Below are 46,202 nucleotides of genomic sequence, written 5' to 3'. Positions count from 1 at the left end.
TAGTATGCTGTCGGCTTGGTTTTGGACGGCGTTGATTTTAACTGTGGTCGTCTTTTCGTTATTGGTCAAATTGGGTTTCTGGCAATGGGAGCGTGGGTTAGAAAAACAAGATATTGAATCCATGCTTGCAGAACGAGCTCAGCAGCCACCCACATTACTGTCAGAACAGGATATTCCCACCGCGGTTAGCATGGCTAACGTTGATGCCGCTCAACATGAATATCGTGCTTTTCTTGGTTATCCCATATTGGCGAAGTTGCAACCTGAACCGATTCTATTTTATCTCGATAACCAAACGGTTGATGGCAAAGTTGGCTATTTGGTGTACCAACTCACGCAAGATTCTAGCGGTCGCCGCATCATGCTTGAATTAGGTTTCGCTCCAGTGATGGGCAATCGAGATGCGCTGCCTTATATCTCTCCCTTTACGGGCCATGTGCAAGTGACGGGACGTTTATATCAGAAGCAACCGAATCCATTAGGAAATGCGCTGTATTTAGAAACGTTACCGATGTTGCAAGAGGTTAACGCGAGCACATATAAAACTTATAGAATTCAGAACTTGAATTTAGCTGACATGGCCGAGTGGATGACCCAACCTTTACTTGGTTGGGTCATCCAGCCCACAGACGGGTCAACGGGTAATGTGCATCCTTGGAAGCCGATATCAATGAATTCTAACAAGCACTTTGGTTATTCATTGCAATGGTTTTCTATGGCGGCGGTGTTTGCATTCATTATGCTTGCTGTCGCCAGAAGATCGTTCAAATCATCTCGCAAGGAGGCGTCATGAGCGAAGAGAACACGTTACAGCACCAACACAAAAACACGCCAGATTCGCTAAGAAAGCACAACGACTCGGGGACAAATCGTCGTGCTCAGTGGAAAGGTAGGCTGACCCTACTTGTGCTTATTTTATTCTTTGCCCTGCCTTTTATTTTCGCCAAAACGATTTTGTCTAATCATTGGTATCAATCTGGCGTTACCAACCACGGAGTGCTTGTTGAGCCAAGAGTTACCCTTGGAGATCTTGGCGTAAATAATCCGTTGCAACACGAAAGCTGGCAACTTGGCTATATGCTTCCAAGCGTTTGCCAAGCCGCGTGTCAAAATCGTTTATTCGTTTTAGGGCAAACCTATATTGCATTGGGGCGCCACCAAGAGCGAGTGACGCCAGTTGTTTATGTATTACCCGGTCAAACGGTGCCTGAATTTCCTGACTCGGTGATGATGGTAGAGGTGACTGAGCAATTTGTCAGTGCAGTTCCAAAGGAAGGGTATGTGATTGTCGATACATTAGGACAGCTCGTCATGTCTTTTGAGGCGACGACTGCTGAGAATGAAGCATCACACAGTAAAGGAGTGCTAACGGATTTACGTAAGCTACTTAAATTGTCACGTGTGGGGTAAAGCATTGATGTGACTTAATGGTTGGTTCATTTGCTAAAAAGCTCACGTTTCGCCGCATGGAAGCAGAAAGTGAGATAACAAGGAGTCGCTATGAAATTGATTCATCTAATCAGATTGAGTTTAGTACTGACTGTGATTGTCATTGCGATGGGGGCCTATACTCGACTGGCGGATGCGGGGCTTGGGTGTCCGGATTGGCCAGGGTGTTACGGACAGTTGACCGTGCCTACGGATAAAGTGGAAGTGCAAGTGGCTAACACGCTATATCCCGAAAGGGCTGTGGAGCAAGACAAGGCTTGGCTTGAAATGATACATCGCTACTTAGCGGGTGGTTTAGGGTTACTGGTATTTATGATCACTGTGACTGGTATTGTCAAAGAGCGCCGCAGAATGGGCTTGGTACTACCGTTATCCTTGTCGGTTGTTATTATTTTTCAAGCGGCACTGGGCATGTGGACGGTGACACTGAAACTCATGCCAATTATTGTAATGGGGCACTTACTGGGCGGCTTTACCATGTTTTCACTGCTGTTTTTTAGTTATCTACGGTTACGACCTAGTGTTGAAATCGATAGACGAAAAGAACAAGCAAGCGCCAATGACCTTTCGGCATCACCCCAACGCCAGCCTTTCCAACCTAAAGTTGTTACACCGAACCAAACATTAGTGACAGCGCCGATTTCGAGAAAGTTTTCTGAACTTGGATTACCTCGTTCACTGAAGTCTTTAGCCGTAGTTGCCCTCGCGTTAACCATTATTCAGATCATGCTCGGTGGATGGACGTCGTCAAATTACGCAGCGGTGGTGTGCACAAGCTTACCAATATGTGAAGGGCAGTGGTTTGAGTCCTTGGACTTTATCACGGCCTTTACACCCGTGCATTTTGGGGTAGAAAACTATGAGTTTGGGGTTTTAGATTATGCAGCACGCATGACCATTCATGTTACACATCGTATAGGCGCAATGTTGGTGACGGTTGTTGTGGGAGTGCTGATTTATCAATTAATGCGTCAGCCACACAGTGCCTTGAAGCGCCTCGGTAAAGCATTAGCGACAATGTTAGTGATGCAATTGCTACTTGGTGTGAGCAATGTCGTGTTTCATTTACCATTAGGCGTTGCAGTGCTTCATAACCTAGGAGCGGCGTTGCTTCTATTAACGTTGATTAAGACGAATTATGTCATCCGCACAATGCGAGTGACCACGCTCAGCAAGCCTACGTTTAGTGTTATCGAATCTTATGATGAGATTTCGCCCGAAAAAGTATCTAGAGACAAGGAGAGATCTCTATGAACAAAGTAACGACTGTATCCACAGCGACTGTATCCACAGCGGCTGTATCCACTGCGGTAGTATCCACAACGGCTTCGACCACACAGGCTGGTGGCGTTTCGCTTAACCCTTCTCGTAGTGCACCAGTTAAAACTGTCGCGGATCACCAAGTTGACTGGAGAGTCTACCTTACGCTCACCAAGCCTAAAGTGGTGGCGCTCATGATCCTTACTGCACTGGTTGGGATGTGTTTGGCGGTTCCGGGGGCATTACCATTGCAACAAACGATCATGGGGTTGCTGGGTATTGCATTGATGGCGGGTTCAGCCGCAGCGTTTAATCACCTAATTGATCGCCGAATTGATGGAATTATGGCTCGTACCCATAAACGCCCACTGCCATCGGGTGAGTTGAGCGTACTTAAGGTGTCGGTGTTTGCCTCAGGGATTGGGGTTGCGGGTTTCGTCATTCTCGCGGCAATCGTCAATTGGTTGACCGCGTGGCTTACGTTTGCAAGTTTATTGGGTTATGCGGTGGTATATACCTTATATTTGAAACGCGCAACCCCCCAAAATATCGTGATTGCAGGGATCGCGGGGGCAATGCCCCCTTTACTTGGATGGACAGCTGTCACCGGTGAGCTTCATGCGAATGCGTGGTTATTGGTCATGATTATCTTTATTTGGACACCACCACACTTTTGGGCATTGGCGATTCATAGAAAGGACGATTACGCTAAAGCAGACATTCCAATGCTACCTGTGACCCATGGTGTCGAGTATACGAAAACTTCTATTTTGCTTTATACCATTTTATTGGCGTTAGTGTGCTTAATGCCAGCATTAGTGGGAATGACAGGGCTGCTTTATCTCATAGGCTCAACAGGTTTGAGTGCTGGATTCATTTACTATGCGTGGAAATTAAAATACGCTGCGAATAACAAAACCGCGATCGAAACCTTTAAGTTTTCAATCATTCACTTGATGGTGTTGTTTGTTGTTCTGCTGGTGGATCATTATTTGCCTATTTAATGAGAGGTATGGACGGTTATATCGGCAACTAAAGGTCTTTGCTATTCTCCACACCTAAGGATGGTGTCGTGATTCAAGGCGTTTAAATAGCAGTGAAAGTGATAAGCACAAAATGAAGTAACATAAGCCAACAATCAGCCATATTTCGAAGATGAGACCGGAAGAGTTAGCGATTTCGGTGCCAACAAATGTCATTTCTTGTATCGAGATTAAAGAAACGATCGAGGTGTCTTTTACTAAAGAAATGGCCTGTCCCGCAAGAGCTGGACTTATCATGGTTAAGACTTGCGGGGCAATCACGTCTTTATATTGGCCCCAAGTCGACAGCCCTAGTGTCTTACCTGCTTCCCATTGTCCTTTTGGTATTGCCGCCAATCCAGAACGGACAATTTCGGCCACATACGCTGAGGACAGTAACCCAATGCAAACAACCCCAGACAGTAAGTTCTCCCATAATCGACTAGGACCAAACAGAAAAGACTGAATACCATTAATTGATCCTGAATGTTCTCTTAGAATTTCGGTTAGTCCGAGTAATGGAATGAGTTGATTAGAAACAAAAAAGTAAAAAATAAAGATGAATACGAGTGGTGGTATATTCCTGACTAACTGAATGAATAAGTTTGCAGGAATCGCAAATGCTCTAATCGCTGAGTGTTTGGCCAGTCCGAGTAATGTCCCTAGCGATAATGCTAGCAACATTCCCCATAGACTGAGTCGAAGTGTTGAAAGAATGCCTTGAACAAAATAGGGCAGACTGCCATCTGCCCTTGGAGTGAAAACCAACGCGAATGCTTCGTGCCATCTCCACTGGTAGTGAATACCAATAGATGAACGGTAACCAAGCCATACGACTAACATCGCTACTAGTGTTAATAGCACTACATCGAGTGTATTTAGGCGCCAACGTTGTAAACGTGGCTGCTGAGGCTTGGTTGAAAGCGCGTCGGGATTGCTCATTCTTTATTGTCCAGTTGCGACTTGGTTTTGCCAGTCGAGGGTAGAGAACCAGAATTCATAGCGCTCTTTTAACCAGCCATCATCCGTTCGGGCTTGGATCCATTGGTCAAAAAACGCAGTTTTGTCGTCTTCACCTAAACGCACAGCGAAAGCTTCGTTGCCTTTAGAGAGACGGTCGTCAAACGGGATAAAGAGAGCGTTTGAGTTTTTCACTGCCTCATGTTCAGGTTTTGGGCTAGAGGCAATAACAGCATGAGCATTGCCATTAAGCACTTCTTGGAATGCTTGAGCGTCGTCATCGAATTGAAGAACTTTAGCTTTAGGGAAGGTTTCGCGCGCAACCTGTACAGTATAAGCGCCTCGACGAGCTGCTATTTTAACGCGTCGTGAGTTAAAGTCTTCAATGGTGGAGAATCCGGCAGCAAGTTTTTTGCTTGCCGCAATTTGTACGCCAGAATGTGAGTATGGTTGCGTGAAGAGCACGCTTTTAGAGCGCTCAGGTGTAATGGACATGCCACCAATGATGACATCAAATTTTTGTGATAATAGTGCTGGAATGATACCGTCCCATGCGGTTGGAACAAATTCAACTTTCCAGCCAGAATCTGCCGCTAATCGTTTTGCCACATCAATTTCAAAGCCGACGAGATCCCCTTGCTTGTCGCGCATTGCCCATGGAACGAAGGTAGACATACCAACGCGTAATGTACCTCTTTCATTAATTTTGTCGAGGTTTGGTGTATCGCTAGCATAAGCGCTAATGGATGCGCTTAGCCCCAAAAGCAGAACCGCCGCGGCCTTGGTTACTGTCGTTAATGTCCTTTTCATCGTGTGGCTCCTTGAGTACAAATGAGGTTAGGTCGTTTTTTCGGTGTTTAGTCTATGCTCTAGCCAAGCTGAAACAGCCGATAGCGAGAGTGTTAATACCAAATAAATAGCCGCAACGGTAAACCATATTTCAAACGGCATCGCGGTTTCGGAAACAATATTTCGCCCTTCGGTAGTAAGGTCAAAAATCGCCATGACACTAACAATAGAAGAGTTTTTAATCAGTGATACAACCTCATTGGTGAGCGGCGGCAGAGTGCGGCGCACGACTTGAGGTAATATCACATCGTAATAGGTGAAAAATGGTGATAGCCCGACGCTTCGGCACGCTTCTTTTTGGCCCTTGGGAATACTCATTAACCCCGCTCGGAGTATCTCTGCCGTGTACGCGCCTTGAAATAGTGCGAGTGCGAGTACAGCTGTAAAGAAGCGGTCGAGCCCAATGATTGGGCCGAAAACGAAGTAAAGTAGGTAGATTTGTACCAGCAGAGGGGTATTTCGAATCCCCTCAACGTAGCAGTGCGCAATACCTCTTCCCACAATAGAATCTGAACGCTTTAGTAGGGCTGTGACTAAACCAAATATGAGGGTGAAGATCAGCGCCACGGCGCTAATTTGTATGGTTACTAACAACCCATCAAGTAGCTCGGCAGGCCACCATGTTCCATCTTCATAAAAGGCGAGGTAATGTGGCACTCGTTCCCATTGCCAATGGTATCCCATGTTTTGAGCACCGCTATCTAGCAGCCAAATTAGGCCAAAGATAATGATGGCTATTTGTAATAGTGCTGAAGCGACTGGCTTAATGATGGTTACCAGAGCTGATTGAGATGCTGCTTTTGATGTCATCAATGGTTAAGGATCTTATCTAAAAATGCTTTGGTACGAGGGTGAGCGGGAGCGTCAAAGATAGTACTAGGTGAGGCTAATTCGATAATACGACCTTCATCCATAAAAACCACTTTATCAGCGACTCGCTTAGCAAACCCCATTTCGTGAGTGACACAAAGCATTGTCATCCCTTCTTCTGCAAGCTCTATCATCACATTTAGCACTTCACTAATCATTTCAGGGTCGAGCGCGGAAGTGGGTTCATCAAACAACAATATGGTGGGTTTCATACATAGCGAGCGAGCAATTGCGACGCGTTGCTGTTGCCCTCCAGAAAGCTGAGATGGGTACTTGTGTGCCTGATCGGCTATTTTGACTCGGGCGAGCATTTCGAGCCCACGTTCATTTGCGGCGGCTTTTGATAGCTTGAGTGTGCGAATAGGCGCTAACGTGAGGTTTTCAAGTACGGTTAGGTGTGGAAATAGGTTGAAATGCTGAAACACCATCCCGACTTGTCCCGGGGCAATATTCTTGGCGTTATTAGGGTGGCCAAGTACGGTAATAGCACCACTATTGTGCTGTTCTAGCCCGTTAACACAGCGAATGAGCGTCGATTTTCCAGAGCCAGACGGTCCGCAAATAACGACAATTTCACCTTGTTTAACGTTTAAATTGATACCGTTGAGCGCTTGGAATTCACCAAACCATTTATCGACATTGTCAAAGACTACTGCGTTCACTAAAATTCATTTTCTTGTTATTTTTTCTTACCTTACCAACAACGGTAACGGCGAACAATCCTTTAAACCTTGTTGATAGATTAAATATCATGTCATTTAGACATAATGATGTTTATTTGTACTCGGTAGATGGCAGTCTAAATGACACGTTTTAATTGTGGATTTGTTGTTAAATTTCATATAATTCAATTGGTTATATTTTTTACTCTTTTGGCACGGTAAGTGCAATTACCCAGTAGTTAATAAATGGCTTTGGCTATGCACCAGAGCAAGGAATTGAAAACACTGGAGTTCTAAATATGTTCTGTATTCAATGCGAACAAACTATCCAAACCCCTGTATCTAAGGGTTGTTCATACTCTCAAGGCATGTGTGGCAAAACATCAGAAGTGTCTGATCTGCAAGATGTATTGGTCTATACGTTACAAGGTGTCTCTTTTTGGGCAGAGCAAGGCCGCAAAGTTGGCATTATTGATCAAGAGATTGATCAATGGGCACCTCGTGCATTTTTCTCAACATTGACCAACGTAAACTTCGATCCTGAGCGTATTATTGAACTCGCAAACCTAGCCGCGACTTATAAGCAACGACTGCAAGAGCAAGTTACGGCAGCTGCAACCCTGCAAGACATTCAACTTGATGCTTTGTCGTCAGCGGCATTATTTGACTTACCTACGTCAAAAGAAGCGTTGTTGGCGTTTGCACCAACAGCGGCGGTAAACCGTGGTCACGATAGCTTACATGAAGATGTTATTGGGCTGCGTTTGTTGTGTCTTTATGGCTTAAAAGGGGCGGCGGCTTATCTAGAGCACGCTCGAGTGCTGTCGCAAACCGATGAGGCGGTCTACGCGGAATACCATCAAATTATGTCTTGGTTAGGTACGGACCCGACAGAGCTCGAAGCCTTACTCAACACCTCCATGCAGATTGGTTTAATGAACTACAAAATCATGGAAATGCTGGATAAAGGTGAAACCGACACCTTTGGCCATCCAGAGCCAAGCCAAGTAAATGTGAAGACCATTCAAGGCAAATGTATTCTAGTCTCTGGACATGACCTACATGATTTGGAAAAAATCTTGCAACAAACCGAAGGGAAAGGCATCAACGTTTATACCAACGGTGAAATGCTCCCTGCCCATGCTTATCCAGAGCTTAAAAAATACCCTCATCTAGCCGGTAACTACGGCAGTGCTTGGCAAAATCAGCAAAAAGAATTTGCTAACTTCCCAGGCGCTATTGTTATGACGTCCAATTGCCTACTGAACCCAGATGTTGGTCAATACGCTGATCGTCTGTTTACCCGTAGCATTGTTGGCTGGCCGGGTTTGGCTCACCTTGAAGGTGACGATTTCAGTCAAGTGATTGATTGTGCACTTGCATTAGAGGGCTTTAAGCATAACGAAATTGAGCACATGATTACGGTTGGATTTGGTCGTAATGCGCTGATGCAAGCCGCGCCTGCTGTGGTTGAACAAGTGAAAGCGGGGGCGATTAAGCATTTCTTCCTAGTGGGCGGTTGTGATGGTGATAAATCTGAACGCAGTTATTACACGGACTTTACGGCTCAAGCGCCAGATGACAGCGTTATTCTGACGTTGGCTTGTGGTAAATTCCGCTTCAATAAGAATGAATTTGGTGACATCAATGGCATTCCTCGTCTTTTGGATGTAGGCCAATGTAATGATGCCTATTCAGCAATTCAACTTGCTCTCGCGCTCGCAGATGAGTTTGATTGTGGGATTAACGAGTTGCCATTAACGCTTGTGCTGTCTTGGTTTGAGCAAAAAGCGATTGTGATTTTGCTAACCCTGTTTGCTCTAGGCGTTAAAGGCATCTATACCGGCCCAACGGCCCCGGCTTTCCTAACCGATAACCTACTGAAAATCATGCAAGACAAGTTTGATATGCGTGGTATTACAACGGTTGAAGAAGATCTTAAAACTATTTTAGCGGCGTAGTGAATGACGAGCTTCATTTGTTCGCCATGTTGTTAAGTAAAATGGCAATGGTGCTTTAGGGCGCTATTGCCAATTGTTAGGAGAGTAATATGGCATGGTCTCAGTCAGGGGCAGTGGCGCTTACGTGCACGAAGAAATGGTTTGAAACACCAGATTCGGTCACATTTGAGTTGTCGCCAAATCGTCATGATGTAACGTTTCAGTTCAAGCCTGGTCAGTTTTCATCATTAGGCTTTGATATCGAGGGTAACAAGCACTTTCGCGCGTATTCAATAAGTTCGAAGCCTGGGGACAGCAGTTTACGTTTTACGGTGAAACGTGTATCGAATGGCTTAGTGTCAAATCACGTTGTAGAGCAATTAGAGGTCGGTCAACGGGTTGAGGCAATGACACCCGTGGGTCAGTTCAACAATGTGGATTGTATACCTCAAGAGAAGGTGCTGATGATTAGCGCCGGATGTGGTATTACCCCAGTGATGTCAATGGTCGATGATTGGTTGGCCAATAACGCGCATGTAGACATTGAATTTTTGCATTTAGCGAAAAGCAAGCAAGATACTATCTATTTCAATAAAATCAGTGAATTGAATGATACGGTTGATAACTTCAATCTTAAGATGTTGCTCGAAGATAGCAGTGGCACCGAGTATCCACAGGGTGTAATTAGCCTAGAGTGGCTGCTAAAATTAGTGGCAGACTTTCACGATCGCACGATTTATTTGTGCGGACCTACCGGGTTCATGGAAGTGGTTAAGTCGGCATTGGAGCAAGCGGATTTCGATATGTCTCATTTCCATCAAGAGAGCTTTACTCCAGCGGAATCGCAGCATATTACCGACGGTACGGTAACAGACGTAACCCAAGATGTTACCTCAGTTAAGGTCATGGTTCCTGATTTTGGCGTAGAGTTGGACGCTGAAGCGGGCAGTTTACTATTGGATGCTTTGGAAAAAGGCGGGGTTCCTGTTATTGCGGCATGTCGTAGCGGCATATGCGGTTCTTGTAAATGTAAGGTGAAAGTAGGACAAGTGCAGTCTTCAAGTACGGAAACATTAACGGCAGCAGACGTAGAGAATGGCTTTGTACTAGCGTGTTCTAGCCAAATCAAGACAGATGTTGAAGTGGCGCTAAACTAATGTCGGTGTTGGGCTAAACTGTGATGGTAGGTGGTGATTATCACCACCTTTCTAATTAGTCGTTCTTATTCGCATCGATTTTTTTGTATGGTTTGCCTGCAGCAGCGTTGTGCGCATGAGGTCACGTTGAATCTAATGTTAGCGACTAGGCTCACTGCTGGGTTGGCTATGCAAGCTCTCAAAATGGGCGCGCAATGTTTGTGTACCATAAGTTGGTGCGACCATATTCATAGCCATTACCGTCATAAAAAACTCGAGAGGGCCGCTGGCGTATTTTGGTGTTAGATGACGAGCAGACCAAAGCGCACTTTTTCGAATCCATTCTGGGATGTAGCGAATACGCGCCTGCTTACCTAGCACATCAAAGGCAATATCTACCATTTCTTTGTGGCTCAACACTTCCGGTCCCCCCACTGCGATTTCGTCCACGTTGGTTGTGATAGCATCAACACATACAGTGGCTAAATCTGCACCGTGTATGGGATTGCTGCGAAACCCACCATCGCCGAATAAATAGGCTTTACTCTTTTGTGCCATATGAAATATTTCACTTAGGTCAGAAAAGAAACCTGTAGGGCGGATAATACAGTATTCTAGCCCTGATAATTTGAGTTCCGAGACAAACTTTTCTTTCGCGCGGCAAATCGCTACATCTTGCAGTTGTTCTCCTCGAAATACTGACACATAAATGAATTTTTTGACGCCAGCTGCTTTTGCTTCACGCAGTAAATTGAGGTTGCCTTGATAGTCGACTTCGTCGTAGGACAACTTATCCGTTTGGCGAGTAATGCCAATGACAGAAATAACGACATCGGTATTGATACAGATGCCGTGCAACGTTTCTGGCTCAGTCACCTCTGCTTGAATAATCTGCTCTGGGAGTATGTGTTGTTGACTAAGTTTCTGTTGACAAAGCTTCTTTGGGCTACGTACTAATGCTTTTAAGGTCATCCCTCTCGCGGCCACTTCGTTAACAATATGCTGACCGAGATAGCCAGTCGCACCTGCGATTAGAACGTTTGTCGTTAACATAAAATCCAGTCCTTATTTGTGTTAGGCCAGCAAAATAACACTCTGTCGTGTCCCCACTTCCATATGGTACTTTTGTGATTGTACGATAATCGAATGATAACGTGAAATAACCAGTGACGGATAAACGAAACGTAACGATTAGTAATAAGGTTAAGCTGATAAGTGATAAGTGATAAGTGATAAGTGATAGTTCAAGAAGGTTCAGTGAGAGTGTTAGGTCGGCTGTCAATAACGGATGCTATGGTACTCTTGATGTCAATCATTCCACAATCAGCGGGAAAAAGAGGCGAGTCGTAATGGTCATCATAAGCGTGACGATGTAAATAGCATGTCTTGTTAGCAACCTTTTGCTCGGGCTTGAAAGGACAAGATAGACCTGGAAATTGTAGAGCAGGCTGGTAAGAAAAAGCAGGAGTGGAAGCTCTATGAGATTCCCAAGACTTTGCTGCCCAAAACCAAAAGCTGCGAGTGATGACCAGCATGCGATGATCCAAATGGGAAGTAAGGTATCGGCTAGATGGAGCTGTTGACTCTGATAAGCTTTATATCCAGCAAACCCTGTCAATAAAACGTAGCTGAGTAAGCAGGCAACAAATAAAACAATCAAGGCGAGACTCCAAGTGAACCAGAACACTTATTATTGCATAGAGCTTCGCCAGTAATTGCGTGGAATTGTATAGAAAATGTATGAGGAAATATCATAGTATTTGGTTGATAAATCGCGCTTCGCTTAGACATATTGAGGGTCTAACGGTAATGTTTAAGCGAACGACCTGTTGTGACTTTACAACACGCTTTGCTCGCTTTCATTCGACTGTGCCAGTCGGGATTTAATGTAATCAAGAAATAGCTTGGTTCTGGTATGTTCATAATCCAGTGCGGGGTAATAGGCGTACACGGTGGAATCCTCAGCTTGTATCTCGGGTAGGATCCGAGTCAGTGCGCCAGATTTAACATCCTCTTTGATCATAATATCGTTACTAATTAGTACTCCCATCCCGCTTTTTGCGGCGAAAAAAAGCGCCTCTGGGTTAGTGGTCGCAAAGTTACCTGATAACATGACTCTTTGATTTTTGTTTATTTTATACTCTCTTTGTGGGCGCTCCCCCCATATCAGAATGTTATGTTGTTTCAACTCTTCTATTGATGTGGGCTCTCCGTGTTGCGATATGTATGAAGGAGCGGCATAAAAGCCAATTCTCTGTTCGAACAGTTTGGTCTGCTTCATACTCAAAGAGTTCATTTGCTCAATTTCACGGCTAATAAACACATCGAGATTGGAGTCGGGCAGTTGTCCCGGAGCGGTGGTAGTGAGTTGGATACGAATTTCAGGGTATTGAGTGAGGAAATCATTAAAGTACTGAACAAGAAACTTCGACCCTACCGCGATAGTGGCGCCAATTCTTAACAGCCCTGCTGGTGTTTGATTGACCGAGCGAGTCTCATCGATGATCGATTGAAATCGGTCCATTGAGTCCTTTGCACGTTGATAAAACAGCGCACCCGCTTCCGTTTGTGTCACGGATCGGGTCGTGCGTTTAAGCAGTTGGACACCGATAATCTCTTCTAGCCAATGAATACGCTTACTAATTGCTGAGTTTGTTGTGTTCATGCGTCTAGCTGCGCCATTGAAACTGCCTTCTTCGACGACTTTGATGTAACTATTGATGCTTTGAATCCAATCCATATGCGCCCCTATTGTTTCCTGCTAAGACATAATCTATTTCCATCATACTCTATTATCATAAACTAATACGCAATATAGAATGTATACATGAATAAAGAACAGTCAAAATCATTTAATAAAACCCCTATGCTTTTGGCAATGATGATCATTGCTACTGGGCAAGTGGGCGTGAGCATTTATTTGCCATCATTGCCCTTGATCAGTGAGTCTTTGTCACTGACTCAGGTGGATGCGCAAATGCTTGTCACGCTGTTTTTAGTTGGGTTTGGTCTATCGCAGTTGTTTTATGGGCCGTTGTCGGACTCAATTGGCAGACGGCCAGTATTTTTACTTGGGCAGGGCATTTACTTACTTGGTACGCTGGTGTGTATTATTTTCGCCGACCATTTAATCGCGCTGGAAGCAGGGCGGTTATTGCAAGGGCTTGGTGCAGGCAGTGCGTCGGTGCTTGGGCGAAGTGTGCTTAGAGACAGCTATGATGGAAAGCAGCTGACAAAAGCATTGTCGTACATCTCCATGACCGCCTCTATTATGCCTATCGTAGCCCCCGTGTTTGGCGGTTGGGTGGCGTTTCAATGGGGCTGGCACGCGGTCTTTGTTTGTGTCCTTGCGTATCTTATTGCCATCTACCTCCTTGGTTGGCTTATTTTGCCAGAAACCTTGCCGTACAGCCCTAAACGCTTTGAAGTGCGAGGGGTTTTACACACCTATTCTAAGCTTATCGTCAACCCTCAAGTAATAGGCAGTGCTAGCTATAATTGGATCAGTTATTTAGGGGCTGTTGTCTCTTTGAGTATTTTCCCATTTTTAATGCAGCATGAGCTTGGTTTGACGGTTGCTGAGTACGGCTCAATAATGATCATCCCATCTGCAGGTTTATTGATGGGGAGCGTATCGCTCAACATACTTAACCGCTACTTTTCAAACGCATGGTTACTATTGCTGGCGATCACTATCATGGCATTATCAGGCTTATGGTTGCTAATGACGTCAATGTCTGTAGTGAATTTAATATTTGCGTTTACCTTGCTCACCGTGGCACAGGGTTTATCCTTTCCAATTTCAATTAGCTTGCTACTAGGACCGCATAAATCCCAGGCTGGTGCAGTGTCTGCGTTGTCGGGATCGATACAGATGATGATTGCTGGAGTACTAGGGGCCTATCTAGTTGAACATTGGATTGCCGGATCGAAAAGCTTGGGAAGCTTCTACATCGTTTCTGCTGCTCTGATGGCGTTGGTGTTACTGTTTAGCCAAGTGAGGCGGTACTCTTCTCAGCCTGTCATTGAAGACGGTAATGCGTAATGATCAAAGTTTACAACGGAATAGATCCGAGGTTGCTCATTTGCTGTATTACCCATTGCGTTCGTTGCTGAACATAGGGAGTAGCGGGCACAGGGCTAATGCGATAAGGGTTGGGCAGTACGACGGCAAGTTGCGCGCATTGTACTCGCGATAATTGACTGGCAGAAGTGCCAAAGTAGAACTGACTGGCGGCTTCTACACCATAAATCCCGGGTCCAAACTCAATGATGTTCAGGTAGAGTTCAATAATACGCTGCTTTCCTAAAATTAATTCCATTAATAGAGCGATGTAGAGTTCATAGGCTTTTCTAACGTATGTCTGACTCGGAAATAGGAGGAGGTTCTTTGCGGTCTGCTGGGTGATTGTGCTCGCCCCCCGCCTAGAAGAAGTGCTATTTTCACTTAATGCGTTTAACGTTGAGTCGATGTCGACACCATAATGGTTTGCGAATTGTTGGTCCTCAGATGCAATGACTGCCAACGTCATGTCTGGCGATATATGTTCAATGGGTAACCAACTGTGAAGCACATTGTCTGGGTAGCTTTCTGGAGGAAAAAAGGTACGATTAATTTGCCAGCCCCAGACTGGGGGGTTAATAAATTTTAGCGATGTAACAAGCAAGATAGGTACACCGACAAGAATGAGTATGGTATTGATTAATATCTTCTTTATCATAAAATTCAGAATGTTACTCAATTTCCGCATGTAGGGTATTGTAGGTCGAACTTTTCATGACGGCTAGCTTGAAGTGTCAACTTGGTCGCGTTTTTTTGTATTAATTGGAACTATCTACAGACGTACTCGTCTATATCATCAGTAATGTTCAGCAGTAATGGTTTATTAAGGAACGATATGTTAGTTAACTTTGGGCGATATGCGACATTGGTGGCTTGTTTAACAGTCACACCTACGGCATTGGCACAAGGCACTGAATTGGCACCAGTGAGGGATGTCAGTGACACATCACCGATTGCTGAAACCACAACGACACCAGCCGACACTCACGCGACGGCTTCAAATGCGCCAACGAGTAAAATTGAAGCGACGATGAATCGCTTCAAAGAAGCTCAAGCCACTCACTCTTTTTTTGATAATGCGTACGGATATGCGGTCTTCCCAACGGTGGGGAAAGGAGGATTTGGTCTAGGTGGTTCTTATGGAGAAGGGCAGGTATTTCGTCAAGGTGTTCACGTTGGGGAAACGACCTTAGCTCAGTTGAGTTTCGGTCTGCAGCTTGGTGCGCAGGCGTATAGTGAGATCATATTTTTTGAAACAAAAGCGGATTATTACGCATTTACCAGTGGTAGCTTTGAGTTTGGTGCGCAAGCTTCTGCCGTCGCCATTACTTTAGGTGCCAGTGCTCAAGCAGGCTCTACCGGAGCGGGAGCACAAGCTGGTGATAAGCAAAGTAGAGCGGCTTACATTAATGGAATGTCAGTATTTACTATGACGAAAGGTGGTCTGATGTATGAAGCTGCCATTGGTGGGCAAGGATTTACCTTCGCCCCCAATGATAATTACGACAACCAATGATACAGAATTAAAAAAGCCTCCAATTTGAAATCTGGAGGCTTTTTTTAGTACATTTAATCATCTTTAGAGAAATTTAATAGTTAGATGCCTGTTGTAGAGGCATATTGGTTTTTAGTTTTGCGACTAAATGTATAAGAAGCATGATACCAGTTACGGCAAGCCCAATTAAAATACCGCACCAAATTCCCGCCATTTGGTAATGTTGCATAAGATACCAAGCTGAAGGAAGACCAAACACCCAGTATCCAATGCCGCTCATGATGGTCGGAACAATCACAATCTTCATTCCGCGCAGTAGATTCATAGCGAGTAATTGCCATGCGTCTACCACGAAACACAACGCCACAACCCAAATTAGCGATGACAGCATTTGCGTTAGGTGAGAATCACCTTGCTCATCGAGTTGGAATAAGTTTGCAATAGCATCAGGCCAAACGAGAAATACAACAGCCAGTACGGCACTGAGAATGGTAACAAGCGTAAAGCTGCGTTTCGCGGTGGCTTTGATGCCTGCCAAATTGTCGTTACCGAAATCTTTACCAACTAAAATAGCCGCCGCTTGTGAGAACCCAAAATTAATATTCCAAGTAAAGCTGAGACACTGCAATAGAATTTGATGGAGCGCTAATGCGGCCACTCCAATCATGCCTGACATCAGTGTCCCTCCGTAAATTAGCCCCATTTCAAGTGCGGCTGCGATAGCGATAGGCAAGCCCATTGAAATCAGTGGCAGTATCAGTTTCCAGGTATACTCTTCAAGATGTAACCAAGGTGCATATTTATAATAAACAGGACGTTTAAATACCCAGATGCCATAACCAATGAGCACGATAGATGCGGCTAGAACCGTACCAATCCCTAGGCCCGCGATTCCCATACCGAAGCTAAATGCTAGCCAATAGCTAAGTGGTACGTTCAGCAGAACCGTAACGAGAGACATCACCATTACCGATTTCGCATCACCAAAGTTACTGGTGAGCCCACGTAAAATTAATAGTAAAAGGGTAGGAAGCATTGCCCATTTGAGAGTATCTAAATACGCCATCGCAATACCAATAGTGCTTTCAGGTTGTTTGGCAAGAACCAAGAATTGAGGCGCAAAAGCAAAGAGTAGTGTTAACAATACACTAAGGACAACGGACAGTATCACGGCTCCCTTGATGGCTAGCCGAATTTGTTTGTGTCCAAATTCAGGCCTTGCCACCGCTTGACCGTAGGCAATGGCGATCAAATTGGCGACGCACCCTACCGTACTACCTGCGACTAAGAAAACAAAGGTGTAAACGGACGCCCCTAATCCACCGCCTGCGAGGTCAGCTACGCTAAGTTTAGCCATCATCCAGACATCGGTGAGCACAAGCGCCATGGATATAAGTTGAGAAATAATAAGTGGGGTCGCAAGGGACAGGATTTTCTTCATGATAGCCTCGGGTAATGATTTGGCTATTTTATATTGGTGTCAATGGTGTTCAAGCAACATTTGTGTCACTCTGGTATGACTTATAATCATGTGAACAAATATGAACCCATATTCAAGTATTCCCTATTCGCACAATAGCCTTAAAGTATTTGAGGTTGTTGCAAGGCATATGAGCTTTACGCTAGCAGCCAATGAGCTTAATGTTACCCAAAGTGCAGTGAGTCGCCAGGTCAAACAGCTTGAGGATGAGTTAAACGCATCTCTAATTGTAAGAGGTCATCGCAGCATACAGTTAACACTGAAAGGCAAGGAGCTGTATGAAGTGCTTGGTCGAAATTATTTAGCGTTGCAGTCATTATTGGAATCTTGGCGCATGTTGCCAAATCAAAAAATAGTCATTCGAGCAGCGCTAAGTTTTGCGACTCGTGCTTTGCTGCCCAAGATACAGCAGCTCAGTGAACGTTATCCGAACAATGAAATTGTTGTGATTCCTGTGATTGATGAAGAAGAAGGGTTAAGAGCGGGAGATTATGATCTGTTTGTCTTTACCACTCGTTATGGAAAGCAATTTGAAGATGACCCAGAGATTCTATTCCTACGCGAGGAATACATGGCGCCGGTGTGTACCAAGCCATTAATGAACAATCATGGGGATATGAAAACCTTATTATCGTTACCTAGACTTCACCCAACACTTGATCACCACGACTGGCGAGTATGGCTGAAGAAAATTGGTCATACTGATGAGAAACCTGTACGAAACTCGACGTTTTACACTCTTGACTTAACACTAAGTGCTTGTTTATCTGGTCAAGGTGTTGCCGTTACAGACCTATTGCTCGCTTTGCCGGAGCTCGAGCGAGAGTACCTTTTTTGCCCACAAGAAGCCCCCGTTCACTATAGTGCATGGCGCTATTACTGCCACAAACGTACCGACTCAGCTATCGTTGATGAGTTAGTGGAATGGCTTAAGCAGGAAACGCAACATGAATTAGACCAGCTTGCTCGTTTATCTCAACGGCATAATTGGGGGCTACCCACCTCGCTATTGCCAAAAACTAGCGATTAATCACTGAAATTTTTGACCGGACTTGATAGGTTGCACGTAGACTTTGGGGTGATAGGGATGTGTGGATTATATGGTTAACCGCGTAGACCCAAGCAATATAGGTGCAAGTACATGAGAAGTTGGATATTTTTATTAGCGTGTATTGCTATTACAGTCTGGATGATATTTGATTCAGGTAAGTCTGAGCAGGTGATGTCATTGCTGAGTGATCTTAGTTTGCATGACGTTACATTGCCAAGTAAGGATGAACTTGCGCAATACGTCAGTGAAGGGTTTTACTACATTGCGTTGTTGATTGGTGTCGTTTATTTAGGTCGAAAATTTAAAAGCCAGCGTCGTAGCCAAGATTCATAATTACGATGCTTAGGTTGAAAGACCCAGACCCACTTAATAGAAATACCGGAATATAAAAAGGCGTTAACGATTACTATCGTTAACGCCTTTTTTGCTTATCTATCTATCTATCTATCTATCTATGTCGTGGATAAATCGACGAGTACTTAAAACCATGCAACGGTTCGTTCGACGTGGCACAGCTTAGTGAGTCAACATTTAAGCTTTACTGATTAGCCTAAGAATGGCTTTGTTAATGCCGATGAGGTCATTGATAGAGGAGGCACTATTTAGCGCTTCGATAAGTGATTCTTTGCTACAGCAAGGGATCATATCAATATTTTTAACCTTTCCAATGAGTGTACTTTGCATCAATTGGAACGTTTTTTCTTCAAACATGTCAGTAGTCCGCCTTTGATGTTGTTGTATTAAGGTTGGAGAAGTGAGCGTTACTTTATTAGATAGCATGCTACTCAAACCCCAACGAATCTTTATCGTTATAGTTTTTATGGGTAAGCCAATTTACCGCGAGCATGGTAGTCGTTTGCGAATTTCGAATCAAATGGAAAGATGATATAGATGGGCTGAGAGCATTACTTACTTGGATTGTTGAGTAAATAGTTATTGTTTTTACTTTTAAAAACAATTGCTTATAATTACCCATGCCGAATGGAATTTAACGTTACAAATTGCGAAGTTGCATAATAAATTATTCAACCCTTAATAGTGTGATCCTTAGCGCAAATATATGCGTCATATTACGTAAGGGTGGGTTTTGTATGAAAAATAAACGAGCGTTACCGCTCGTTTATTTGAAGTTTAAGGCGTCTCGCAATTAAATGACGAATTAGTCAGGAGATAGCCAAAAAACTGCGTCTTTGACCTTATCACTTCTTGGGGTACCTTTCGCAAGAATCGTGAATTGAGTATCGCCTCGTAGTCCGGTAAATTCGCGAATTTCAGTCACTGAATTACTACGGTCTAAAAGAACGTAATCATAATCTGGATCGACGCCATCAAGGATATCTTGAGCTCGGGCTAGACTTACTTCAGGTACCGCCCAATCATGATAGAGGAAGAAGATGGATGTCATCGTTTCTGAGAAACGCAGACTAGCAGTACGCTCTCTTTTCTCTTCAGGTATTTGATTCACAAATGTTTGTAAATCAGGTTTCATGTCTTTAGCGATATCTATAGCTGGGAATAGATAAGTAAAGGCGCTTGAAAAGAACAGTGCAGTGATGATGGCAAATTTACTCCATTGAGGCCATGGTTTGCGTTCAACGACAATCATTAGCGCGATTGCAGCCAGCGGGATTAACGCTACCCAGTGCCAAGAGGTTAGCCACGCCATCAGCGCAGGTGGAATTTTATGTGCTGGAAGCAAGCCCGCCCATAGTGGAACTACAGCAAATGCAATTAGCACGAATGACATCAGTGCCAACCACCCACGACGGTACCAATCTAACCATTTGCCAGCAAATGTTTGCAGTGCGTCCGCAATCATAAGGGCGAATAGAGGCATTAATGGTGCCAAATACATCGAGCGCTTCGTCACAGAGTAAGACAATACGAAGATCGCTAAGGTGAACCAGAAGATTAAAAATCCATCAATCCAGTTAAGCTGTTTAGGTTGGCGAAGTTTATAGAAGAAATGTCCAAGCCATAGAATAAGCAGTGGTGTCCAAGGTGCGCCGTATTCCATCACCCCCTTAACGTAATAGAAAGGTTTCCCTGAGTGGTTATGGCCAAGTGTATCTGTCGCCTTTCCAGTTAAACGACCGACTTGGTTATCCCAAAACCAGGCTTTCCACAGTTCCGGTGACGCTGTTTTATAAAACGGATAGATCCAACTAGCGGCAACAAGACACATGACGGCAATACCGACAATATGCATAACAACGAATCGGCCCATCGAGGCCGCTTCATCAGGAAACTGTTTACGTAACGAGAGTGCTCTAAGGACTAATGGAACCCAAGCTAAGCCAATACACAATACAATGGCGACAGGTCCTTTACTTAAGAACGCTAAGCCAGTGAACGCACCGGCCACAATTAAATAGCCAAGCTTTTGACGTAAGTAAGCTTCAGAAAATGCCCATACCGCAGCAATAGTGGTAAACATAAGCGCAGCGTCAACGCGTAGCCAGTGAAAGTTGAGAATAAATCCTTCCAATGTGCCCAGGACCGCAAGCGCCGTCCAGGCGAAATTTTCACCTTTAAAAAGAAACGCAATACGATATGTTGCCGCGAGTGAGCCTAAACAGAGAAGCGCAAGTGCAAGTCGACCTGCCATGATGGCATCAAGACCAGTAAATTGCATAAGCAGCGTTGACATAACGAAGAACACAGGAGGTTTTTCAACAAAGGCAATACCAGCAAACTGTGGGATAATGTAATCCCCGGTTAAGTACATGCTGTGAATGATTGCTGCCACGCGCGGCTCATCGGGCGTCCATACGTCGTGGTCAAATAATCCACTGAATACGACCGCGACAATGGCAAGCAACAAACATACTTTCCAATGGGTGGCATTGGTCTGCTGGCTTGAAGGTGTTATTGACACTTTTCTTCTCCTTCAAAGTAGTCTTCTGAGAATGCGACTACTTTAAACAGTTAACAAATTTAAATAAAAGGGGGTGATTCTAAATAGCAATAGGTAACCCGGCAACGCTTACTTGCTGAAATGTGGCAATAAAAAACGCTTCCTGACGATATCTTGACATCACTATATCTTACCATTGATGTTATTAATGTCTGCAATTTGTAACGAAAGATACCATGATGCTTATTCTTTAATGAGTACTAAGGCGATTATTGATATGAAAAATGGTTATGGAGAGGCGTATTGCATAGAAGTGTGATTTTGATCTACTATTTGTCACAGGTGATGGGGTTCCACCTACTTAACCGCCGTTCGGCTGATGACTCCTACAGTTTTTGAAAACAGGTGGTTCTGTTTAGACAATCTAATATTAGGTTGCGAACTGTAGTGGTGTTTCATTTTCCCTAACCCCTGTTTTCCTTGATTAAGGAAAACACCATGCAATATGCTCAAGAAATCCAATCAATGTGCCCGATCCAAAGGGGCGATCTTCATGCGTCAGCACCCATTCCTGTTGAAGGCCGTTGGGTAAATCCGAAAGAGGTTATCGCGATCTCTGGTCTTAGCCATGGTGTCGGATCCTGTGCTCCACAGCAAGGCGCTGCAAAGCTTACCCTTAACGTGAAAAAAGGCATCATTCAAGAAGTGCTTATTGAAACAATAGGCTGTTCTGGCATGACACACTCCGCAGCAATGGCGTCAGAAATTCTTACCGGTAAAACTCTCCTTGAAGCGATGAATACCGACCTTGTTTGTGACGCTATTAACGTCGCAATGAGGGAAATATTTTTACAGTTTGCTTATGGGCGCACGCAATCAGCGTTTTCATTGGATGGACTAGAAATTGGCGCGGCGTTAGAAGATTTAGGTAAAACGCAACGCAGCCAAGTCGGTACCAGCTACTCAACATTGCTCAAAGGCCCACGATATATGGAAGTGGCGGAAGGCTATGTGACGGCCCTTGCATTAGATGAAAACGGTGAAATCATCGGTTATGAGTATCTTAATTTAGGCAAGATGATGGCCGAGGTTAATAACGGCTCCTCTGCTGATCAAGCAATGAAATCTGCGAAGGGGACGTACGGCCGCTTTGATGAAGCAACGACCACGGTTAACCCACGTCAAAACTAAATTGAGGACACGATTATGACTGCGAACAAACAAATGTTACTAAGTGAAATGAATCTGACCTCGATTGAAGAGGCTTACCAGTATTGTCTTGAAAGACATATTGATCCCCCAAAACTGGTATTAGATACACAACCCATTGCCTTTGATAACGCTTGTGACGCTTATACGTTAGGCACCGCGTTAGCAATTTATAGGCAGGCAGGCAATGCGGCTAGTGCGGCGAAGATAATTGGTGAAGGCTTACAAGCTTTTTGTAAAGTCGGTAGTGTGGCGGAGCAAAGGTTGGTCGGATTAGGCCATGGTGCGTTGGCCGCTCGTTTACTGAGTGACGACACCCAATGTTTTGCTTTTCTTGCTGGACATGAGTCTTTTGCGGCGGCGGAAGGTGCCATCAAAATCGCACTGAATGCGAACAAGTCCCGCCAAACCCCGTTACGAGTGATTCTTAATGGGCTAGGCAAAGATGCAGCGTACTTGATTGCGCGAATTAATGGATTTACTTATGTACGTACCCAATTCAATTATACCTCCGGTGATCTAACGGAAGTGAGCCGTAAGCGGTTTTCAAAAGGTGAGCGAGGAGAGATCTTGTGTTATGGCGCCGACGATGTGCGTGAAGGTGTTGCTATCATGCATACCGCAGGCGTAGATGTAAGTATTACCGGCAATTCAACCAATCCAACGCGATTTCAGCACCCGGTTGCGGGAATATATAAATCGGAAAGGTTGAATCAAGGACAACCGTATTTTTCAGTTGCTTCGGGCGGCGGTACGGGGCGTACACTACACCCTGACAATGTCGCAGCTGGGCCTGCAAGTTACGGTATGACTGATACCATGGGACGAATGCACGCAGACGCACAATTTGCAGGGAGTTCATCAGTACCTGCACATGTTGCAATGATGGGTTTCATTGGTATGGGGAACAACCCAATGGTGGGGGCATCGGTTGCTCTCGCTGTTGAAGTCGATATGCGACTTAATCGTTAATATGGGTCATTAGTTGAAGCAAATACAGCTATATGCTCTTATGTATGGGCGCATAGCGTTATAACGGGTATTTATAGAGTAGCAAATTCGCCAGCATGGCGAATTTGCTAGGAAGCGTTCGGGAGAGAGCTCTATAACGTTATAAAGTTATAACTTTATAACGTTGGATTCGTTTTCGTTGATTAATCGATTGACGAACTGATCGACTGGGATTGGACGGTCATAGTAATATCCTTGCCCGATTTGACAGCCAAATTGGGCAAGTTTTCTAGCTTGCTCACGTGTTTCGATACCCTCAGCAACAACTAATAAATCTAAGTTCTTTGCCATGGCGATCATTGCCTGAACCAGCTGCTGGTCTTTAACGTCGGTGGTAATATCTTTGATGAAAGATTGATCGATTTTAATGCCGTCTACAGTAAAACGACGTAAGTAGCTTAACGAAGAATACCCGGTGCCAAAGTCATCCAGCCATACCTCTATACCACTTTCACGAATGGCTTTAAGCGATTTTTCTGCCTCGTCTTCATCTTGCAGTAAGAGACTCTCGGTTATTTCCATACGGATGGTACGTGGTGGTACCTGATATTTTTCCATATAGAACGCGAACATCTCGACTAGGTTTTGTCTATATAGTTGTTTCGATGAAATATTAATCGATGCATGAAAGTTGCTATCGAAATAGGGCATCCATTGTTGGATTTGAAAGCATAAGTTTTCAATGAGCCATTGTCCAAGCGGAAGAATCATAGCCGTTTCTTCTGCAATGGAGATGAAATCTAATGGAGAAATGAGCCCGATTGTAGGGTGGTTCCAGCGAACAAGAGACTCCGCACCAACGGTTTTTCCGGTCTTTAGGCAAACAAGTGGCTGGAACCACAGTTCGAATTGTTTTAGATCTGCGAGCGAGCGGCGTAGTTCTCGCTCCATGTTCGCTCTATGCACAACAGATTTAAACATTTTTGGTGTAAACAGTTTATGGGTGTTTTTACCGTCAAACTTGGCGCGATACATCGCAATGTCGGCATGTTTTATCAGTTCATCTGCTGATTTTCCGTTATATGGATAGCGTGCCACACCAATACTGCCACCTACGACTAACTCTTCGTTTTCCATGAGGATAGGGGAGCGCACAGCGACAAAAATTTTGCGCACGACAGAGTCCACGTCTTGAATTGATTTCAGGTGTGGTATCAGCATTAAAAATTCATCGCCACCAATACGTGAAATCATTGTTAGAGGGTGATTATTGGTCAGCTCTTTCGCGCAAAGGGTGAGCTTTTCTGCGAGTCGAATGAGTAAGAAATCACCACTATCATGACCGTAGTTGTCGTTAACGACTTTGAATTCATCTAAGTCTAAAAAGAGTACTGAGAAAGACGTCGCAGGGTAAGATTTGATTGTGTTTTGTAGGTGTTGAATAAATTGCGTGCGATTTGGTAAGTCAGTTAACGCGTCATGATAAGCAAGGTGCGTGATTTTTTGTGTTCTTTGTTCTAGCTTTGCAGCCATCGCGCGAATTGCGGTGCTTAGCTCACCAATCTCATCGTTACGCTCGACAGTCGCGATATTTTCTGTGGAGCCGAACTCACCTCTTCCAATAGCGTTAGTATGTTGAGTGAGGCTAGTAATCGGGTCACTCCAACGTTTTGAGATCACTGAAGCGGCAATGGCCGAAAAAATCAGCATCACAGCTGATACCGCAAATAAGATCACTGAGAGCTCTTGGTTTATTTGGTCGTTGATCGTTGAGACGACCGTATCCGCACTCTCAACATGACTATGAATGCTGTTTGTAGTCATGCTGATATAAAGCGCAGCAATGACTTTTTGGTCAGCGAAGATAGGTTGCAGACGCGTAAAGGTGTTTTTGCGAAACTCTGTTATCGCTTTACGCTGAGAAAACACCACCTCTACATGCTGTTTGAGTTGATTTTGCTCTAAAGCGGATAAATTGTGTGTTACCTGCGCACTTATATCTGACGTTAATGATTGCGCCTTACTGTCTAAAAGTAAGAGTGTCGGGTTTTCCGGTAAAGACTGTAAAGGCGACAGGAGTTTGGCGACTTGTTCCATATCGGAATGCTTTAGTGGCTCTGCCAAAATTTGAGATAGGTAGAGTGAGACTTGTTGTGCATTCTGCATTAGATGAGTTTTAGTTGCGAGCTCGTAACGAGCGGAGAGTTCACTGCGTAGATGCTCAGACTGTTTTGCTGATAGCCAAAAGTGGATCGACGCGCTCACTAGTATTAAAGTCACTGCGAGCATAAACGTGACAAATGTGTATTGGCCTTGAAGCTTAAATTTAAATCTCATTAATTCACTTTGCCTAATAAAGCGGTGAATGATCGGTGCTCAATATTTACAAGGTGGAAGCTATTGATAGAATGGTCAGTTATACCGTTGGCCGAAGACAATTTTGCCATATCAGAGAGGCGAATTCGTTTAATTATCGTGTTCAGTCGTGACACTGATGTACAGATACGGATATTCGACACCGAGATTCCTTGTAGACGAGTCTCTAATTAGACTAGTTGATTCTGGCCCAGTAGCGAGAAAATAACTGACGCGCTATGGTATAGGGTAAATGAACAAAATAGCGTTACGGTCGATTTAATGGTAGTAATGATATAGCGTACAATTGTTATGCAATTTAATGTGTTACGCGTTAAATTGAATTATACGTTATGGCTACAAACATAAAAACCGACTTACCATAAATGATGTGTGTTTGTATCATTTGTGGTGATTGGTTTTCAAGGAAATATTGCCCTGCACTATAAAATAGTGTGCTGAGATTGTGACCTTAGTTCTAAACTGCGTATTAACGTTGTCCTAGTTTGAGCGTTAATATAGTCGAGAATGACATTTTTAATGAGATGAATGTGAAAAAGAAATTTTGGATTGCTGCAATTATCATACTGGTTATTGGCTTTGCGGGTGCTATCTATTGGTATGGTTTTTTAGCCAGTGACGATGAACCGATAGACAGTGGAGCGCTAAAGCATGCGGTTGTCTCTGAGAGAAAAGTCATCGTTCCTACACCGCATGAGGAAACGCAAGAAACCACGCTAGATCCAGCCATCGACTCACCGAGTCATTACTTCGTTTCCAAAGCTTATGTGCCAATTCATGCTCAACCTACGGAACAGGCGTTAGTTGATGGGACCGCTTATTATGGTGAAAAACTACGAGTGATGGAGCATACCGCGGAATGGATTCGAATCGCGCCCATTTATCAAATGGAAGAAGGTGAAGAAGAAGTGTCTCAATGGGTTCGCATTAGTGATTTATCCAGAGAGGCAGTGAGCTTAACGGGCAGCAAGTGGCAGGAAATTTTAGCGGGATATCTGTCTCAAAGTGACGACTATAATCTGCATCAGGCGCGTTTTATGGATACGTCAACGGCGCTATTAGAGAGTAAGCAGTGTCGTTTGTATGATTTTGAGCAGGTTGGTGGTTGGATAAAGTCGATGAGTCATCCTGATAATGTCTATTTTACTTACTGTGGTGGTCTTGACGTATCGAATAAAATCTACCTAAACACGACGACAGGTGTTGTTTTTTAACGGCAGGTTTTGTTTCGAACTATAGTGTAAGGGGGAAGTGAGCGCCTATGACTCATCCCTTCAACCTTTAAACAAGAAGAGGGCGGTATCGACGGTTATTGATGGCTCACGAAGTGATTTCGAGAGAGTGAATTACATAGGTTATTTTGGTTAATGCCAACGAAAAAAGCAGACGTTATTACGTCTGCTTTTTAATATTGGCTTTCGCTTACAACTCTTTATCTTTACTTAACGATAAGAACCAAAGTGATACGGCTGCCACAACAGCAAAACCCGAAAGTATAATAACTGGCATGGCGGCATAGCCAAGTGCGTGCCAAATAAACGACTCTAATGTACTCATTTAGTGCTCCTTATTGCCAACCTTCAACGCCATGCATGTCTGGTAGTTTGTGCGCGATGCCTTTGTGACAATCTACACACGTTTTTTCACCTGATGCTAGAGCTGTCGAGTGCTGTCTCACGCTTCGAGGGCCTTGCTCTGAGAAATCCATAAATTCAAATTCGTGACAGTTACGACACTCCAATGAATCATTATTTTTTAGGCGAGCCCATTCCCTTTCTGCGAGGTGCGCTCGGCGGGCTTGGAATTTCTCAGGTGTATCAATCGTTCTGGTGACAAAGTGAGCAAACAACTCTTTCGATGCCTGAACCTTACGTACAATTTTGTCTGTCCATTCATGAGGGACGTGGCAATCAGAACAGATAGCTCGAACACCTGAGCGGTTAGAGTAGTGGATTGTTTCTTGGATCTCAGCGACGATTGGTGCATGACAACCAGAACAGAATTCTTCTGTATTGGTTGCTTCCATTCCCGTGTTGAAAGCACCCCAGAATAACAAACCACCGGCGAAACCCATAAAGAGTATAATGCCAGCTGCGGCTTTGCTTGGGGACTTTAAACGCATCCAAAATGCTTTTAAAAGTTTCATATATAGCCTCTCTTAACGTCTATGGCTATTTATCACGCAGTGAATCAACGCGTTCAAAATCGTTACCAACTAGTGGTTTTGCATCTGCCTGAGGAACGTGGCACTGCAAGCAGAAATAACGACGAGGAGAAACATCGGCAAGTACAGCGTCTTCACGGTTCATGTAGTGAGTCACGCTGATCTTTGTCGCACCCATTTCTTTCGCATTTTTCCAACTATGACAGGCTAAACATTTGTTTGCGTTAAGTGATACTTCATATCCACGGATTTGGTGTGGTACCAATGGTGGCTGGTATACATAATCACTTTCGATGACTTGATCTCGGGGGTATTTTTTGAAATCGTCAGCAGGACGAGTATCTTCCAACTCAGATGCACCGCGTAGTGATTCAACACCACCAATGCCACCAGGGTTATTCAGCTCTGCTTGTGCTAGGCCAGTAAGCAACGCACCAACAGAAAGAACAGCGACTAACAGTTTTTTCATTTTATATTCTCCGCCAAATGGCTAATTCTTCGAAGGCTGCCCAAAAAGTTGGACAGCTTCACAACATATTCTTGATTCTAATTACGCAACTTTAGTAATTTTCACTGGACACTTCTTGAAGTCCGTCTGCTTAGACAGAGGATCAGTTGCATCTAAGATCAGTTTATTAATCAAGATTCGTGCATCGAAGAATGGTACAAATACCAATCCTTGAGGCGGACGGTTACGACCACGTGTTTCAACACGAACTCGTACTTCACCACGCTTGTTAGACATCACAACTTCGTCGCCACGACGCAGACCGCGTGACTTGGCATCTTCTGGGTGGATGTAACATACCGCATCTGGGACGGCTTTATACAGCTCTGGAACACGGCGTGTCATTGTACCGGTATGCCAGTGCTCAAGAACACGGCCTGTACATAACCAAAGGTCAAACTCTTCGTTTGGTACTTCCGGTGGCGCTTCATATGGCGCTGAAATAATCCAAGCTTTGCCGTCAGGTTTACCATAGAAATCCCAGCCAGAGCCTTTCTTGGCATAGGGATCAGAGCCTTCTTTATAGCGCCATAGTGTTTCTTTACCATCAACAACAGGCCAGCGTAAGCCACGAACTTGGTGATAGGTATCGTATGGGGCTAAATCATGGCCATGGCCACGACCGAATGCGGCATACTCTTCAAAGAGGCCTTTTTGGACGTAGTAACCAAAGTGGTGAGCGTCGTCGTTCAGTTCACGGGCTTCTTCGATAGGGAATTTATCGACTTGACCATTGGCAAACAGCATGTCGTACATGGTTTTACCACGGTACTCTGGTGCTTTTGCAAGTAACTCTTCCGGCCATACATCTTCCATCATGAAGCGCTTAGAGAACTCCATCACTTGCCATAGGTCCGATTTTGCTTCGCCAACCGTACCTACTTGTTGATACCAAGCTTGAGTACGACGCTCTGCGTTACCGTATGCGCCTTCTTTTTCAATCCACATTGCGGTTGGAAGGATAAGGTCACCGGCTTGCGCTGTTGCTGTTGGGTATGGGTCAGACACAATGATGAAGTTTTCTGGATTACGGTAACCAGGTAAACGCTCTTCGTTGATGTTAGGACCCGCTTGCATGTTGTTATTACATTGGACCCAATAGCAATTTAGTACGCCGTCGTTAAGCATACGGTCTTGCAGTACCGCGTGGAAACCTGGTTTTGGTGGAATGGTACCTTCTGGTAATTTCCATTCTTTTTCGGCAATAGCACGGTGTTTAGGATTAGCAACGACCATATCTGCTGGTAGACGGTGCGCAAACGTACCTACTTCACGCGCGGTACCACACGCTGACGGTTGACCCGTTAGAGAGAATGGGCTGTTACCAGGAGTGGCGATTTTACCGGTCAATAAGTGGATGTTATAAACCAGACCATTCATCCAAACACCACGTGTGTGTTGGTTCATGCCCATTGTCCATAGTGACATCACTTTAATGTTTGGATCCGCGTATTGCTTCGCAAGCTGAATCAGTTTTTCTTCTGAGACACCAGAAATTTCAGACGCTTTTTCAACAGTATAAGGGGCAACAGAGGCTTTGTACTGTTCAAAGTTGATAGCGCTCATCTTACCTGAGTTTGGATTCGCCGCTTCTTTTTGAAGTGGGTTATCATCTCGAAGGCCGTAACCGATATCTGTGTCAGCTTGCTTGAAGTTAGTGTGCTTGTTAACAAAGTCCCAGTTTACAGCATCGTTTTGAATGATGTAGTTCGCAATGAAGTTTGCAATGGCTAGGTCAGACTGTGGTTCAAAGATGTAACCTTCATCAGCAAGTTCAAATGAACGATGGTAATAAGTAGAAAGGACGTTCACTTTTACGTGTGGGTGGCTTAATCGACGGTCTGTAATGCGAGTCCAGAGTACTGGGTGCATTTCTGCCATGTTAGAGCCCCAAAGTACAAAAGCATCCGCATTTTCGAAGTCGTCGTAACAGCCCATTGGTTCATCGATACCAAATGCGCGCATGAAACCTACAACCGCAGATGCCATACAGTGACGTGCGTTCGGGTCAATGTTGTTTGAGCGGAAGCCCGCCTTCATCATCTTCGCCGCGGCGTAACCTTCCATGACTGTCCACTGGCCAGAGCCAAACATACCGACACTAGTTGGTCCTTTTGCTTTCAGTGAGGCTTTCCATTTCTCTGCCATAATATCGAAAGCTTGATCCCAAGAAATCGGAGTGAACTCACCTTCTTTATCGTATTTACCATCAGTCATACGCAGCAGAGGTTGCTGCAGACGATCGTTACCATACATAATTTTTGAGAGGAAGTAGCCTTTAATACAGTTCAGACCTTTGTTCACAGGTGCTTCAGGGTCACCTTGTGTCGCAACAACTTTACCATTTTGTGTTCCGACTAAAACTGAACAGCCAGTACCACAAAAGCGACAAGGCGCTTTATCCCACGTGATTTTTGTTTGATCTGAACTAGCGATCAGATTGGTCGCAGAAGCGGGTAGAGTGATACCGGCTACTGCGGCTGCTGATGCCGCTGCGTTCGCTTTCACGAACGCTCGTCTTGTCATTTTCATACTTCACCCTCAAGTTGGGAATGGTTACTTCCAGTGTTATCGTTTGAATCCTCTTCCAACCCAGTCTCTATTTGGTGATAGACTAAAGCAGTATTAAGGACATTCGGTAAGTTGTTGATAGCATCAATCGTGTCAGTGACGTAACCTTGATTTTCAGTTTCTAAAACGACAATAATTTTGCCGTCTTCACTTTCACCATAAATTTCAGCGTTATCGAATGCTTCGATTTGCGCTTTGATTTCTGTGAGGCACTCTGCCCGACAGTGAACTACTAAACTTGAAATGTGCACTTCATTTAGTGACATAAACAGTTCTTCTCATTGTTTTTATAAATTGCTCACAGAGATTGATGAAGTGGGGCAGATAGACACACATGCGCCACAACCACTACATTCACCTAACTCGATTTCTGGTAAAGCCACGCCACCCAATCTTAACTTGAATTGGATTGCCATCGTTTCACAAGCATCCCCGCAGCTTCGGCACTCGACATTTTTATGTGCTAAGCAGGAGTCTGTGATGCTTGCTTTGGCGTTCCAAGGCTGGCTGTCTTTATTATTAAATATAGGCTCTGGACAAATTTCTGCACATTTATAGCAAAAGGTGCATTCGTCTATTGTAAAGTTGATACTTGGGTAGCCGCCGTCAGCATGTTCGATGATACCCGTCTCACATGCACCGACACACTTCCCACATCGAGTACACAAATCAGTAAACGTCTGGAGCTCATTAACCCAAGGTAACCGTATTTGTTTGCTATCAATGTTTTTGCGGGTAAAAAAACGACGCTTCGAAATATCAACCATTCACACCACCGATAAAGACTGTACGCGACACTTTTATTACTCTAGTTAGGAGTGATGCGTTCTGTTAACAATCTTTAATTAATAATCATATAAATTGTAAGTTTTGACACATTTGTATAAATACCCCTTAGGAGGTAATTGTAGGCTATCATTGTTTTGGATCAATAAATTACACGCCTTTGATAGACATAGTGTGATCTTGAAATTCCGACACAATGACATGAATTTAGAAAGTTATAGATGAGATGAACAAAATATGAAAAAGCCGAGCAAATCATTGACTGGAACAATAGCAAAAGCCATGATTTGTATTCTATTGTTGTCGGTGGTGACAACGAATTTTGCCATTCTAACGTTAGCGTCAAGTTTGAATGATGCTGAAGCGGTGAACGTATCAGGTTCGATGAGAATGCAAAGTTATCGACTTGCCCATGATATCCAATCGGACTCTTCGCTGTACTACCTACATGTTAAACAATTTGAAGCGTCTTTGTACTCACCGTCCATGCTCGCTCTGCAAGCATGGGATGTGCCAGAAAATATTACTCATGAATATTATCAGCTCATATATCGTTGGCATGATTTGAAAAAAGTGCTCGATGGTAACGATAGAGCTGAGTACCTACTTTTAGTGGCGGATTTTGTCGATAGAATCGATCACTTTGTGCTTAATTTGCAAGAACACTCAGAAAATAAGCTGATTCGTCTAGCGTGGGCTGGAGGTTTTGGACTTGGTGGTATTTTGATTGTCGCAGTGTATGTCGTTTTGTTTGTGAGGAGGCAAGTAGTACGCCCGCTCGGACAGCTTATATCGGCAAGCGAGCAAATACAGAATCGCTCTTTTGATGTGTCCGTGGATATTCGCTCAGATAATGAACTGGGCATCTTGTCTCGGGCATTTCAAAATATGGCTGAAGATCTCGGGAAACTGTATCGAGGTTTAGAGTTTGCGGTGAACGAAAAGACCCATAAGCTACAGCATGCGCATCAGTCATTGCAAGTGTTGTATAAATCGTCGCAAGAACTGGCGGCGACACGAATTTCGCATGAGAATTTTCGCGCCATACTGACTTACATTTACAGTGTTGAAGGTGTCGTGGCAGTAGAATTAAAAGTTGATGAGGTGGAAGGTCGCCCGTGGATAGCGACAGAAGGTCAGTTTACTGAACACCCCATTCATACCAAGGTGCTCTATCTTGACGGGCAAACACTAGGTACCCTTCGTTATCAGCCTGGTCTTCCGTGCCCTGATGAAAAATTGATTGATAACTTTGTGTTGATCCTAGCTCGGGCCGTCTATTACAACAAAGCACAGAGACAAAGTGAGCATATAATTTTAATGGAGGAGCGAGCCACGATTGCACGTGAATTACATGACTCTCTAGCTCAGTCATTGTCTTACTTGAAAATACAGGTAACACTACTAAACCGTTCGTTATCGAAAGAGATGACAGATCTGCAGAGAAGCCGTTCGCAAGTGGTGTTGAATGACATCCGTACGGGATTAGATAGCGCCTATACCCAGCTTCGTGAGTTGCTGACGACGTTTCGCCTCTCGATTAAAGAGGGAACGTTTGGCGAAGCAATCGCAGAAATGTTGCACCAACTTGATGAACGGACCGAAGCTGAGATTGATCTAGATAATCAGCTATCCTCATTAGAATTAGGCGCGAATGAGCAAGTTCATTTATTACAGCTGATTCGTGAAGCGGTACTTAACGCGATCAAACATGCCTATGCCACTACCATTACGGTTTCGTGTATCGAAGAAGATAATGGCTTTGTTACTGTTAAAATTACAGATGATGGTGTAGGGTTCGACCAAAATACTGAAAAGCTAAACCACTATGGTATGAGTATTATGCAAGAACGAGCTGCGCGTTTAAATGCGCAGCTGACAGTGAATGCAGAACACAATGCTGGATGTGAAGTGGTGTTAATGTTTCAAAGAAGTAAGGAGCCACAGAGTGAGTGAATGTAAAGTCCTATTAGTCGATGACCACCCGCTAATGAGGCGTGGTATTGGGCAGTTGTTGAGTTTTGAAGATGAGTTTGATGTTATAGCAGAAGCGAGTAATGGTGCGGATGCGGTTGCTATGGCAAAAGAGCATAATCCAGACTTAATTTTGCTTGATTTGAATATGAAAGGTATGTCGGGTTTAGATACTCTAAAAGCACTACGCGAAGACGACTTTCAGGGACATATCGTCATCTTAACGGTTTCAGACAGTCCTGCAGACATTGAATCACTGGTTAAGGCGGGGGCGGACGGCTACTTACTCAAAGACACTGAGCCTGACGAAATCATAGAAAGATTGAATGGTTTATCTATTGGTGAGAAAGCATTCAGTAGCGTGATTGAAAAATACCTTGAGGAGCGTGGTAGCACGGAAGATGTATTCTCTTCGCTAACCGAACGCGAAACGCAAATTCTTCAGGAAGTCGCGAAAGGGTTTAGAAATAAACAGATCGCTGACCGCTTGTTTATCTCTGAATCGACAGTGAAAGTGCATATGAAAAGCCTGTTGAGAAAGCTTCAAGTACCTTCTCGAACCGCGGCGACTATTTTGTATCTTGAACGATATGGTGAGCTTAAATAGCGCTGATTTTATCGGTTTGCCTTTGAGACATATACAGTATAGAACCAAATATTATTAAAAAGGGGTCAGCACTCAGTGCTAACCCCTTTTTAATTGTGAATAGGACACGTCATCAAGCGTGGCCTAATTTAGTTGGTGAGGTTTTACCTTACACCTTACACCTTACACCTTACACCTTAAAGCTGCCTAGCAATTGCTCTTGTTGGTGAACGTTTGAGGTTTGCTCTTTCATTGCTTCATTAGCGCCTTTTGCCGAATCAGAAACTAGTTCACTTAAGTCTTTAATCTTAATGGTGTTAGAGTTAATTTCCTCTGCGACTAAGCTTTGTTCTTCAGCTGCAGCAGCAATCTGCATATTCATGTCCGAGATTTGCGCAATAGACTGACGAATTTTTTCAAGTGCGTCGTTGGCTTGCTGTGCGCGCTCTACGGCTTGAACAGCGCTGCCTTTACTTTGCGTCATGGCATTGGAAACCAAGTGTGCTCCAGATTGTAATTGTTCAATCATACTGCGGATTTCTGTTGTCGATTGTTGCGTGCGTTGCGCCAGAGTGCGGACTTCATCAGCGACAACGGCAAACCCTCGTCCAGATTCCCCTGCTCGCGCCGCTTCGATGGCAGCGTTGAGAGCTAATAAATTCGTCTGGTCAGCAATATCGTTAATGACCTTTAAGATGGTTTCAATATTATCAGTGGCAGTCTCCAACCCTTGCACTTCATGAACCGCGTCGTCAATGCTTGCAGAAAGCGTTGTGATGGCTTCAGTCGTATCCATGACGACCGTTGAACCTTCTTGAGTGGCGTTATCGGCCTCTTGAGCCGCGCTTGCAGCCCCTTGTGCATTGTTGGCAACTTCAGCAGACGTACTGGCCATTTCATTCATTGCGGTAGCGAGTTGTTCTAGCTCTTGCAGTTGGGTGGTCATCGCCTCGGCTGATTGCTTAGAACCTTCCGTCGTCTGCTCAGTTAACTGCATGATTTTTGAGGAAATGAGTTTTGACTGAATGATTTGTCCTTGCAAGTTTTCTGTAAAGGTATTAAACCCACGAGCAAGTTCAGCGAACTCTTCATCGGTATTTGTATCTAGGCGGTGAGTTAGGTCACCATCACCATTGGCAACATCTTGGATAGCTGAGTTTAGTTCATTTAGTGGTTTCATTAACACGCGAATGAGCAATGTTAGTACGATTACACTAACAATCAGACCTGAAATGATGAAGAAGATGGATTGGTTACGCAGTTCACTCATTGCCGAAAAAGCGATGCCTTTATCAATGATTGCGCCCACATACCAGTTTTCTTCAGGGACGAGAACTAAGTTAACTTGATACTCTTTTCCATCAAAGCTGAGCTGCTGAGCGCCTTCCTTTAATGCAACATTAGGAAGGAAAGCGCCGATAGGTTCGCCATTTAAGCTGCTATCTGGATGTGCAATCGTCATGCCCTTGTCAGTCACAACAAACAAATAGCCCGCACCGAAGAGATCGGTTTGGTTAACCATGTCTGCCAGTGTGGTCAATGTAACATCAAACACCACACTTCCGATAAATTGACCATCAGTGTCATTAAGAGGTGAACCGAGAGAAATAATGACGTTTTTGGTCGAGGAGTCGACGTAAGGGTCAGTAATGATCGTGTCACGGGCCATCTTAGATTCGCTATACCATGGACGCGTACGAGCATCATAGTTTGCATCAGGAACCCAACCATCATTACTCACTAAGGTACCAGTATCGTCATAACCAATACCGACCGCTTGGAAGGTGTTTCTAAGCGTTGGCGTAGTGATGACCTTTGTCACGTAGTGACGATCGTTAGGTGCGATCTCGATAGATTCGGTCACTGCGCTAGCTAAATCGCGTTTGGCATTCAGATCATATGAAATGGTGCTTTTTACCCCGGATATGAGCTCGTGGATGCTAGAGTCGATATGAGTTTGTAATTCGCTTCGAACCGTCATCAGTTGCGTGATGCCGAGCGTTGATACAGTGACAAGCAGCAAGGCTGCGGAAGCAGAGACGATTTTGTGACTAAATTTCATACATTACCTTAAATTTAACATGGTATTTCAACGATTTAGCTTTTACTGTCGTTGTTTTTATTATTATTGCTGTGAATGTGCACTCGCTATTGAGTACATTGTTTTGTATAGCTAAGTATATTATCGGTGCCGATTTGGCGAACTTTAATATATTCACGAATTTTTTTACTGGTCAGCGCACTTTGCGCTATGCATGGTGAGAGTCACACCTGTGAAATCTATGAATGAAATAAAGACGGTTATTATTTAGCAGTATTGAGGCCGTTAACTTGAAGAGTTGTGTGGTATTGCTTAAGTTAAAATGACATTAATGGTGATGAGGGAAGCTGACGCATGAAAACGATAGGGTTACTTGGTGGTATGAGCTGGGAATCAACAACGAATTATTATAAAGCCATCAATGAGGGAGTTAAATCTGAACTTGGTGGTTTTCATTCCGCGAAAATTGCGATGTACAGTGTCGATTTTGCAGAAATTGCTGCACTACAGAACAGCGAAGATTGGCAACAAACCGTGACTATCTTGAGTAAAGCCGCAAAAGCTGTGGAATCGGCGGGTGCAGATTGTCTGTTAATCTGCACCAATACTATGCATAAAGTCGCCAATGATGTGGCAAGTAGCGTATCCATTCCGTTGATTCATATTGCCGATGCAACAGCAGACGAATTAAACAAAGACGATCGCCGAATCGTGGGTTTACTCGGCACCGCCTTTACCATGGAGCAACGTTTCTATAAAGAACGTCTTGAAGCTCAAGGCATCAAAGTACTGGTACCGAATGGTGTCCAAAGAAAGCTTGTTCATGACATCATTTATCGAGAATTGGTGCAGGGGGAAGTAAAAATAAACTCCCGTCAAGATTACTTAGAAGTCATTGCAGATTTGAAGGAGCAAGGCGCAGAGGCGATTATTTTGGGTTGTACGGAAATAGCGATGCTAATTAATGAGGAGGTAACTCCGGTGCCGTTGTACGATACGACCAAAATTCACTCTGCTGCTGCGGTAAAGTTTGCTTTAAACGGTTAGTGGTATCAGGTGGCGAACAACCGTTTTTGGATCGTCGGTTGTTTGCTGCTAGATCGCGACAACGCATGGCCTTTTTTTGGTGACTGAATGTACTGAGAGAACCGAAAGTCTAGCGTTAAGAATCTTCTTAATGATTAATTAGTTATTTATGCGATTTAGGTCGTATTTGCTGATTTTTTTGGCAGCATGTCACATAAAAAGTGTCTATACATAAGGGACTACAAATAATTACTGTGATGAAGCTGGAGAAACGTTGTGAGTTTACTTCAATCGGTGGTGCGTCAGTTTTTGATGGTCGCTCTGATTTGTTGCACGTTAAATGTTCAAGCTGCCCATGAAACATTAACGATTTCTAACTCTAAGGCTTGGAAACCGTATTCCTATCTTGATGATGATGGTAAACCATCGGGTATATTAATTGACTTATGGAAAAGTTATGGTCAAGCCAATGATGTTGAAGTGGTCTTTAAATTAGTTGATTGGCAAACCTCCATTGATTTAGTTCGAGATCGACAAGTCGATATTCATGCCGGATTGTTACGCTCAACGGAGCGTGAGGAATTTTTAGAGTTTGCGATAGAGCTACTACAAATTGACAATCAACTCTATTTTCATCAAGAGTTGGTGAGCTTTAATGTTAACGATTTTTTACTCGGTTCTCATAGTTATGACGTAGGTGTGGTACGTGGTGGATATGAAGAATCTCACTTACGTAAAAATTTCCCCAATGTGTCATTAAAGGCGTTTAAAAATAATGAAGATATGATCAACGCGGCACTTCGAGGCGATATTTTGGTTTTTAGTGCAGACTTGCAAGTGGCGAATTATTATCTTTACAGTGAGGGAGTAAACCAAGACTTTATAGCCGTTAAACGCTTATACACCGGGACGCTATACGCCGCTTCTGAACGGTCTAATAGTCAATTACTCTCTCAGGTCTCAGAGCGGTTTCACAATATTAGTTCAGAAGAAAAGCAGCGTGTATTCAGTAAATGGATGCACATAAGAACCGTTTATCCTCAGTATTTATTGCCGCTTGCATTGAGTCTATTTTGTCTACTGATTGGCGGTTACGCTGTGTTACTTCGCTACAATGTACGTAAAAAAACCGGTGAACTTGCCGCAATAAACAAGGATCTTAAATTTTTGTCAGAAACCGATGCGCTCACAGGGTTAAGTAATCGCCGTCGTTTCTTTCAGTGTTTGGAGCTGTTTAGGAATCGCCAATCTACGCTTACGGTTGTCATTATCGATATCGATAATTTTAAGTTAGTGAATGATCAATACGGTCATATAAATGGTGACATGGTGATTCGTTCGGTAGTCAATACCGTTAAGGCAACCATTTCTGATGGCCAAGTTTTTGCTCGTATTGGTGGGGAAGAGTTTGCTATCTGCTATTGTGACAGCAACATTGAACAATCCACTAGGCACGCTCAGCACCTTTGTCGATTGGTGCGAGAGATTATGCTCCCAGATATTGATTACACCCCAATTACCATCAGCGTAGGTTGTGCTGTGTATCAACAGGCAAAAGACTGTAAGACACTGGCAGACGCAGATAAGTTGATGTACCAAGCGAAAAATAATGGTAAAAATCAGGTCGTTTCTGGGCAAATTTTGCCATTAGACCATGTTAATACAGAGGCATCGTGATCTTAAGTAACGTAGTGCTCTGGTATCTGAAGGCTTAAACATCGTTACGCTCGGTCGTAATACAAGCTCAGTCAGGATACGACTCGCTATAATATTGATTCATTAGCAGTTAATCGGTTCTCTGCTAAGACAACTTGGTGTAGAGTTGCTCTGTTAATAAGGAGCAAAAATGACACTAACAACTTGGATTTCACTTTTTACGATTTGTTTACTTGGTGCGATGTCACCCGGACCGAGTTTAGCTATTGTTGCCAAACATAGTTTATCTGGTGGCCGAGTGAACGGTTTTGCCACCGCCTGGGCGCACGCTGTCGGAATTGGTATTTATGCGTTGGTTACCGTACTTGGTTTAACCGTATTATTGCATCAGTTTCCATTGGTCTTTAAGTCGCTTTCATTAATGGGCGCCCTTTATCTGGCGTGGTTAGGCTACAATGCACTGCGGTCTAAGGGCGGGATAGTTGAGCGATTAGAGTCAGGCCAGCCAGTGTCGGTGTTAACGTCGGCGAAAGAAGGTTTTTTTATTTCTCTTTTTAGTCCCAAGATCGCATTGTTTTTTACCGCGCTTTTTAGCCAGTTTGTTGCGGTAGGAAGTGAACTGTCAGACAAGGCGATCATTATTGCGACTCCGCTGGTCGTGGATGGGCTTTGGTATACGCTTATTACTGTGATGCTATCCTCACCTTATTTACTCAAGTTTTTGAAGTCGAAAGCGCGTATTATTGATCAAATTTCAGGTGTTGTTCTTATTCTTTTGGCTATTCGGGTTCTGTTTACACTTTAAACTTCAGCGCTTAACCAGTGACGCTTAGTCTGTGACTATTCGTCAGGCTAAATGGCCCCTATAGTTTGTCCTGAACTTGTGATATTGACAATCTGTTCATACACTTAACTTAAAACAAAGCACTAGGAAAAGTTGTGAACCGATTGTCATTAAATAAACAAGCCTTTGTTGTTATATTCTTCTTTGGAACTCTAATGGGTTGCCAGCCCCAAATGATGGACGAACCTTTACCTGAACGATTCGGACTCGATAACGTCAATATATTAGTCCAACAAAAAATATTGTTGCCAGAGAAGCTCGAAGCGTCACCGCAAAACGCCCACTATAAAGCGGGAGCGGTGGACCTTAATCTGGATGGTCGTGATGAAATAATGGTGTTAATGCAGGGATCTTATTTCTGTGGTTCAGGCGGTTGTACCGCCTACCTTTTTAACGATAAAGGCGAACAATTGAACCGTATGACAGTGGTTAGAGAGCCTATCTTGATGTCTGAGCGGCGCTCAAAGGGTTGGAAAGATTTTTATGTGTGGAGCGATGATTCACTTCGTACTATGAGCTATGACGGCGTCAGTTATCCTAAAAATCCGTCTCTAGAACCCAAATACGAGCGCCACTTAGAGCAAAAAGCCGCGCGACAGCTTGCCGAAATTCAAGAGGTATATGTACAAGATGGTTACGACCTTACACTTGTCGATGAGGTTCCACTCTTTTATCCAGTACATTCCTATCCGTTTCAATTTAAGCACCATGGAGATCCTAAGAGTGAATATAAGCTAACAGTCAATATGCTCACTGGACACTTAGATTTTGAAATATCTGATATTTCGGATAAAAAGCCGTCACCTTAAGCGTTGGTTTCTCATAAGTGAGATGCATCTAGCTCGTCTTCGGCATGTGGGTGTTCTAACCTATTACTAGCGGATAAGGTTTAGGTTACATATCATGAATAGAATCTTAAGCAAGGATGCGAGTCGCCGGTTAGCCCAAGTTGTATCACTCTGTACATTGTGTATTTCCAGTTATGTGTTTGGCGGGCATGGCGTTATTTCCTTGTATAACTGGGAGGCTTTTTTAGCAGACAGCGTAAAAGAGCAATTAGGAAAAAAACACAATGTTTCTATTGAGGAAACCTATTTTTCTGATGAAGGCGTCAGAGATGAAGTGATGCTAAGTGAGCGCCGTCATGCTTTCGACCTTGTGGTTATTGAGAGTGTTAGGTTACAACTTCTTGCTGAGCAAGGTGTTATCGCGAAGATTCCTAAGACACTTAAAGATGAGCTGTCGCCGAATTTTGATAGCAAGTGGAGTGATGCCTGCGGTGATTATGGGATCCCCTATGCGTGGGGTACGAGTGGGATTTTGTATCGAAAGTCTGCGTTTGAAACGCCCGTTACGTCTTGGAACGATTTACTGCATCCCACGAAGGGCTTAAAAAGTCGTATTGCGATGTATTACAATCCTATTGATGCGATTGCTATCGCCTTACTTTCTGAGAACAAAGATCCTTTTTCAAGTGTTAATCAAGACCTCAAGCAAGCCTATGCATTACTTAGTCAGCAACGACCGTTGCTGTATACGTCAGATTACATTCTCAACTATCTGGATTCACCTGAAAAGATTGGTAATATTGATATTGCGTTTGGTTTTTCTGGCGACGAATTTGTGCTTAATGAAGATGTCCAAGGTGAAGAAAATGAGTGGGCTTATGTAGTGCCGGAAGAGGGGACGACGATCTGGCTAGAGTGTTTGACTATACCGCAAGGTACATTTGTTTCTTCAGATCTACTTACTGTGATTCGTTTTCTTTCTAACCCTAAAATCGCCGCGTTAAATGCTGAAGAGTCCTGGTTTTCGACCCCGAATCAGCTCGCGTTAGAATATGTAAGTCAAGATTACCTCAGCGAACCCTCACTCAACCCACCTCAATCTGTATTTGAAAAGAGTTTTCTCTATCGCCGTGTAACAGACTTAGGTTTGCTTTTGAGACAAAGGATTGTTGAGGAATTGAGGTAAATATGACGTTACTTAAGCGATTGCATTTATGGTTAATTCCTATTCTCACTTTTTTGGTGATAATTGCAGGAATAGCAATATATTATCAACGAATTGAAGGATACAAAACGCTTGAGGTGATCAAGTGGCAAGACAAAGTAACCAGTGCTTTCAATGCGACTAATTATGAACAACATGGTATTTCCTCTATGGCGCATGAGGTTGCAGGGACTATTCAATTTTTGCGCCTTACTCAAAATACCAGTGACATTGCTAGGCGAAGTTTCTTAGAAAAATATCTGAGTCAATTGGTTGAAAAGCCGAGAATAAAAGCGCTCGATGGGGCTCAAATATTTGTAATTGATGAGCTATTTACTGTTGTCGCAACTTCGATCAAACGAGGCCCGTTTTATTTTCCAACACTCCCTGATGAAATCTATCAGCGGACGTTCGATACCTATGTGAAAATATCGTTAGGTGAACCGTTTCTTAGTGATGGATTTATTTATCAGTCAGATAATGACCAAGTAAGATTCTCGTTCGTTGGCGCTTATGATAGTAAGTTGTTTCCTGAAGACCCGCGTGCTCAGGTGCAAAAAGAGCGAACGATATTAATTACCGATGCACCGTTGACTCATTTAACGACATTGTTGAACGATATTAAATCCGTCACCTATGTTAATGCAGATTTTTCATTAGCTAACAATAACAATAACAATATAGTATCTACGAGAGAAATTAAGTTATCACAGACTGAAGATAGTTTGACCAATCGAACGCAGTTGTCCTTTTCCAGTTCTAAAATGACGTTAACACTGAGTATACAGGACAATCATTATGATAGTGAAAAGCGTCGCATAGCATTGGAAGTCTTTGGCTATATCGTTGCAATTGAAGCAATACTTCTGTTTGTGATTATTACTATTATGAGAATGCGAATACTAAAGCCTATTTCACATCTTATTGACGATATTAAAGCGGGTGGTCAAGAATTACGCTACTTTAAACGCTCAAAAGGTGATGACGAAATATCAGTATTGAAAAATGCTTATATCGATACGCTGAGTAAAGTTAAGTTTGAAGCTGAATTTGATTACTTAACTCGATTAGCTAATCGTCGAACGTTTACATCACATATAGAAAAAAGAATACAGTGCTATGCAAACGACAATGCATTCATTATCGGTTGGGATATTAAAGACTTTAGAAAGATTAATGATCTCTACGGTACGAACATTGGCGACCGCGTACTGGTTGCCGTGGCGGAATGTTTAAGAACATTTATTCATAACTATCAGGCTGATCTTGGTATGGGTTGTAGTGATTACTCTATTAGTCGCTATGGCGGAAACTGTTTCGTCGCTGTTGTTGATGTCAATCATGGGGATAAAATAGACTCCTTCATTAGACAGTTTGAATCTAAAAGGGGAAATTGTGTTGTTGTAGATGGTTACACGTTTAACTTGGATGTGGCGATCGCTATTTTTCCTCTGTCATTAAGTGAGCGAAGTGAGTTGTGGCAGAAAGGGCTTGAAGAAGCTTTTAATAAATCTAAGCAAATTCGGAGTCGACAAGCGTTGGTCATTTTTGATAAAAAATTGGCGCGTCAATTAGAACGTCGTGATGAGATTGAAAAAATACTGCTATCATGCAGTCGAAACGGTGAGTTTGAGCTTGAATTCATGCCATTAATTGATGCGAAGACCATGTTGATTAAGGGCATGGAAGTGCTAATTCGATGTCCATCTCTGCTTCAATTCAACACTGGTCCAGATGAGTTCATTCGAATTGCGGAGCAAGCTAATATTATTTCTTCGATTGATCAGTGGGTTATCGAGAATGCATTTTCATCGTATCAACGGATGAGAAACGAATGTAATTACCAAGAAAGCATTTCGATTAATGTGTCGGCACTAGAATTGTATAACGTGATGTTTATTGACTTGCTGACTAAGGCGAGTAGAAAATATCAAATAGCACCACAAAAAGTGGTAATTGAAATCACTGAAACCAGTTATGTTAAGAGTACGCAAGATACGATAGGTATGGTTGAGGCGTTACGAGACTTAGGTTTTAAGGTGTCTCTAGACGATTTTGGAACGGGTTACACGTCGATCAATCAGTTGCTCCATTATCCAGTGGATGAGTTAAAAATTGATAAGAGCTTTGTTGAGCTTATTGGTTCAGGAAGCGGTAATGAAAAAATGTTAACGTCGATCATCGCTTTAGCTCATACATGTGGTGCAAGTGTTGTCGGCGAAGGTGTTGAAGATAGTTATCAAAGCCATTATCTCAGCAATATTGGTTGTGATACATTACAGGGCTATGTATTTAGTCAGCCGCTTGCATTTGATGATTTTTGTCAACTGTACCGTACCTATGACGCGGAGCATTATCGAGATCAAGTCAATGACGTCTCATTGATTAATAAAAAGTACTCACCAATGAATGACTAACTCAGCAGGTCATTCATTGGTGAGTTAAGCGTTATGTGATGCGGCTTTGCGACGAGAGAGCAGTGTTAATCGTTCCAGTAGTATAGAACGATGGACGTTGTTTTCGTGAATGAGCGAAATATCCATTATTAGTTCTAAGTCGCCTAAGTTAATAGGTTCATTTAAACTGTCCCTCATTGCTTTTAACGTCTTTTCATTTTGTATCGATTGGCTATATTTACTTAGTGCAATTAGTGTCGCACCGCTATAGCGATATAATTTGAATCGGCTATCTATTAATGATGATATCTTTTCTGCTGCAGACTTAATCAGAATATCACCATAATCAATACCATACTTTTGATTTATTTCGTCTAAATTTAGAACGCGAATGGAGAGTATACTGTAATAATTTTGAGAAAACTGCGGCTTTAGGTCGTATGTGAGTGCAGAACGATTCATTAATCGTGTGAGTGGGTCACGTCGATAGATTGATTTTCTTATTAAAGATTCTATCCAAAAAATAACAATGATAATTACAAAAAGAGAGACGAGAACCATGGTTGTCATTTTCTGTGTTAGTAATAATCGTTCTAAATCATAGGAGTTCTTCTTAAATAAAGGGCTTTGTAATCTAAAATTGGTGTTAATGAAGTTGATAACTTCGTTAAAGTTTAAAACAACGCGATGCTCGAGCGCTTCTTGTTTTATCTTACCAGACTCATAGAGTTTAAGAGAGTTTTCTAACGCTTGAAATCTCTCGAATTGGTCTGAAAAGAAATAGTAATAGTTCTCGTCTTTAATAAAATTTGAAGACTCTCGACTGTTCAGGATTATGTCGAAACGACTCCAAGTTAGATCAAAATGAAGCCAAAGATTTTTGGTTTCGACGGGAGTGATACGGACTTCTGTGACAAATTGAGAGTACTCTTTTACCAGCTGGAAAACGAACCACGTCGCTTCATTTTTTCGTTCAGAAAAACCATCATTAATAGTGTTAATCTTTTCGATGGTGATGATATTGACGGTTAATGCCAGCGTCGTTAAAAACGCTAAGAACAGCTTTATTATGTTAAGAGGAACCACTTCGACTAGATATTTAATCATAAACCTACATTTGAATGCGTTTAAGTTGCCAAATCATTTTTGAATGATAGTCCGTGATGTTTAATTCCGGTTTAGTCGCGATAGGAAAGATAATCCAAAATGGTCCTTTGTTTCGGATAGACATCGGTTCACCATCCTTGAGGATTGCAATGATAGGGGAATACGTTTCAATATCCGATCGAGGAATAACCACCTGATAATTATTTAAAGCAACGAAGGTTAGGCTTGGCGGAAGCGCCAGTTTAGACTGTTTGAACAGGGTTTGTAACGTCACTCCCTGAAAGGTCGCCTCTTCTTCAAGCCAAGGAAGTGTCGTCGTAATGGAAGTTTGCGGCATATCCAACAGCTGACTATCGGAAATGACATACTTAGTATTATTGGTGTCGGCAATAGTCAATTGGTTTGCCCAAACGCATTGGCTGAAAAACACCGCTATTATGGTCATCCAGGTCTTCATTATCGGACTCCTTCCGTTTCAACGATTCCTTCCTATATTGATAGTCTAGGAAGCACAGAACGAGTATCAAGCATGATCCTGTTTCACTTTTGAGACAGTTGTCATTATGCAACCAACCTCATCTGTAGTGGTGTCTGATACTGTAGGTTCTAACGGATGAATGACAGCGCGAAAAGTGCATTATGGACAAAGTGCAGTGAGTGTTTATAAAGTGTGGTGAGGGTTTAGGGAGAGGACGAAAGATTGGAGCGAGGAAAACGAAGAGCCATAACGGATAACCGTTACGGCTCTTGAAAAGACTAGAGCGATATCTCGTTGTAGTGACGTGATATTAATCTCTTATTTATCGACATCACGTCATTTATTTTAGCAGGCCACGTGCCGTTTCAACGACGTTCTCTGTGGTAAAGCCAAACATCTTGAATAGCTCACCCGCTGGCGCAGACTCACCAAATGTTGTCATA

Annotated in this window: 42 protein-coding genes and 1 riboswitch; of the genes, 21 read left to right on the top strand and 21 right to left on the bottom strand. The window is 43.4% G+C overall.

Going from position 1 to position 46,202, the window contains the following annotated elements:
• From MD535_RS21860 to cyoE, 4 genes are all read left to right on the top strand, one after another.
• Positions 1-793, top strand: a 793-nt coding sequence (locus tag MD535_RS21860; RefSeq protein WP_265677163.1) for an SURF1 family protein, incomplete at its 5' end; no start/stop codon positions are given.
• A complete protein-coding gene (locus MD535_RS21855) occupies positions 790-1,410 on the top strand; it encodes a hypothetical protein (RefSeq protein WP_265677162.1) in 621 nt (206 codons plus the stop codon). The genes MD535_RS21860 and MD535_RS21855, both read left to right, overlap by 4 nt.
• Positions 1,411-1,500: 90 nt before the next feature.
• Positions 1,501-2,703, top strand: coding sequence for a COX15/CtaA family protein (locus MD535_RS21850; RefSeq protein ID WP_265677161.1), 1,203 nt, complete (start codon positions 1,501-1,503; stop codon positions 2,701-2,703).
• A complete protein-coding gene (gene cyoE, locus MD535_RS21845; RefSeq protein WP_265677160.1) occupies positions 2,700-3,713 on the top strand; it encodes a heme o synthase in 1,014 nt (337 codons plus the stop codon). Before MD535_RS21850 ends, cyoE begins: the two co-directional genes overlap by 4 nt.
• Before the next feature lie 54 nt (positions 3,714-3,767).
• Here the strand turns inward: cyoE and MD535_RS21840 are convergent, their stop codons facing one another.
• The 4 genes from MD535_RS21840 to MD535_RS21825 are packed head-to-tail and all read right to left on the bottom strand — an operon-like array spanning position 3,768 to position 7,072.
• Positions 3,768-4,673 (bottom strand): amino acid ABC transporter permease, encoded by a 906-nt coding sequence (locus tag MD535_RS21840; RefSeq protein WP_265677159.1) that lies wholly within the window; start codon positions 4,671-4,673, stop codon positions 3,768-3,770.
• A gap of 3 nt (positions 4,674-4,676) precedes the next feature.
• A complete protein-coding gene (locus MD535_RS21835; protein WP_265677158.1) occupies positions 4,677-5,501 on the bottom strand; it encodes a transporter substrate-binding domain-containing protein in 825 nt (274 codons plus the stop codon).
• Between the two features lie 27 nt (positions 5,502-5,528).
• On the bottom strand, positions 5,529-6,350 hold the full coding sequence (locus MD535_RS21830; RefSeq protein ID WP_265677157.1) for an amino acid ABC transporter permease: 822 nt from the start codon (positions 6,348-6,350) through the stop codon (positions 5,529-5,531).
• Entirely contained in the window at positions 6,350-7,072 is a 723-nt protein-coding gene (locus MD535_RS21825; RefSeq protein ID WP_265677156.1) for an amino acid ABC transporter ATP-binding protein, read from the bottom strand. Before MD535_RS21825 ends, MD535_RS21830 begins: the two co-directional genes overlap by 1 nt.
• A gap of 299 nt (positions 7,073-7,371) precedes the next feature.
• Between MD535_RS21825 and hcp the strand changes: the two genes are divergently transcribed.
• Both hcp and MD535_RS21815 read left to right on the top strand, forming a co-directional pair.
• Positions 7,372-9,033, top strand: a complete 1,662-nt coding sequence (hcp, locus tag MD535_RS21820) for a hydroxylamine reductase (RefSeq protein WP_265677155.1) — start codon at positions 7,372-7,374, stop codon at positions 9,031-9,033.
• Between the two features lie 89 nt (positions 9,034-9,122).
• A complete protein-coding gene (locus MD535_RS21815) occupies positions 9,123-10,169 on the top strand; it encodes a hybrid-cluster NAD(P)-dependent oxidoreductase (protein WP_265677154.1) in 1,047 nt (348 codons plus the stop codon).
• 138 nt (positions 10,170-10,307) lie between these two features.
• Here the strand turns inward: MD535_RS21815 and MD535_RS21810 are convergent, their stop codons facing one another.
• The 3 genes from MD535_RS21810 to MD535_RS21800 form a co-directional block, all read right to left on the bottom strand.
• Entirely contained in the window at positions 10,308-11,201 is an 894-nt protein-coding gene (locus MD535_RS21810) for an SDR family oxidoreductase (RefSeq protein WP_265677153.1), read from the bottom strand.
• Between the two features lie 259 nt (positions 11,202-11,460).
• On the bottom strand, positions 11,461-11,808 hold the full coding sequence (locus MD535_RS21805) for a hypothetical protein (RefSeq protein ID WP_265677152.1): 348 nt from the start codon (positions 11,806-11,808) through the stop codon (positions 11,461-11,463).
• A 177-nt stretch (positions 11,809-11,985) separates the two neighbouring features.
• Positions 11,986-12,888, bottom strand: a complete 903-nt coding sequence (locus tag MD535_RS21800; protein ID WP_265677151.1) for a LysR family transcriptional regulator — start codon at positions 12,886-12,888, stop codon at positions 11,986-11,988.
• An 87-nt stretch (positions 12,889-12,975) separates the two neighbouring features.
• On the opposite strand from MD535_RS21800, the gene MD535_RS21795 reads away from it, so the two are divergent.
• Positions 12,976-14,193: a multidrug effflux MFS transporter gene (locus MD535_RS21795; RefSeq protein ID WP_265677150.1), complete on the top strand. Its 1,218-nt coding sequence runs from the start codon at positions 12,976-12,978 to the stop codon at positions 14,191-14,193.
• 10 nt (positions 14,194-14,203) lie between these two features.
• On the opposite strand, the gene mtgA is transcribed toward MD535_RS21795, so the two are convergent.
• Positions 14,204-14,869 (bottom strand): monofunctional biosynthetic peptidoglycan transglycosylase, encoded by a 666-nt coding sequence (gene mtgA, locus MD535_RS21790; RefSeq protein WP_265677149.1) that lies wholly within the window; start codon positions 14,867-14,869, stop codon positions 14,204-14,206.
• 177 nt (positions 14,870-15,046) lie between these two features.
• Between mtgA and MD535_RS21785 the strand changes: the two genes are divergently transcribed.
• The gene (locus MD535_RS21785) at positions 15,047-15,727 is read left to right on the top strand and encodes a YSC84-related protein (RefSeq protein ID WP_265677148.1); all 681 of its coding nucleotides are present in this window, start codon (positions 15,047-15,049) and stop codon (positions 15,725-15,727) included.
• Between the two features lie 73 nt (positions 15,728-15,800).
• On the opposite strand, the gene MD535_RS21780 is transcribed toward MD535_RS21785, so the two are convergent.
• Positions 15,801-17,147, bottom strand: a complete 1,347-nt coding sequence (locus MD535_RS21780) for an MATE family efflux transporter (protein ID WP_265677147.1) — start codon at positions 17,145-17,147, stop codon at positions 15,801-15,803.
• A gap of 100 nt (positions 17,148-17,247) precedes the next feature.
• Between MD535_RS21780 and MD535_RS21775 the strand changes: the two genes are divergently transcribed.
• Positions 17,248-18,216, top strand: coding sequence for a LysR family transcriptional regulator (locus MD535_RS21775; protein ID WP_265677146.1), 969 nt, complete (start codon positions 17,248-17,250; stop codon positions 18,214-18,216).
• 111 nt (positions 18,217-18,327) lie between these two features.
• Positions 18,328-18,570 carry a hypothetical protein gene (locus MD535_RS21770; protein ID WP_265677145.1) on the top strand — a complete coding sequence of 81 codons (243 nt, stop codon included), beginning with the start codon at positions 18,328-18,330 and terminating at the stop codon, positions 18,568-18,570.
• Positions 18,571-18,768: 198 nt separating this feature from the next.
• Here the strand turns inward: MD535_RS21770 and MD535_RS21765 are convergent, their stop codons facing one another.
• Together MD535_RS21765 and MD535_RS21760 are read right to left on the bottom strand one after the other, a co-directional pair.
• A complete protein-coding gene (locus MD535_RS21765) occupies positions 18,769-18,948 on the bottom strand; it encodes a hypothetical protein (protein ID WP_265677144.1) in 180 nt (59 codons plus the stop codon).
• Positions 18,949-19,396: 448 nt separating this feature from the next.
• Positions 19,397-21,115 carry an ArnT family glycosyltransferase gene (locus MD535_RS21760; RefSeq protein ID WP_265677143.1) on the bottom strand — a complete coding sequence of 573 codons (1,719 nt, stop codon included), beginning with the start codon at positions 21,113-21,115 and terminating at the stop codon, positions 19,397-19,399.
• Between the two features lie 311 nt (positions 21,116-21,426).
• A riboswitch (Fluoride riboswitch) is annotated at positions 21,427-21,490 on the top strand.
• Between the two features lie 102 nt (positions 21,491-21,592).
• Here MD535_RS21760 and MD535_RS21755 point away from each other — a divergent pair.
• Both MD535_RS21755 and MD535_RS21750 read left to right on the top strand, forming a co-directional pair.
• Positions 21,593-22,285 (top strand): iron-sulfur cluster assembly scaffold protein, encoded by a 693-nt coding sequence (locus tag MD535_RS21755; RefSeq protein ID WP_265677142.1) that lies wholly within the window; start codon positions 21,593-21,595, stop codon positions 22,283-22,285.
• A gap of 15 nt (positions 22,286-22,300) precedes the next feature.
• Positions 22,301-23,275, top strand: a complete 975-nt coding sequence (locus tag MD535_RS21750; protein WP_265677141.1) for a GGGtGRT protein — start codon at positions 22,301-22,303, stop codon at positions 23,273-23,275.
• Positions 23,276-23,422: 147 nt separating this feature from the next.
• Here the strand turns inward: MD535_RS21750 and MD535_RS21745 are convergent, their stop codons facing one another.
• Positions 23,423-25,591, bottom strand: a complete 2,169-nt coding sequence (locus MD535_RS21745) for a putative bifunctional diguanylate cyclase/phosphodiesterase (protein WP_265677140.1) — start codon at positions 25,589-25,591, stop codon at positions 23,423-23,425.
• Positions 25,592-26,160: 569 nt separating this feature from the next.
• Between MD535_RS21745 and MD535_RS21740 the strand changes: the two genes are divergently transcribed.
• Entirely contained in the window at positions 26,161-26,844 is a 684-nt protein-coding gene (locus MD535_RS21740) for an SH3 domain-containing protein (protein WP_265677139.1), read from the top strand.
• Between the two features lie 208 nt (positions 26,845-27,052).
• Here MD535_RS21740 and MD535_RS21735 read toward each other — a convergent pair whose 3' ends face one another.
• From MD535_RS21735 to napF, 6 genes are all read right to left on the bottom strand, one after another.
• Positions 27,053-27,187 carry a TIGR02808 family protein gene (locus MD535_RS21735; RefSeq protein ID WP_265677138.1) on the bottom strand — a complete coding sequence of 45 codons (135 nt, stop codon included), beginning with the start codon at positions 27,185-27,187 and terminating at the stop codon, positions 27,053-27,055.
• Between the two features lie 10 nt (positions 27,188-27,197).
• Entirely contained in the window at positions 27,198-27,776 is a 579-nt protein-coding gene (locus tag MD535_RS21730; RefSeq protein WP_265677137.1) for a NapC/NirT family cytochrome c, read from the bottom strand.
• Positions 27,777-27,801: 25 nt separating this feature from the next.
• Positions 27,802-28,263, bottom strand: coding sequence for a nitrate reductase cytochrome c-type subunit (locus MD535_RS21725; RefSeq protein WP_265677136.1), 462 nt, complete (start codon positions 28,261-28,263; stop codon positions 27,802-27,804).
• 81 nt (positions 28,264-28,344) lie between these two features.
• Positions 28,345-30,834, bottom strand: coding sequence for a periplasmic nitrate reductase subunit alpha (gene napA / locus MD535_RS21720; protein WP_265677134.1), 2,490 nt, complete (start codon positions 30,832-30,834; stop codon positions 28,345-28,347).
• Entirely contained in the window at positions 30,831-31,139 is a 309-nt protein-coding gene (locus MD535_RS21715) for a chaperone NapD (protein WP_265677133.1), read from the bottom strand. The genes napA and MD535_RS21715 overlap by 4 nt, the downstream gene beginning before the upstream one ends.
• A 21-nt stretch (positions 31,140-31,160) precedes the next feature.
• Positions 31,161-31,640: a ferredoxin-type protein NapF gene (napF, locus tag MD535_RS21710; protein WP_265677132.1), complete on the bottom strand. Its 480-nt coding sequence runs from the start codon at positions 31,638-31,640 to the stop codon at positions 31,161-31,163.
• A gap of 256 nt (positions 31,641-31,896) precedes the next feature.
• On the opposite strand from napF, the gene narQ reads away from it, so the two are divergent.
• The gene (gene narQ, locus MD535_RS21705; protein WP_265677131.1) at positions 31,897-33,615 is read left to right on the top strand and encodes a nitrate/nitrite two-component system sensor histidine kinase NarQ; all 1,719 of its coding nucleotides are present in this window, start codon (positions 31,897-31,899) and stop codon (positions 33,613-33,615) included.
• Entirely contained in the window at positions 33,608-34,240 is a 633-nt protein-coding gene (locus tag MD535_RS21700; protein ID WP_265677130.1) for a response regulator, read from the top strand. Before narQ ends, MD535_RS21700 begins: the two co-directional genes overlap by 8 nt.
• A 169-nt stretch (positions 34,241-34,409) precedes the next feature.
• On the opposite strand, the gene MD535_RS21695 is transcribed toward MD535_RS21700, so the two are convergent.
• Entirely contained in the window at positions 34,410-36,281 is a 1,872-nt protein-coding gene (locus tag MD535_RS21695; RefSeq protein WP_265677129.1) for a methyl-accepting chemotaxis protein, read from the bottom strand.
• A 333-nt stretch (positions 36,282-36,614) separates the two neighbouring features.
• Here MD535_RS21695 and MD535_RS21690 point away from each other — a divergent pair, with 333 nt between their 5' ends.
• The 6 genes from MD535_RS21690 (at position 36,615) to MD535_RS21665 (ending at position 44,195) form a co-directional block, all read left to right on the top strand.
• The gene (locus MD535_RS21690) at positions 36,615-37,307 is read left to right on the top strand and encodes an aspartate/glutamate racemase family protein (protein ID WP_265677128.1); all 693 of its coding nucleotides are present in this window, start codon (positions 36,615-36,617) and stop codon (positions 37,305-37,307) included.
• A gap of 255 nt (positions 37,308-37,562) precedes the next feature.
• The gene (locus MD535_RS21685) at positions 37,563-38,963 is read left to right on the top strand and encodes a sensor domain-containing diguanylate cyclase (protein ID WP_265677127.1); all 1,401 of its coding nucleotides are present in this window, start codon (positions 37,563-37,565) and stop codon (positions 38,961-38,963) included.
• 169 nt (positions 38,964-39,132) lie between these two features.
• Positions 39,133-39,747: a LysE family translocator gene (locus MD535_RS21680; RefSeq protein WP_265677126.1), complete on the top strand. Its 615-nt coding sequence runs from the start codon at positions 39,133-39,135 to the stop codon at positions 39,745-39,747.
• Positions 39,748-39,881: 134 nt separating this feature from the next.
• Complete coding sequence (locus tag MD535_RS21675; RefSeq protein ID WP_265677125.1) at positions 39,882-40,595, top strand: hypothetical protein; 714 nt, start codon at positions 39,882-39,884, stop codon at positions 40,593-40,595.
• Between the two features lie 94 nt (positions 40,596-40,689).
• Positions 40,690-41,760 carry a polyamine ABC transporter substrate-binding protein gene (locus tag MD535_RS21670; protein WP_265677124.1) on the top strand — a complete coding sequence of 357 codons (1,071 nt, stop codon included), beginning with the start codon at positions 40,690-40,692 and terminating at the stop codon, positions 41,758-41,760.
• Between the two features lie 2 nt (positions 41,761-41,762).
• Positions 41,763-44,195 carry a GGDEF domain-containing phosphodiesterase gene (locus MD535_RS21665; RefSeq protein ID WP_265677123.1) on the top strand — a complete coding sequence of 811 codons (2,433 nt, stop codon included), beginning with the start codon at positions 41,763-41,765 and terminating at the stop codon, positions 44,193-44,195.
• 24 nt (positions 44,196-44,219) lie between these two features.
• On the opposite strand, the gene MD535_RS21660 is transcribed toward MD535_RS21665, so the two are convergent.
• On the bottom strand, positions 44,220-45,281 hold the full coding sequence (locus tag MD535_RS21660) for a GGDEF domain-containing protein (protein WP_265677122.1): 1,062 nt from the start codon (positions 45,279-45,281) through the stop codon (positions 44,220-44,222).
• A 4-nt stretch (positions 45,282-45,285) separates the two neighbouring features.
• Positions 45,286-45,738, bottom strand: coding sequence for a hypothetical protein (locus MD535_RS21655; protein WP_265677121.1), 453 nt, complete (start codon positions 45,736-45,738; stop codon positions 45,286-45,288).
• Positions 45,739-46,202: the final 464 nt, after the last annotated feature.

The organism is Vibrio qingdaonensis, from assembly GCF_026191675.1.
Lineage (GTDB): Bacteria > Pseudomonadota > Gammaproteobacteria > Enterobacterales > Vibrionaceae > Vibrio > Vibrio qingdaonensis.
Note: the sequence above shows the minus strand (reverse complement) of the source record. Positions and strands in the feature narration are given on the sequence as shown.

What these genes read in the sequence shown, in the direction of transcription:
- MD535_RS21655 (WP_265677121.1), bottom strand. Translation starts at nt 45,738, where the DNA reads ATGAAGACCTGGATGACCATAATAGCGGTGTTTTTCAGCCAATGCGTT.
- napA (WP_265677134.1), bottom strand. Translation starts at nt 30,834, where the DNA reads ATGAAAATGACAAGACGAGCGTTCGTGAAAGCGAACGCAGCGGCATCA.
- MD535_RS21815 (WP_265677154.1), top strand. Translation starts at nt 9,123, where the DNA reads ATGGCATGGTCTCAGTCAGGGGCAGTGGCGCTTACGTGCACGAAGAAA.
- mtgA (WP_265677149.1), bottom strand. Translation starts at nt 14,869, where the DNA reads ATGATAAAGAAGATATTAATCAATACCATACTCATTCTTGTCGGTGTA.
- MD535_RS21695 (WP_265677129.1), bottom strand. Translation starts at nt 36,281, where the DNA reads ATGAAATTTAGTCACAAAATCGTCTCTGCTTCCGCAGCCTTGCTGCTT.
- MD535_RS21725 (WP_265677136.1), bottom strand. Translation starts at nt 28,263, where the DNA reads ATGAAAAAACTGTTAGTCGCTGTTCTTTCTGTTGGTGCGTTGCTTACT.
- MD535_RS21770 (WP_265677145.1), top strand. Translation starts at nt 18,328, where the DNA reads ATGAGAAGTTGGATATTTTTATTAGCGTGTATTGCTATTACAGTCTGG.
- MD535_RS21680 (WP_265677126.1), top strand. Translation starts at nt 39,133, where the DNA reads ATGACACTAACAACTTGGATTTCACTTTTTACGATTTGTTTACTTGGT.
- MD535_RS21670 (WP_265677124.1), top strand. Translation starts at nt 40,690, where the DNA reads ATGAATAGAATCTTAAGCAAGGATGCGAGTCGCCGGTTAGCCCAAGTT.
- MD535_RS21830 (WP_265677157.1), bottom strand. Translation starts at nt 6,350, where the DNA reads ATGACATCAAAAGCAGCATCTCAATCAGCTCTGGTAACCATCATTAAG.
- MD535_RS21750 (WP_265677141.1), top strand. Translation starts at nt 22,301, where the DNA reads ATGACTGCGAACAAACAAATGTTACTAAGTGAAATGAATCTGACCTCG.
- MD535_RS21775 (WP_265677146.1), top strand. Translation starts at nt 17,248, where the DNA reads ATGAACCCATATTCAAGTATTCCCTATTCGCACAATAGCCTTAAAGTA.
- cyoE (WP_265677160.1), top strand. Translation starts at nt 2,700, where the DNA reads ATGAACAAAGTAACGACTGTATCCACAGCGACTGTATCCACAGCGGCT.
- MD535_RS21785 (WP_265677148.1), top strand. Translation starts at nt 15,047, where the DNA reads ATGTTAGTTAACTTTGGGCGATATGCGACATTGGTGGCTTGTTTAACA.
- napF (WP_265677132.1), bottom strand. Translation starts at nt 31,640, where the DNA reads ATGGTTGATATTTCGAAGCGTCGTTTTTTTACCCGCAAAAACATTGAT.
- MD535_RS21850 (WP_265677161.1), top strand. Translation starts at nt 1,501, where the DNA reads ATGAAATTGATTCATCTAATCAGATTGAGTTTAGTACTGACTGTGATT.
- MD535_RS21840 (WP_265677159.1), bottom strand. Translation starts at nt 4,673, where the DNA reads ATGAGCAATCCCGACGCGCTTTCAACCAAGCCTCAGCAGCCACGTTTA.
- MD535_RS21665 (WP_265677123.1), top strand. Translation starts at nt 41,763, where the DNA reads ATGACGTTACTTAAGCGATTGCATTTATGGTTAATTCCTATTCTCACT.
- MD535_RS21855 (WP_265677162.1), top strand. Translation starts at nt 790, where the DNA reads ATGAGCGAAGAGAACACGTTACAGCACCAACACAAAAACACGCCAGAT.
- MD535_RS21755 (WP_265677142.1), top strand. Translation starts at nt 21,593, where the DNA reads ATGCAATATGCTCAAGAAATCCAATCAATGTGCCCGATCCAAAGGGGC.
- MD535_RS21735 (WP_265677138.1), bottom strand. Translation starts at nt 27,187, where the DNA reads ATGAGTACATTAGAGTCGTTTATTTGGCACGCACTTGGCTATGCCGCC.
- MD535_RS21810 (WP_265677153.1), bottom strand. Translation starts at nt 11,201, where the DNA reads ATGTTAACGACAAACGTTCTAATCGCAGGTGCGACTGGCTATCTCGGT.
- MD535_RS21715 (WP_265677133.1), bottom strand. Translation starts at nt 31,139, where the DNA reads ATGTCACTAAATGAAGTGCACATTTCAAGTTTAGTAGTTCACTGTCGG.
- MD535_RS21745 (WP_265677140.1), bottom strand. Translation starts at nt 25,591, where the DNA reads ATGAGATTTAAATTTAAGCTTCAAGGCCAATACACATTTGTCACGTTT.
- MD535_RS21800 (WP_265677151.1), bottom strand. Translation starts at nt 12,888, where the DNA reads ATGGATTGGATTCAAAGCATCAATAGTTACATCAAAGTCGTCGAAGAA.
- MD535_RS21765 (WP_265677144.1), bottom strand. Translation starts at nt 18,948, where the DNA reads ATGTTTGAAGAAAAAACGTTCCAATTGATGCAAAGTACACTCATTGGA.
- MD535_RS21835 (WP_265677158.1), bottom strand. Translation starts at nt 5,501, where the DNA reads ATGAAAAGGACATTAACGACAGTAACCAAGGCCGCGGCGGTTCTGCTT.
- MD535_RS21795 (WP_265677150.1), top strand. Translation starts at nt 12,976, where the DNA reads ATGAATAAAGAACAGTCAAAATCATTTAATAAAACCCCTATGCTTTTG.
- MD535_RS21690 (WP_265677128.1), top strand. Translation starts at nt 36,615, where the DNA reads ATGAAAACGATAGGGTTACTTGGTGGTATGAGCTGGGAATCAACAACG.
- MD535_RS21730 (WP_265677137.1), bottom strand. Translation starts at nt 27,776, where the DNA reads ATGAAACTTTTAAAAGCATTTTGGATGCGTTTAAAGTCCCCAAGCAAA.
- MD535_RS21780 (WP_265677147.1), bottom strand. Translation starts at nt 17,147, where the DNA reads ATGAAGAAAATCCTGTCCCTTGCGACCCCACTTATTATTTCTCAACTT.
- MD535_RS21660 (WP_265677122.1), bottom strand. Translation starts at nt 45,281, where the DNA reads ATGATTAAATATCTAGTCGAAGTGGTTCCTCTTAACATAATAAAGCTG.
- hcp (WP_265677155.1), top strand. Translation starts at nt 7,372, where the DNA reads ATGTTCTGTATTCAATGCGAACAAACTATCCAAACCCCTGTATCTAAG.
- narQ (WP_265677131.1), top strand. Translation starts at nt 31,897, where the DNA reads ATGAAAAAGCCGAGCAAATCATTGACTGGAACAATAGCAAAAGCCATG.